Consider the following 57671-nt stretch of genomic DNA (forward strand, 5'->3'; position numbering starts at 1 on the left):
ACCAGAGCCACGGAAGCATCTCCAGATTTCGGGATGGAAAACCCACCCTTTCCACCAGAATGTCCGGCTTTTTCAGCGTCAAGCTGGAGTTTTGCCATCTTGGCTTTAAGCAGACCGATATGAGATTCTGTTGCTTTGTTATATTTAGTTTTATGAATCTCTTCTTCTATCTCCTTAATTCTATCCTCTATTGTGGTCAATTATTTTCCTCTTTAAATATCAAATTCCATACAAAGAAAGTTTCTGAACTCTTCACCATCATGGAAGCATTTCAGCAACTTTCTACTACGATTTCCGTATAATGGTTAATGTATTAATTTATCTTTTTATTGTAGAGCATTTTTCCATGCAAACATTCTCAATTTATTGAAACGAAGAGGGTAAAATGATGTTAAAAAATTTTATTATATGGATTTAGTTTTCTTCATTGGTGTATAAAAAATAATTATTCCTTTATTATAGTGCTCTCCCTTATCTTTCCTATAGATATGATCCTTACCGGCTTTCCACATAGCGTTTCTACTGTTTCAATGTAATTCTTCATCTCGGGTGGCACACTTTTATAACCAGTTTCAACAATATGTTCGATCTCAGATTCCTTAAGTTTTCCCCAGCTATCCATGTGTATATATTGAGGTTCTGCCATAGCGTAACCCATTAAAACGTTCATTGGATTCATTACTTCCGGTCTATAAGATTTACATATGGAAATTTCCTTAAAAGTTCCAAGAACGTCAAGTTTAGTGATTGAGAGTTCATCAACATCGTTTAGTTCAGATGCATACTTCACAAGAGGAATATCCAGCCATCCAACTCTTCTTGGTCTGCCAGTGGTTGTACCATATTCAGCACCAGCCTCCCTGAGACGGTCTGCATCAGTTCCACTTAGCTCTGTGGGAAACGGCCCCTCACCAACCCTGGAAGTATAGGATTTTATTACACCAATTATCCTGCTTATTTTTCTTAGTGAAACTCCAGAACCAGTATGTATAGCGCCAGAAATTGTATTTGATGAGGTAACATAGGGATATGATCCAAAATCAATGTCTAGCATTGTTCCGTGACCACCCTCAAAAACCATCTCTTCTCCACTATTCACGCAGTCAAATAGAAATGATTCAGTTCTTGTTACATAATCTTTGATCTGTGGCCAGAAGCCAGCAAGTTCATTGGCGAGCTGATTTAGTTTTTCCTCCGATTGATATTCAGTTCCCCTTAGCTCGGATTCTCTCATTCTTGAAATGAGCGAAAGCTTCTGTTTGACAACATTTATATCTTTCAGGTCTCCTATTCTAATACCATTTCTTGAATATTTCTCTTCATAGGTTGGGCCTATTCCATGGGATGTGGTTCCTATCTTGCTTGCACCACGCATCTCCTCCTGAGCCTTGTCCATTGCCTTATGAAGTTTTGTAACAACATTAGCGGCTGAACTTATGAGTATTTTCAGTCTTGGATTTTCTGGTCGTACGGTCTTAATCTCTGCAATAAGTGCTTCAGGATCTATGACCATACCATTTCCAAGAACAATTGTTTTAGATCGAAGAGAACCTGCAGGAAGGAGATGAAACTTGAATGTACCCTTACTGGTGACGACTGTATGTCCGGCATTTGTACCGCCATTATATCTTACCATAATTGAATCCTTTCCGGAAACAAAATCAGTTATCTTTCCCTTCCCCTCGTCACCAAATTGCAATCCAAGTACAAGGCTTCTCATAGTTTTTCAATGGAATTTGTTTCATCTATTAATTACCTTTGCTAAGAAATGATGGAAAAAATTATAGATCGGGATGAATAGGAAAAAAACAGGTGAACTTTGAATGGAAGATATGCTGGATAAAGATTTTATAAAGCTCATAGAGAACAGTTTTCCTGAAATTAGAATAAACAAGTTTTCCAGTCTAGATTATGGATGGAACAATCATGTAATAGTTGTAAATGATGAAATTGTTTTTAGGATTCCAAGGAACAAGGGGAATGAATCAATTCTTAAAAACGAGGTGAATCTTCTAAAGATTCTTCAAAAGTGCCCATTCAGCATTCCAGATTATATCTATCTGAACACGAATCCCATATTTTTTGGTGGATATAGGATGATTCATGGCGACTATCTAAACAATGCAGGAAAACTTGGAAAGGGATTGATCAGCGATTTTCTAACTCTGAGGACATTTCTGGATACAATAGGATCAGATGACGTTAGGAGGACGGGTTTGCCTGTTTACAACTATAAAAAATGGGTTGAGGGACAGGGGGAGAGGATAGAAAAATATAAACTTTCCCTCAATGAAATAATGCCTGAGAAGTTCTTAAGTGCAGTGAAGGAAAAATGGTACGAAGTTTCTGAAGACATGGAACAATTGGATATGGGGCTGATTCATGGTGATCTTTACAGGAAGAATGTTATAATATCCGAAAATCATAGAAAAATAAGAGGCATAATAGATTGGAGTGATTCAGCTTACGGAGATCGTGCGCTGGATTTCGCGGCATTTGGATATGATTTTCCGCTAAAGGAAAACCTCCATATGCTTCAGGCACAGAAGGATCAATTTGCAGTAAGAGCCATGAAGAGAATCATTTTTTACAGAAATACAGACGGATTCTATCTGGCTCACTACCTTGCAAAAACAGGAAGAAGAAAGGAGGCAGAAATGGAATGCAGAAATATTGTCAGTATATGGAAGAAATATGGCTGGTATTAATATCTTAATATTTAATATTAATATAATGGCACACATAAATCCCACCATTTCTTTTTAAATGAAAAAACCCTTAAAAAAAGCATTTATCTAAAGTGAGCATATAGAATCATGGCATATATAACAATAGATAGTGATAATAAATTAAAGGTACCCAATAAGGCAACTATTGGTTACATTGAAGGAGATGGGATCGGTCCGGATATTACCAAAGCCATGATAAACACTGTAAATGCCTCCATAGAAGTAGCCTATTCAGGTGAAAGGTCAATAGAATGGGAAAAAATAATGGCTGGAGAAGAAGCCTTTGAAAAAACTGGAGAACATTTACCCAAGGATTCACTGAAACAGATAGAAAAGTGTGTCGTGTCCATAAAGGGACCACTGACAACTCCCATAGGTCAGGGGTTCAGGAGTCTGAATGTTACACTTCGCCAGCAGTTTGATCTGTATGCTAATGTAAGGCCTGTAAAATATTTTCCAGGAGTTCCATCGCCAGTTGTGCATCCAGAAAATATGAATATGGTGGTATTCAGGGAGAATACAGAAGACCTCTATTCGGGAATTGAGTGGAAATATGACTCCGAAGGGGCGAAGAAAGTAAGAGAGTTTTTATCACAGGAGTTTGGTATAAGTCTGACTGATGATACTGGCATTGGAATCAAGCCAATAAGCAAGTTTAAGAGCCAAAGGCTTGTAAGAAAGGCAATCGAATTTGCCATAGCGAACAGGAGGAGAAGCGTTACCCTGATGCATAAAGGAAACATAATGAAGTACACAGAAGGAGCCTTTAAGGACTGGGGATACGAAATAGCCAAACATGAATTTGGTCAGCAAACTGTTACAGAAGATGAATATCTTCAGAATCCAGACGCAATGGGTGACAGGATCGTAATAAAGGATAGAATTGCTGATAACATGTTCCAGCAGGCACTTACCAGAACGGCTGAGTATGATGTGATTGCAGCCCCAAATCTAAACGGGGACTACATATCCGATGCACTGGCCGCTCAGGTTGGAGGAATTGGCATTGCACCAGGAGCTAATATAGGTGATGTATATGCAATTTTTGAGGCAGTTCATGGAACGGCCCCAAAATATGCCGGGATGGATGTGGCTAACCCAACGTCACTTATCCTTTCTGCAACTATGCTATTAAGGCACATCGGCTGGACAGAAGCTGCGGACATACTGGATAACGCGGTAACTGCATGTTACAAAGATCAGAAGGTAACACAGGATCTTGCCAGAATACTAAATATAAGAGCACTCAAATGCTCAGAATTTGGCGATGAAATAATAAAGAGGATGAAGAAAGAGTAGGACTATACGAGTAGTGCTCTACTGCTCTCCACATTCCTCAAAATTTCAATACCAGTTCTACTTTTTGCAAAGTCCACTGCATTGAAGGAATCGGTAAAAATATTTATGAAATTGCAGTTTTTCACTGACATTGCCTTTTCAATTGCATCCTTCAAGTTCTTAAAATGATATAGAACAATAACCGGGCCAGGTATCTGTTCCATTGGAACAATCTTTTCTCCATATCTATTCTCAAGTAAATGAACACTTTCATGAAGACCGTCAACATAATCAAAGTCATTTTCCAAAAGTTTCCTTACGGATTGCCTTGCCATCTCTGCGTCTTCCTGTGTATTGAAGTAGTTTATATCACCCTCCGGTCCGTATCCCTTTTTTACATCCCTCTTGAGGAACTCAATTATCCTGTTTTTAAAAAATATGTACTCCTTATCAGAAACTAGAAATAACTGACTCCTGAGAAATCTGTTTGATACAGAAAGATATGAAATTCCAGGAACTGAGTTTGTTGCCATTTCCATATGGCTACTATCCGGTACAATACTAACACCATTCTCAAACTGCTTCCAAATTACGTTATTCTTAGTTACAGCCTTCTGGACGTCAATAAAATCTTTAGTGTTACCATAGATAAGTATTCGCTCTCCTTCACCCCACTTATCAAAGGCTCTAATTGAGTTTTCTTCAGCAACATCCAGAATATATTCGCTGGTTTCTCTGAGATATTCATATATATCATTACTGAGCGTCATAGTGCTTATAGGACACTGAGAATTATGGAGAATCATAGGTTTTGTCCCATTGATAATTGATTCAACAATTCCAACGAACATTGTGTATACCGGAATGGAAATATCAGGAACTACAGCGGTAATCTTCCTAAATTGATCAGTTCTCACGCGTTCACTTCCCAGAACTTCAATCAACCTTGGAGCATAATTATACTTCATTAATTGCACTGTTCTGAGTAATTCTTCCTTGCATGAAAGTTTAGTCCTTCCAGTCTCCATAGATAAAATGGATATCCTTTCATCGGATGCGGAAAACTTTTCAAGAACAGAAATCATCGTTTCTATAAGTCTTGAGGGGGTCAATCGTGAATCACTGGAATGTTCAGTCTTAAGTTCTGAAAGTTTTATATCTTCTACTTCACCAATTTCAGTGGAATCAAATTTACTCCTAACTTTCATATTGAACAGAATAGTATATCTTCTAGCATAAAGAGTGTTTCGCAAAATTGTTCAACACCCAGTTGTTAGAAAGCCACATATACTCAGTTTTGTGATATTTAAATAATCTAACCTTCAATAACATAATTGTTCAACATAACAATTCTACCAAAGAAATAATACATAAAAGATCTTGGAAGATACTCCTACTTAAAGAAGTTGTCATGGATATATTTTGTTAACCAGAAAGAGGTAAAATAGGTCCTGAAATGATCACAACGAAGAGTCAGTGGAAAATTTGATCTGATACCATTAAAAAAGAAAATTATAAATTAATGACTTATTGTTCCGACTCCATCGCATGGAAGAAAGGTTTGTATATTGATTTCAATTTAAGATAAATTCTAAAAAATGGAAATATTATAACGTAGTACTGCAATGTGTAACAATGAAGGTAGTGATACAGGTATCAGAAAAGGATAAAATTCCGATGGGGAATATTGTCGGATCTCACATTGCAGTTTTAAAGGATGTTGAAACTATAGAGGTGGTATTTCTGGAAGGTGCCATAGTGGCAACCGTAAATGAGGAAATGATAAAGCCTCTACTGGAAGAAAAAAAGCTTATATTAATGGCATGTAAAACTTCTATGGAAATGAACAACATAAAAGCTTCAGATCTTGTGAAGGGAGTTTCACCTACACCTCAGGGTGGGTTCATCGAAATCATAAGGAGACAGCAGGAAGGATGGTACTACATTCATGTATAGTTTCAGTATAAGTAAGGCCTAAATTTACCTGAGCATCCCTTACAGAATCATGAAGGTATTTCGCAACAAAACCATTTGATATGCACTGTTCATTTAGATTTTTATAATCTATTTTTGAATAAGTTGATTCTGCAAGTTAAGATTTTGCATTTTAATATTAGAATCTTTTCCTGGACAAATATATATACATAAAATATAATAAATTATTATGAATATATAATTCTACGCGTAACCAAAATTAATATATGACGCATTCTTTAAGTAAGCATGAAAAGACGAATGTTGGATTCAGATGAATCCAGCGGAAGTATGCTGAAAGGTATAGTTGCAACCTTTCTCTCCATGTTGATTCTAGGTCCATTTATGGGAATAGGATGGATCATATCGGGACTTTTTGGAGGGATTGCATCACGAGGTGGCCTAAGAGGCTTTGTAGCAGGACTGATTGGGGGAATAGTTCTAGCCCTCATAGTCATTGAGATATCTTACTATGTGGGGCCTTCAACAATCAACCATATAATGAGTTATACCGGTAATTTCTACTTTGTTAACAATGTAAAGACAATTTACCTTGAAACAAGGCAGCAACTGGGTGTAGACCCATTGCATACAATAATAAGTGTTGTAGCAGAAGGAGCAATAGTACCAGCAGTTGGCGGTCTCATAGGTGGGTTTTTCCTGTCTAGAGACTCAGATTAAAAACTATAAATCCTTTTTTAGAATATCAATAAAATATTCCTCATTTTTTCTTTCCAGTTTTCTGTAGGATGATTGGAGAATATCTAGAATTGAATTCATTATCTTATCCTTTTCAATTCCAAGGTACCCCATAACTTCAGAATCGAGTCCGCACGGTCTTATTTTCATGAAACCTTCAAGGGACGCTTCTCCATAATTTACCGCCAGTCCATGGTACGATACACCCCTATCTATTTTCATTCCAAGGGAGCAGACTTTTTTGTCACCATTTGGGGAATTAGTGACCCAAATGCCCGGTTCTTCCCCAAGATGTGGTTCATAGCCGAGTTCTGTGAATGAATTCATCACTATCTTTTCTAGCGTCTGGACGAACAATCTAACATCCTTTCTCTCATTTTCATTAAAAACTCTAACAATTGGATAAATTACCAGCTGTCCAGGCCCATGGTAGGTTACATCCCCGCCTCTTTCAATGAGTATCGGATTTAGACCCTTATAATTCTCTGGGTTTGCACCCCGGCCTATGGTGTATACTCCAGGAGAATGTTCAACAAAAATAAACGTATCTTCTATTAGATCGTTATACCTTAAAAAATGAAGTTTTTTCTGGAAATTCCAGACTTCTTCATACTCTCGTATTCCAAGATCAAGAAATTGGCTTGAAGTGGAGAGGTTTATCATACGCTATCTCAGCCGATTCCTGTATACCTTCAGAGAGTGTTGGGTGAGGGTGAATAGTTGATCCAATATCCTCTACATTCATACCCGTTTCAACAGCAAGACTGAGCTCACTTATCATCTCGGAAGCACGAGGCGCAGCAATTCCAGCCCCAGTCACAGTACCATCTTCATCATAATATATGCTGTAGAATCCATTTGAACTGTTGAGCCCCTGGCTTCTACCATTTGCCGCAAGTGGGTATCTTGTGGATTTCTGTCCTCTACTCCCGGTAAATGCAATTTCTGGATCTGAATAAACAACCATTGGCATAGCGTAATAATCTACAGTTGTTTTGTCACCTGCGATGTTATGTGCAGCCACCCTACCATCATAGAAAGCTCTATGTGCCAGCATCGGTCCTCCTGTGGATACATCACCAACCGCGTATACACCTCTTTCACTTGTCATCTTGTACTTATCTGTCTTTATGAATCCATTTTCCATCTCAAGTTTCAGGGTTTCCAGACCGAATCCCTCAGTGTTAGGTTTCCGGCCTACTGTGACGAGAACTGCTTCAGCTGAAATGCTTGCACCCGATTCCATCTTGACAAAATATTTATCCTTCTTCTCAACAGATGAAACCTTTGCGGAGAGAAGAATCCTAATACCCATTTCCTTCATCTTCCTCTCTACAGGCTTTATGAGCTCTGGATCAATACCTGTAAGAATACTCGGCAGCATTTCAATTAGTGTTACCTGTGCTCCCAGTTTTGCAAAGGCAGTTCCAAGTTCCACTCCTATGTATCCACCGCCTATAATAACTAGATCCTTTGGAACAGTCTTTATGTCCAGAATCTCCTTGTTATACATCACATCCTTGAAAGCATCTATTCTTGTTGGAGATGATCCTGTGGCAATAACAAGGCTGTCGCATTGATGAGTCTCGGAACCAATCTGCACATGCTGCTTATCCACTATTTTGGCATCCCCATTAATTATTTTCACTCCGTATGCCCTACAAAGTGTTTCAACACCAGATACAAGTCTGTTTATCATTGACCATTTCCATCCCTGCCACTGGTTCATATCAATGTTGTAACTGAGTCTTACACCTGGAAGAGTCTTAAGATAGGATAAGCTCTCTGACATTTCTATAAGTGCCTTGGATGGGATACATCCATAATTCAGACATTCTCCACCAACTTTATTTTTCTCAACCAGCAAAACGCTTCTTCCCAACTGACCAAGTCTGATTGCAGTAGAATATCCACCCGGCCCACCGCCAATAATTATAGCATCATATTTCATATGATCACCTTATCAGGAAAGATATGGGGTCCTCCAGATATGATTTTACCTTCACAATAAATCTGGCTGCATCTGCACCATCTATAAGTCTATGATCGCATGAAAGTGAGATTATTGTACTGTCATCTCCTGATTCGAAATTAGTTCCTTTCTTTGTAGATCTGTGAACTGCAAGTATAGCAACCTCCGGATAATTTATGATCGGTGTTGATATTAATCCACCAATAGACCCAACATTAGATATTGTAAAGGTTGAATCCTGCACGTCCGTTAGGGTTAACTTATTTTCTCTAGCCTTCTTTGCAAGATCGGATATCTCAGATGATATCTGGACAACTGATTTATCCAGTGCGTTTTTTACAACAGCTACTGTCAATCCAGATGGTGTATCTATTGCAACTCCCATATTAATATCCTTTCTGAATATATATCTCTTATTTGCATCATCATAATGGGCATTAAATTTTGGAAACTCGGTGAGTGCCACTGCTACAGCTTTCACAAAGAATGGTGTTAGAGTAACTTTTGTCCCTTTTTCTTTCATATCGTTCATGGTTTTTGTAAGTTTTGAAATATCAACAGTTTCCGCAACCATAAAATGGGGCATGATCTGTTTTGATTTTGACATTTTCTCAAATATCAATCTTCTAAGACCATGAGGTTCGAAGATCTGATCTCCCTCAGATGTATTCGTGGTCTCTTCCACATGAAGGGCTGGCTCAGGCTCCTTTGGCTGTGGTTGGGGACTCACTTTAGGTTCTTCCTTAATAGGAGTCGGTTCCTGCATCCTCTGGCTCTGTGCCTCAGCAGCCTTTGGCTGTTCAACCTGCCTGGCAGTTACTGGCGGTACAGGTGCCATCTTTATACCGGAAGTTTTGGGCGCTCCAGCCTTTTGTTTCATCTCTCTTTCAGCATTATCCAGATCTTCCAGAGTCACCCTTCCATTAGGTCCGGTTGGTGTTATGGTATCCAGATCTATGCCCCTATCTTTCGCAATCCTCCTTATTGTAGGAGAAGCCAGTATTCTTCTATTCTGATCATCATTCATCACTTTCTTTTCACCTCCCTTCTCTTTATCTGCTTCGGATACAGATATACTCTCCTGGGGTTCATTCTTAACCACAGACGCAGGTTCAGGTTTCTTTTCTTCAGTCTTTGATCCATCATCAATCTCTATGATGACTTCTCCAACTTTAACAACCTGTCCTTCCTTAAAAAGTATTCTATTAACCTTTCCTTCTACTGGACTGGGTACGTTTATATTGACCTTATCAGTCATTATTTCTACCATATCCTGCTCTTTCTTTACAACGTCGCCTTCTTTGACAATCCACTTTATTATTTCCCCTTCTGTGACACCCTCTCCGATGTCCGGCAAAGTAAATTTAAACATTTTTATCACCTGTACTGCTGCATTTTATTTACAGCTTTGAGTATCCTCATCTCATTTGGCAAATAATAATCCTCTAATCTGTATGGGAAAGGTGTGTCAGGACCAGTTACCCTCATTATCGGACCCAGCAGATAATCAATTGCCCTTTCTGCTATAAATGCCGATATTTCCGCTCCCATACCAAGGGTTCTTGGTGCTTCGTGAACTATAATTACCCTACCAGTTTTCTTGACTGAATTTAGTATTGTTTCACCGTCATATGGAACGAGTGTCCTTAAATCAATAACATCTGCATCAAGGTTATTTTTGCTTACTGTGTTCATCACTGTAGGAACCATGGAACCATAGGTTATAAATGTAAAGTCATTCCCTTCATGCAAAAGTGATGCTTTTCCTATGGGAATCTCATATTCTTCGTCTGGAACTTCCTGTTTCTGGCTTCTATAGAGCTTTTTAGGCTCCAGGAATATAACCGGATCATTCATCCTCAGACTTTTTATCAGCAAACCCTTTGCATCATATGGATTGGATGGAGTTACAACCGTAAGGCCTGCTGTGTGAGCAAAATATGCCTCTCCACTCTGTGAATGATAAAGACCACCTTTTATACCTCCACCATATGGTGTCCTCAGAACCATGGGAACATTATATTCACCACCACTCCTGTATCTCATTTTTGCAGCCTGATTCACAATCTGATCAAAAGCGGTGTAAATGAAATCCTGAAACTGGATCTCTGGAACTGCTCTCAATCCAGTTAAGGACATGCCTATGGCCATTCCTACAATTCCAAGTTCAACGAGAGGCATATCAATAACCCTTTCTGCACCATATTTCTTTTGCAGTCCTTCTGTTACTCTGAATACTCCACCATCAACACCAATATCTTCTCCTAGAAGAATTATGGAAGTATCTCTTGTCATCATATAATCAAGTGTTGAATTAATGGACTGGACAAGGTTCATAGTTTTGGAACTCATAGTATCTCACCTCTTTCCTCATCAATAATCCAGTTAGAGTTCTCATAAACATCCTGGAACATTGTGTCTGGGGCGGGAGGAGCTATCTTCTCTCTCTCATCAAATATTCTATCTATACGTTCTTTTGCGTCTGTCTTTATTTTTTCTATGGTCTGGTCATCTATATAATTAAGCATCTTTAGCTTCCTCTCTGCTATGACTATGGGATCTTTGTCCGAGCCTTCTTTTACATCATCAGCCCTGTATTTGGAAGGATCATCTGAGGTTGAATGTGGCCCCATTCTGTAACTTACTGCCTCTATAAGAACTGGTTTTCCATCAACCCTAACCCTGTCTATCTCTTCCTTTGAGACCTTATACATCTCTAGAAGATCGTTTCCATCTACCTTAACGCCTCTCATTCCGTAGGCATCTGCTTTCTTCCATATTTCTGCTCTTGTCTGCTTCTCAACTGGAAGAGAGATTGCCCACTTATTGTTTTCACATAGGAAAACTACGGGAAGGTCAAAATCTGCAGCTATATTGAGTGCTGCGTGAAAATCTGGTGTGGAAGTTGAACCATCACCGAATGTCGCCAGAACAATACCATCTCTTTTAAAGTACCTTATGGAATAAGCTGCTCCTACTGCTAATGGTAGATTGGTGGCTACTGGACTCTGTACAGACATGAAGTTATGATCCCTTGCCGTGTAATGGGAAGGCATTTGCCTACCTTTCTCCTTGTCAGAAGAATTTCCCATAATCTGGTCAATAATTGTTCCAGGATCTACGCCTCTATGAAGCATAAGGGGCACATCCCTGTAATATTCAAACAGGATATCCTGATCTTCAAGGGCCATGGACAATCCAACCTGAGTTGCTTCCTGTCCCATGGTTGGCGTATAAAAACCAACTCTCCCCTGTCTCTGTGACATTACAATTTTCTTGTCAAGGGTTCTGGATAGTACCATAGCCTTGTATGCGTTTATTATTTTTTCTTTTTCATCCATATACTTTCTCACCTTTAATTAAGCTTGATATTTTGAGCGGCCCATGCCTCGAATGCCCTGTATGAAGTCCTTACCAGTGGTCCAGAAGCTACAAATCTGAAACCATGTTTGTATCCCATAACCTCGAGTCTTTTGTATCTCTCAGAGGAACAGTATTCCTTCACTTCAATTTGCTTTTTTGATGGTCTTAGATACTGGCCAATGGTCAGTATATCCACTCCATTTCGTCTAAGATCCTCCATTGCCTGCTCGACTTCATCATCAGTTTCTCCATGGCCTAGCATAATAGAAGACTTTGTAATCATATAGGGGTTTTCCTCTTTTATATACGAGAGAACAGAGAGCGACTGATCATATCCTGCCCTTGCATCCCTTATAACTGGTGTAAGTCTCCTTACAGTTTCAATGTTATGGGCCAGAACGTCTGGTTGAGCATCAATAACTGTTCTTATTAACTTCCTCTCTCCTCGGAAATCTGGTATAAGTGCCTCAACCTTGATTCCAAGGCTCTTTACCTCCATTATTGTTTTAGCATAATGGGCGGAGCCCTGATCTGGTAGATCATCCCTATCAACAGAGGTTATGACTGCATATTTAAGACCCATACTTTTAACTGAATCCCTAACCTTATTGGGTTCATCAGGATCAAGTTGCTCCATATTTCCGTGTGTGACAGAACAGAATCGGCATCCTCTTGAGCAGTTCTTCCCTAAAATCATGAAAGTTGCTGTGCCCGACTCCCAGCATTCTGAAACATTTGGGCATCTAGCTTCTTCACAAACAGTATGAAGAGAGTTGCCTCTGATAAGATTGTTAAGGTTACGAAATGTATCTCCAGTGGGGAGTTTTACTTTAACGTAATCGGGCCTTTCCATCAGGGTTATATTTTTTCGTCTTATACTAAATTATCTTTTTTTATAAAGGGGTAACATCTTTGGATAGTTATAACTCTCAAGAATTTTTTAGCAGACTTAATAAAATATTGAGAAAATCAATTTAGACATCGTGAGTTCTATTCGAAACTTTTATTACTTTACGAAAAATCAAGGTCAAAAGGGGTCATAGCTTAGCATGGTTTGAGCACCCGGCTGATAACCGGGAGGTCACCGGTTCAAATCCGGTTGGCCCCATCAGCTCAATGGGGATATAGATAAGACCGGACAAAGTGTGATTTTTCCTCTCAATATTCGACGACTTTTGTCTTGAAATATTTTAGAGTTCTGGTTATCAAGGAATTAACAAATTTAAATGTCCGTCCACCACAAGATTACAAAAATATTTGGTGTTCTTAGTAACACAAACTAAGTAATAATATTGATAATATCATAGTTTAATCGTGATAGCTTTAGTTTAGATATCACAGGTTATTGGAAAATCATATGCAAAAATTTTATAAGTTAATATGAATAAATTAAAAGGCACAAAATCATGAAAAGAAGAAAAATACTTTTAATCTTCCTTGTTCCGATGATTTTGATAATTCCAAAAGTTGTATATGAAGATTACACTGTTCCTCATTCTAATTCTGTAATGCCCCTAAAAAAAGCTTATGGTTTTATAAACACAAATACTGACTCTACAAACACAACATTTAATCTAACCTCTTTAGGAAGCAGAGAATCTATTATTGTTGGCGTGGACACATCTAAACTAGCCACTCCCTTTATTTTCTTTGGGTTACTTATTTTTTCAGTAAAGGACTATGAAAAAATAAACACCCCTCTAACAGGAATGACTTATCAGATAGACAAGGTAAGAGTAAGATATAACGAATCTTCTACTCAGGAATTGCCTGTTCCAACCCAAATTATATATTTAACTACTGGAATCGAAAATGTATATTTATGCGAATATGGGTTTTCTGGAAATTTTACATTGACATACTTCATCAATATCACTCCAATAGGTATTAATGGTCCATTTCATTTTAATGGAAAAGAGGTAACTGAGAAGGTAAATATAGATGTCAAAATAATTAATTAATGCATGAATGAAAATTAGCTTTAATTTTGAGGTTCGGAACATTATCCATGTACACAATAGATTATGGTCTTCTGGATAAAGATAAACAGTTCAGGGAAAAAGACAGCAGTTAATGAAGTTGATCAGTGAATTCGACTTAGATTCAAACTCAAGGGAGTGCAAAAAAGCATAGGTTGAATATGAAAGAAGAGCACAGATCCTTTGAAATTCTAAAATATGTTAAACGGGGAGTGATGGAGGTTATGGGTGTTTAAAAAACTACATATTCGAATCTTTAGAGAATACATACTCGATAAAGCTTGCTATAAAAGCAGTTTCATCAACAGTATCCTCCAAACCAGAACCCAGATGACCTCCCTCTCCAATCATAAGATACGCTTCATTGCCATATGAAATAAGTTTATCATAGAATTTTAGGGCATGTGCAGGATGTACCCGATCATCTGACATTCTTGAATAAGTCAACGATGGGGGATACTTTCCAGGTTTTAGCTGTTCATAAGATGAGTATTTTTTCAGAAATATGGCATCATTTTCATCGTCAGGGTTTCCATATTCACTGACCCAGTACTGTCCTGCCAGTAACCTGTGAAACCTCATCAAATCTATTACGGGATTTCCAATAACTGCCCCCTCAATATATTCAGGAATCTGTGTGAGGGTATATGATGAGAGTAATCCACCATTGCTAACTCCATAGCAGATTACACGTTTTCCTTCCTTTTTTAATTTCTTTATTACTGCCTGAAAGGATTCATATACATTTATCTTATTTTCTCTCATACCCAATTTGTGCCATTCCTCTCCATACTCTCCACCTCCAGGCAGGTTGCATATTACCACATTTACACCATTGTTAAGCAAATAGGCGAATAGATTGTTATATGATGGCAGTAATGAGATATTGAATCCCCCATAACCATAAACAAGAGTGTTTCTAGTTTCCCTATTCGCCTGAAGGAAGAAATAATGAACATTCTTCCCATTAACATTGACCCAGTCTTCAGAGGCATTAAATTTTGATACTTCATTTTTTTCAATCTGTTCTATTTGCCCTTCACTGTAGGAATAGATATTAAATGTTGTACCAAAGTCTCCCATCACAAGATTTGCCCTTTTTTTATCAGAAGCCATGGCAATCAATCCCTTGTATGTGGCAAAAGGAAACTCTTTTATTTTTTTGCAATCAGAACTGTAAAGAACCGGTATCGATTTCGCATCTCTCATGTGAACCGCAAGAAAACCTTCTTTCACTCTTACAGCATCCTCAGCAGGCTCATCCAGTGGATATTCCTTTTCCCCAACAGTAAGGATTCCATTACCTTCAAATCTCAGAGTATATAAAATTTCATTCTCATAATCCAGAATTTTCACCTGACTTTTGTATTTCTTAAATAATTTCCATGTGGTAGGATTGCCTATTTCGCCAATATAGAGTTCAGTAGATATATTATTTCCAGCGTGAATTATAATCTTATCACCATAGGCCTCTCCACTAAGTCCCATCCCCGAAGCAATATTCTTCCCAAATAGGTATTTATCTTCAAGATAGATCCCATTGGATGAACCTGAAGTACTTGAAATATTTTCATCCCTCTTTTCCCTAATGAGATAAAATCTGTCATAAAAATATATTATATCGTGAACAAACCCCTTCTCAGTATATATCTGTTTATCCTTCGAAAAGACTCTGAGAATTCCCTCATCGGAACCTGAGGTTTCAAAGAGTGCAATTCTATCACCTTCCTTTTCAGGTTTTATCCATACAATAATACCTGAGGTCGAATATATCTCTTTTCCATTTACAATAAGGTTGTTTTTACCATTTTCAACGGTTACGAAGCACTGAGCAGTTCCTGTAAGTTCGACAGATTTAACTTTTTTCTGATAAACATAGGGCTTAATATCAGGTCTTATTTTTTCAAATATGGCATTGAACTTTTGTTTGAAAATATACGTTTGTTTTCTGGCATAATCCTTTACCTCCTCATCCATTACTTCAAAATTCAGTTCAGTCATGGGCATTCATAAGGAAATCCAATATTTATATCATGGTAATTAGGTAAACAGATCTGGAAAAAATATCATTGAAACATATTTTTAGTGGTAAAATCTAAGTTTGTACACAATATATATCTGGGGTATAAGGAAAATAATTGAACCAGTTAAAAGAGGAAATCTGAACCCCAAAATAAAAAAACACGACATCTCTATTATCAACCCATATGTATCATGTGTTCTACCATGCTTGAACCTGCTAATCCATTCTTCCCTGCTGACTGGTGATTCCCATTCATCATTGAAGAGATGTGATACATAATCCACCAGAACACCGAATGCAGTAAAAGCACCTATTTCAGAAATGATAAAATAAAAGAGGAAGAGTCTCGAATATAGAATTGCAATATCAAACAGAGAAAACGAAATAACAGCAAGGTATGTCGCAGAAGTTTTACCTCTCACAAAAAGGCCTTCCCATTTCTTAAAGCTAATACTTTCAGTATCCATAGTTAACAGATCGAATTTACATAACATTATCTTTAATTATATTTATTATTTGTTAAAATCTGCTTAATATGACATAGCTTTTATAGGATGTTTTAATTTAAAGTCCATGGAAATATTCAAAAAAGAGAGAGTACTGGAAACAACAAAAAGTCTTGATGATATCATAAAATCATTTACAAATTATCTAATCAATAACGGCTGGAAAGTGCAGAGTAATGTGCAACAGGACAAGGCAATTCTTCAGGCCCAGAAATTCGGAATACTGAGAGGGCTAATTGCAGCCGACAGAGCACTGACTTTTGTATTCACTGCCGAATCAGGTGGCCAGGTCAAGGTTGATGTCGGTGTAGGCAGGCTACTGGGTGATATTACAATAACTGCTATTGAAGTACTTCTTCTATCAGAAATATTTATTGTTATCGACATTCCTGAAATAGCATGGTCAGATCATGTTGAAAAGGAATTGTTGAACGAGCTGCAAACAATAGCCTCACAGTAAATATAAAATTTTTATTATTCAATCTAAATGTAATATTTGCAATTAAACAGAATGAAATTTTTATATTCATTTCATTTGTTCTATTATAGAACTTTTATTTCTTTGTTCTCAATTCCCTAAAATGGAATATGCCAATTATGTCTCATTTCTGGTCGAGGCTAAAACACAGGGCTACTCATCAGGAGTTACATATCTGCCTGGACCTATTACTGGCACAAAGGAGTTCACATATGAAAAAGGGAGAATGAAATATATGGATATATATTCTGGTTCACTTTATTTTCTTGGTCAGGAGCTTATCATGGAAGGTAACGCTCCCCAGTGGGGAATGGTATACTCAGGTGGCATTATGGACGATAACTACGGAACAAAAGAGGTTTACGACTTCCTGAGAGATGCGCTTAAAAGAGTTCCTCAGGACCTTCCATTAAGAGGCAAGGAATTCTTTTCAAACAGCAAGTTTGTATACAAGAACCTCACTGAAGGTGACCTTGGGCATTTCCTTGGTTATGAAACTATTGAGCACGAAGAAAATCTGATATATGAATTACATTATTCTGGAGGCTTTATTGAATAGATCCTTTTCAGGAAGATATTATAAACTCAAGTGAGAGATTGCCCGCATAATTTTGAGCAGGCATTGTTACAACTACAGGTATGGTTTCACCTGATTTTAAGATCTGAACACTGGGTTTATCAAGTGTGGCAGAAAAGCCAGAAGTCATTGACTTAACTCCAGTGATATCAACGGTGCTGTTAATTCCATTATCATTAAACTGAATATTCATTACAATTTTCTTTCCTGTGGAAAAGGTCTCCTTTCCGTACGCATAGGAATAGGTCTTTATTTTTTGATCTGAAAAACTTACGTTTATACTCTGTACATTAACGGTTCCGCCATTATAAAAACCAAATAAAGATAGGATTGCAAAAGTAATTATAAAAACAACTATCACAGAACCCAACATTTTCAATCCGAGTTTTCTTTTTATCCATGGTCTCTCTACTTCAAGCGGTTTCATTCCAAGCACAAAGAAATTTGTTCTGGCTATTTACATTTTTGCAGTCATTTTATTACATAGCCATTTACACTGTTTATAGGAATAACAGGTCTCACTGCTTTAATATTGAATCATCTAAAGACATATGAAAAAAAATCCCTAGAGATTCCAGTTACTCTGGAATATGCGGTCAGTCCAAAACTTTCAATAATGTTTCCAACTTCTGTTACAGTATTCTTCTTAACATCACTTTCTATGTTCTTCCAGTAAGTGAATAAAGAGTCTTCTTCGCTGTTGTTATGATCCTGCAACAGCCTGAAAAACATTGGAACTCTGTTTTTCAGAATTTCAGAATTCTCTTCATTTTTCCATTTTATTATATTGGTTGCAAGAGTTTCCAGTAATTTGTGATCTGCCATTATTCTGTCGATATTTTTTATTAGATCAGCATTCTCTCCATTGTATACCTGCTTCATTACGGGAACAAAAACTTTTTCTTCTATCTCAATGTGGCATTTCTTCAGATATTCAAAGAACAGTTGAAAATCACTCGAATCTGAATCAATCATTAAGTTGCCGCTAATGTTTCTTATGGTAGTGTGCTCGGTCATAAGAACTTCCACAACATCCATAGAAATGCATATTTTCTATCTATTCAAAGGTTTGTCAATAAACTTTACATTCCACCGTTTTTTGACAAGTTGAAATAGAAGTATGGCATATAAATTTATGAAGGCATATTTCATAGATAAATTTGGAATTGAGAATATTGAGATGAGGGATGTTAAAGAACCATCTACTGCAAAAGGTTTCGTCAAGGTAAATCCTGTAATGGCAGGGATTAACCCGCTGGATTATAATGTTATAGCCGGTAAGGTTTTGTATGGTATCAATCCCATGCCACATATTCCAGGATCGGAAATTCTGGCAATAGTATCCGAGGACAGCGGTAAATTCAGGAAAGGTGATCGCGTAGTTGTATACAACAGGATATATGACGGAACATGTGAATACTGTATTTCTGGAAGAGAATATCTATGCCCTAATGGAGGAATATACGGAGTGGTAAGTAATGGTGGATTTGCAGAAACACTGTTGATTAAGGAGGAAAATCTATACAGGGTACCAGACACGATTTCAGATGAGGTTGCTGTTTCCTTTCCAATAGCAGCAATGACACCATATCACGCACTTAAGGAGGCTGGTGCCAGAGCAGGTCAAACATTGATGGTCTACGGAGCTTCAGGAAACACAGGAATTTTTGCCATACAACTGGCAAATATGATGGGACTGAATGTTTTCGCTGTATCCTCAAAGGCCTATCTCGATGAATACGGAGCCAGAGAAACTTTTCCAGCTGAAAAAATTCCCGAGGACTTTAAGGCGGATATAGTGATCAACCCACTGGGTGGTGAGTTTTTCTCCAAATCCCTTACCCACGTTCAGAGGAGGGGAAAACTCATAACATTTGGTGTATTGAATGGCCGAGATACTACCATTGACATAGGTAGAATATATACAAACGAAATAAGTATTATAGGATCAACCGGTGGAAGCAGGCAAGACATGAGAGAACTAATTGATCTTGCGTCAGGAAGAAAGCTGAATGTAAAAATGGACAAAATTTTCCAGTTCGATCAGTTAAAGGATGCTCTGGTTTATTTCGGAAAACCGAGGGACGGGAGGGTACTGATCAGATTTTAGTCCTAACAAGATTTTTAAGATAGGAAATATTTTTTCCAATATCTCCTCCGTAAATATATGATGCAGAAACAAGGATATCGGCACCAGAATCAACCGCAATCTGTCCGGTTCTATTGTTAATGCCACCATCTATTTCAATCTGGGTTTCAAGGGAATGCTGGTCTATGTATTCTCTTGCCTCACTGATCTTTTGGGTGATACCATCTATAAAGCTTTGTCCAGAAAATCCCGGATAAACACTCATGATAAGGAGTATTTCAGCATCATCCACAAGATCCTTTACTGCTGAGAAGGGTGTATCTGGATTAATCACTATTCCGTAGCGCTTCCCCTCTTCCTTTACGTCTCTAAAACACTTTTTGAGGTTCACTGGAGACTCATAATGAAACATAAGTATATCAGCACCAGCATCAGAGAAAACTTTCCAGTATTTATCTGGGTTTGTAACCATCATATGTGCTTCGAGGGGAAGATCAGTGCATCTCCTGATGGCAGATATTAAATCTCCTCCCATGGTGAGATTGGGAACGAAATGGCCATCCATTATATCCAGATGAAACTGATCTGCACCTGAATTTACACTCATTTCAATCTGATCCCTGAGAAACTCAAGTTTACAAGATATAACTGAAGGGGAAACTTTCATATTTCATCCATATGAATCACAAATGATTTACTTTTCTAAATTTAGTGATTCTGCACGTATGTCTGGTATATAAACTATAAAATCTTCACTTCATAAATATAAGCAATATTGATCATGGGATATATTTAAATAGAGTGTAATAGATTGTTGATCATGGTGGAAAATAAAGACACTGTATCGGGAAAGCCACCAGATGAAGTGATGGAAAAGATAGTCTCAAAGCTTATTTCCGTGAAGAGAAACGTAATAAGTAAATATGAGGCAATAAGAGAGGTCAGCAAATTACATAACACCATTCAGATTCTGGATGAACTGATAAATCTTGAAAAGAAAGACATCGAAATACTGGAGAATGCTGAGGCCTTAGAACAGGTTATGTACTCAAGAAGAACTGGAAAGGAGCGTGATTATGGGTCGCTGGATCATATTATCTCTACAGATCCTGAACCAGAAAAAGATGATCCAAAGAGCATTCTTGCATGGTCAATCTCAAAATCTGATGAAATATATAAAATAGCTGATCTTCTGAGTGGGGAATATGATGACGAAAATCTGAAAAAACTTTTAAAGAACATTGCGGAAAGTGAAATGAAGAGAAAAAACAGGATGACGGAGCTCTACGAGGACATTATAAACAAGGATGACTGGTAAGTATAATGTCATTATTTTGTTAAACCATGTCCATCAATTTTATCCCACATCATGTTCCATAAAAATTAAAACTTTCCAGCACATATTAAATACAATCTGAAATTACCATTTCCATGGAAGAAGACAGGGATATTCTGAAAGGAATATTTAGAAGGGAAGTAAGGGTATTCTTTCTTCTTTATCCTGCGTTCAGAAGATTTCAGAAAGATAGAAAGAGCGCCAAGAGTGAAAGTGGAAAGGACTGGGACTACAGAAGGGAAAGAAACGGTAAGAAAGCAGTTCAACTTTTCATAGAACTTGGTCCTGCTTTTATAAAGCTAGGTCAGATACTTTCTGCAAGACCTGATCTGCTTCCAAAGGAATATATATCATCATTTGAAAAACTGCAGGACAGTGTTCCACCTTCACCATTCGAAGAGGTTAGACCCAGTCTGGAAGAGAATCTCGGAAAACTTGATGAGGTATTTGATAATTTTGATCGTGAGGCAATTTCTGGGGCATCACTTGGCCAGGTGTACAGAGCAACTTATAAAGGCAAAGATGTGGCTGTAAAGGTTAACAGGCCAGATGCTGAGTTTATAGTAAAAAGAGATATAGTATTACTGGACAGGATACTTAGATTCGCCAGGGGAAGGATAGAGAACTTCCTGTATTTAAGTATAAATAATGTCCTCAGAGATTTCCGTAAGAGAATAATAGAGGAGATGAACTACGAGAAGGAGGCCTCTAATTCAAAGAGAATTGCAAGGAATATATCTGGAAGAGAGAAAATAATCGTACCACGTGTTTACGATGAGCTTTCATCAAAACAGGTACTCGTAATGGATTATATCTCTGGAACGAAGATAACAGATGTGAGAAAGCTCAAGGAAAAGAATATTGATATTCAGAAACTTGCCTATGATCTCGATATATCCTTCATAAGGATGTTGCTCAGGGATGATATTTTTCATGCAGATCCTCATCCAGGAAATATATCCGTAACAGATTCTGGAGAAATCATTCTTTATGATTTTGGAATGGTAGGTGACCTTGATGATAATACAAGATATTACCTTCTTTCTCTTTATGATGGTTTAACCAGAGGAGACATAGATCAGATCGTAGATTCGCTTATAGGCGTTAAGGCTCTTTCTCCGGCCGCGAATAGAGGCGTCATAAAGAAAAGCGTTGAGCTTGGAATGGCCGGAATGTCAGGTAAGAGGGCTGAGGATAGTGAAATAAGGGAATTACTGGAGATTGCCAATGATGTTGTATTTGAATTTCCGTTCAGGCTTCCAACTTCCCTGGTTTTATACATGAGAATGAGTTCACTACTTGAGGGAATTTGTCTCTCATTAGATCCAGAATTCAAGTTTGTAAAAGTCCTGAGAAAGCTGTTCATGGAAGAAGGATTACTCAAAGAACTTTATGAGAAACAGATAAGTATGTTTATGGAAGATTCTATTCGTTCCATAGAAGCTGGAGTGGCTATATTACCACTTCTCAGGAGAAAACTCGAAAGCGAAGAAGAGAAACCGGTAATAAAAAAGAGACAGAGCGTTCCCATGGCAATCTTTGGTGGTTTTCTAATATTATCTGGAATTTATGAATATGAAAAAATTCCAAATATAGGTTATTTATTATTTGGACTTGGTTTTCTGTTCAGCCTCTACTCGGTATTAAGAAGAGAATAAACATTTTCAACCTATTAAACTAAAAATGCCAGTTTCCATTACATAACGGACAAACTTATAATAAACAGTTAAATCAGGAACCAATGAGTACAATTTTCAGCAGGCTAATGAAAGATGTAACAGGAGGATACACACCTACAAAGATTGTTAGGTTTACCTTAATGGCATTCGCCATTCTTGATGCAGCTGCTCACCTTTATGCTTCTCCAGCCACATATCCACTGGTCACATTCTGGCTGGAGATTGAGGTTTCAGCGTTTATAATAATAGCCATAGTTTTCCTGCTAGGTCTTAAAATATGGTATATTCCCTCCATACTATTCACCCTGTTCAATCTGGTAGTATATCTAATTTCTGGAATCATACCAATGCCCCCCATTTCAGGAGCTCCCCTCGTGGGTCACGTACAATTTGCATCATACTCTTTCGGAAGGGCATTTTCCCTTGTGGCGTGGATATACATTATAATCGTTGGACTCGTGATGTTAAGATACGACAATGGATCTAAACTAAACGATCTTCTCAAGGATGATGAGAATTAAGTTCTTTCCTTCCCTTGATAAAAAATAATATGTAACCTGTTACTGCACTTGCATTCCTCATTATCCAGATAAGACCAATTTCTCTCTTTCTTATTTTTCCCTTTTCTAACTTATTCCACACTTCCTTATTTTTATACCTAAGCTGTCCCCTTCCATAACCATTCCAGAAGGCCTGTTTCATGAAAGGAATGAATCTCTCTCTGGTGTTATGTTTCACTTTACAGTTACTACACCTTGTTGCTCTTGCTCCTTTTGTTATTACTCTCAGGTTAAGATCTATATCCTCAGCTGTCACGAATCTTGGGTCGAAACCTCCAGATTTCAAAAAGATATCTCTTCTCACAGCGAGGTTCATTGAAGGAGCGGTTATCTCAAAATTCCCGTAAAATAATTCAACTCTTCCAAACCTTGAATATCTCAATGGACCTTCCTGACGTGTTTCTCCCGACACAAGATCGTAATTATTTAACTGCTCTGACATGCACTCTACCCAGTTACTTTCAGGGACTGCATCAGCATCGGTGAATAATATCTTGCTGGATTCAGTCAGGTTAACACCTATATTCCTACCCTCTCCTCTCCTACACTTTTTAACAACTATCTTAATTTTTTCGAAACCAAAATCACTGGCAACCTTAACAGTCAAATCCGAACTTTCTGAGTCAACAATTACAACGTTGCATTTAACTGTCTGACCACTTAAAGCTTCCAGCAGAGTACCTATATGTTCCTCTTCGTTGTAGGTTGTTATTATAACTGTAGGTAGAAGTGAATCTAGACCCAGTCTGCTCTCCTCGCTTCCCTCTCCTTCTTTGTCTCCTTTTTGTATTTCTTGTAATGTTCCCTGCATAGATGCACCTTTGTTGCCTTTGCATCAAATGTAAAAACCTTGTTTGCAAGCTCGGCTGGCACAGTTTGATAACTTTCTTCTTCGCATCCCTTAACATCGCATTTCTTTTCAGACATGGTGATGTATATGTATCTCATTTATTATTTTTAGTCAATGATTGTAAATTATAAAATGGGAATGCCCGGAGTAAGCTCCCTTCTGTTCCCCTGTAAATCAGGCTGGCAGCATTCGACTATGGCCATAAGGCACGCTGCGTCCTACCCGACCCTCAGAGTGGTCTCACGGGGTCTCTTTGGACTTTCTCCAATCAGGTCGACTGTTCCATCATCGATCCAGGAAATGTCATCCTCAGGGAATCATTCTTTACCTGGAAATGTTTCTTTCTTTTGTCGTTGCCATTCCTCTCGGAATACCTGCATTGCAGGCTGATACCCACTCAGGAGGGGAGACTTTCCTCACTCCACTGGAGCGTAAGCTGCCCTCGAGCTTTCCCAATGGTCATTAGAAGTTAATTAATTAAAATGTCGAAACGAAAAATATGTATTGGATATTAAGTTAAGAAATACATCATTAGTTTCATAAATTTTCATATTATTTTGTGATTTTTTAATATATTTTTCAGGGTCAAAGATTGTACTATACCTCTGTACCATAAGTTAGTTATTAACCCCATCTATGATAGGAGTATGAATAAAATAACCATAGCAGCAATAGCAGTGGTGTTTATACTTGCAAGTGGGAGTGCAATATCTCTTGCTTCCAGTGGAAACATCAACGGAGCAATAACCACGAAAACTATGGATGGATACTCTGTATCCTATAATAGCACAAGTGGCTTTATAAAGGATGTATCATATGAATATATGACAGGTGGCCATGTGACTTTGGCCAGTGGCATATATGTCAATGGAACACAAATCAACACAAACATGTTCCTGAAAAATGAGATATCCCTGGATAGTGGGAGAGTGGTCATATTTGGAAACAATGTACCTCAATCCATTGGAATAATGACAGGTTCAACTGGACACAGCAATATGGATATACACCTCAATGAAAGTGCAAGAGTTTTACAAAGCAATTTCAGGTTGAGTTCATCTAGCCAGTTCCAGTTCGGCGGAATGGGAATGAAAACATACTCTGGGATGCAGTTCAGATCCTATGAAATTATGAACGGAAATTTCTCAGGGGTCATAGTAACAGATGGAAAAGTTTCACTGACAGGGAGCAACTCAAACACAGTAATGAGCATAGAACAGGTTAACAGCACATTTATGGAAAAGATAACACCTTTATTCGCTGTGTTTGTTACATCACAGAATATACAGAATTTGCTTCAAAACCATAAAAACCAGCTACTCAGTAATAAATTCGCCTACAATGCCACTACCGGAAAGGTTGTGGGAAAGTATGTGAGTTTTCAATTTAATAATTCAACCAATACTGTAAGCAACATGAATTTAACCAGTCACAGCATAAACTCAACCTTATTTTCCTCGGTGAAAATATCAGGAAATGGAACAATTGGTAAGGGATTCAACATACCATCATTCAAAATTGGAAGTGTGGATACATACGGTTCAATTTTCTTCTACGCAAATGATACTTACATAATGACAGTACATGACAATCCGGTTGCACAGTCCTCATACATTGTAAATAATGGTACAATAATCTTTTCACTGCCTGATCATAGCAATGTGTCTATGCTCAGAATGAACGGTTTTGATACCCGAGTTAATGAATCAATGGTACTATCAGGATCATCTTTCCAGGAAAAGGAAATGTTTGGTCTGAACAACAGGGTAAGCTTTGGAACAGAAGTTTTAAAAATAAACACACCGAATGTTACAGAGATGATGGTAGTAAATGGAGGAAATATTACAGTGAAGAATAACTCAACCATTACAGTAAAAACAGGTAAATACGCAATGATAAATGTTGTAGTTCCACCTGGATTGCATAATCTTGGAAAGTATGAGAAAAGACTGGATAACGCTCTAAGTTCAGGTAAAATCGCAGCTGAACTTTCAATTAATGGAAACACAAATTCACAGAACTTCACAATGTCATTTAACTCCACAGTGATCACAAATATAACATCTATAAGCTCAGGTCATGCGATCATATCAGTGAGTGCACTTCCCGGACATAAGCAAGGAACTAATGTGGTAATATTCCTTTCCAATACTTTTCTGCAGAATTCACATAATGTCTACATCAAGTTTGATGGAACAGTCATAAGCTCTATGAGCATGAACGGGCTTTTGAATGACACAAGCTCAGTTTCGGCAGCCTATTCTGTTTACGCTGAGAGTAACGGTGATCTTGTAATAATGCACATTCCTCACTTTTCAAAACATACTATAGAAGTATCTAACACTGAATTCCCATCTACAACCGCAACAGTCAGCTCACTCTTAATTCCAGTAATCGGAGTAGTAATTGCCGCAGCCGTCATAGTAGGGGCAGTCGTTTTCATTAGAAAAAGAAACAACTGAACTCTTTTAAAATTTAATTTTTTATTATATCTTCAAGTAAAATTTTTCTTGCATATTTTCTGGAAACAAGTATTTCTGTTACTGTATCTGGGAGGAAGACTATATCACCCTTATGAAGATAAAAATCTCCAACAGACGTTGCCACAGGCAAAAAGTCAGCAGTTACAGAAACAGTTGACATTTTTTCAGCCTCTGTTCTGATCTTCTGGCCGTTCTCAATTTTTCGTTCCCCATCACCTGTTTCTGGAGTGGAAATACTTTCTTCATTTTCTTCTTCCTTTCCTGGTTCCTCTTCAGGTTTAATTATTCTCTCAAGATAGGCCATCATTTTGTTGTGATTTTCCATTATGAATGTTTTTTCCTCAGGTGCCAGAGGCTCATAAGTCTTCGAACTGATGTCAAACAATGAATCTCGAAGCAGTTTTTCATATCTCTTTAGAAGGAAATTTCTCAGGTTATTCTCCAGTTTTTCCTTCTTGTCCATGATCTTTCTGTAATTCTCTATTCTTGATTCAGAAACACTTTTGGCCGCCATTTCATTCAGGGTCGTAAGCGCTTCCCTTACTTCAGTATAAAAGCTAGGTTTTATCCTCTGAATAGACTGGCTAGAACTCTCTATTCTGTAGTATTCTCTTATTTCTTTTGTAATCCTCTCTATTTCTACTATTGATAAACCCATCTTTTCTGATCATATATCATTCTTGTTAAAAAATATATATTATTGTAGAAGGCATTTGAAGGGTTCACTTCCAAATATTTCTAAAGGGAGGTCTCTGAAGGTATTTTTAAATGTTTGTTCCCATGAATCAGGATAGTTCTGCCTTATCATATTTGCTCGAAGCGGAACAGAATCCGGTGGAAGAAATCTATTGTCATCTTTTGGATCATTTATATAATCGGTCTCCAGAAGAAATTTCTTTTTGGTAGAAATCGATTCCCTCACAAACTTTCTGTTAGCTGGAATTGAAAAATTCATTTTTGAATCTTTCAAAAGATTTGATGGTAGAGCATGATGTTTTATAATCTTCGTTGGATTAAGACCATTCCTCCTTGCAAAATCTTCCATTTCCTCTATTCTTGCATTATCCAGATCTTCCGTATGCAGTATTGCAGGGCATTCCAGTTCTCCGCATCTGGAAAATGCATATTCCAGAAGATTATTCGATTTATCTATAATCAAATCTGAGACTGGAAAATGAGGCCTACCTATTTCTCCCATGGCATTGGTGACTCCCTCCTCAATAAGTTTTGCCGCAAGATCTATACCATTTCTAACAATATTCTCTGAATCCAGATTCATCTCAGAAAAATGATTGTAATCTAGAGGATACGGTCCAAGAGTGACCAGTACTGTCAAACCTGTTTCTCTTCTTACAGCATTAGCCATGCTGATTGTTCTTTCATAGATTGTTTTATAATAATTCTCAGATGGGAGAGAGTAGTCTGGAAGATTGGTAAGATTGATTGCATTACCTCCAGCCTTCTTGAATCTTCTAGCTCCTTCAAGAAAGTTATTTTCATAATTGAGGTGAAAATGATTGTCAAAAATTAGATAACCATCCATTAGAAATCAACCAGTCTCTTCTGCCTCTTTTGATTTCTTATAATCCACGACAGATCTTTTGCATTTTCGATACCCAGTTTGGATTCCTTTAAGAATTCATCATTAGAAGAAAATCTTACTGGCCTGTTTTTTAATGCTTCTCTGACAGAGCTCCTTATAACCCATACCCCTAAAGGAGAATGATATTCTGAACCAATGGTTCTTACAACGATTACAGAGGCCTGTTTTCCTATGGATCTGAGGTATCTTGCAACCGATAATCTTGCTGCATAGTATGCCCCCGTTATATTCGAAGCATAGTTAGTTCTTCCCTTAATCCCTTCATAATCAATGGAAACAGAACCCTGACCCCACAGGGAACCTCTATTCCATTGTTCCAGCATTTCAAAGGAGAAAGGTCCTGGAAAGAGTACAACCTGAAATGAATTACCCACATAGTTCATGTTGAATTGCATGATATCCGAGATCCATGGTGAGTGAATTATATCCTTCTTTAATTCTTTGAAAAGAATATCATCAGTAGCAGTTATTGCCCATCTCGTGGGCACCATCTTCCTCTGGTGATCTATTCCTATCAAACCACCAGCAAGTATGTTCTGCAGATATTCTGGCTGGAATCCCTCCTGGAATAGTTTAAACAGGCCTTCCGATGATTTTAGATCATTATCTCCATGAATGTAATCAACCATCCTTGGTATCTTAGGGTTTCCCGTAACTCTAAGGTTTGAGACCATTGCAGTCGATCCAACCGGGGTGTCAAAGAAGTCACCCGTGTCTGGGCCATGCATGGAGAAATGTTCAGTCTTGAATGCAATTTCAAATGGTTTTATGGAAGAAGCACTTTCCAGTATATATTCGTGAAATTTTTCATCCGGTCTTCTAATCGACATTTTTGAAGCCGTTCTATAGACATTCGAATTCATGGAAATCACCTCTTCCAGTTTCATTCCAAATCTTTCCTTTCCGTAATCAAAAACATCAGGATTAAAGAGAGCAGTTGGGCCGGCAAGAACCTCTGGATAACCATAACTACCAACAAATATGCCAGGAGGTGTGTCAGCCTCAGCATCTCCGCTGACTATTTTTAACTCTAGGCCACTGGATTTTAAATTTTTTATTATGGGGCAATATCCAAGTCCACAAAGATTCTTTTTTGCCTTACATGAACTGCAATACGGAAACACTATGTTATACATGAATAATGAACTAATAATTTTATCTTTTGTGTAACGAATAATTTTTGCCATGAAAGGAATATTAAATCTAACTTTCACTTCATATCAGAGTGTAATGTATGAAAATTCAAAGTCAATAGAGCAGCTTGGCTATGTAAAGAGAAATGTGTTATTGTTCATATCATTATTAATAACGTGTAGGTATTAATTGGTTCTTCGAAGGGATATTACATAGATTTTCTTCTGAAAAATTTTGAAACTTTAGTATGCGTAATCATAGGCGGGTACAAACAAACACTCTCTTATTCTAACAAAGGAATATAGACCAGTGATTCCTCTCAAAATAAGAATCAAGTCATATTAATAATACAGACCGGTTGATGCAAAGCAACAAAAGGAAAAATTAGAAAAGATTTATTAGAGAAACATGTTAAGGGAGTTAAGGTGAAAATAAATGCAACAGGGACAAATGGCATACGATAGAGCAATTACAGTTTTCTCCCCTGATGGGAGACTTTTTCAGGTTGAATACGCAAGAGAAGCAGTAAAAAGAGGTTCCACTGCTCTTGGAATCAAGTTCAAAGATGGTGTGCTTCTTATCTCAGAAAAAAGACCAAGAAGCAAGTTAATGGAACAGAACTCTCTGGAAAAAATTCAGTTAATCGATGATTTCGTAGGCTGTGTTACATCAGGTCTTGGAGCCGATGCAAGGGTCCTAATAGATTTTGCAAGAATTGTAACACAACAGGAAAAGGTTAGCTACGGGTCTCTGGTAAACATAGAAAATCTTGTCAAGAAAGTAGCAGACCAGATGCAACAGTACACACAGTATGGTGGAGTAAGACCATATGGGGTATCTATAATATTTGCAGGTATAGATCAGGTAGGAGCAAGGCTCTTTGATTCAGATCCATCTGGAGTCATTAACGAATACAAGGCAACTGCAATAGGAGCAGGGAGAGATCAGGTTCTTAACTATCTTGAAAAGGAATATAAGGAAGACGCAGACGAAAAGACAGCAATTGGTATTGGTATTGCAGCACTTAAATCTTCAATGGAGGAAGGAGCAGAATACAAGACTCCAGAAGTGGCATCAATCAGAAGCGACTCAACTTTCAAAATATTTACCAAGGAAGAAATTGAGAAACTGGTAAAATAAAGAAAAGATTTTAAACCAATATTATTTTTATTACACCATGAACGAAGCAAAAGTTATTAAGGATGTTTTAAAGGGAAATAAGAGTGTAGCGGTAGTCGGAATTAGCAATAAAACTGACAGGGATAGTTATAAAGTTTCCAAATATCTAATGGATCATGGTTTTAAGGTAATACCAATCAACCCAACTTTTGATCAATGGGAAGGTCTCAAATGTTATCCGGACTTAAAATCAGCGTCAAAGGAACACAAGATAGATGTTGTAGATATCTTCAGAAAGTCAGAGGCAGTTGTTCCAGTTGTGGAAGAATCCTTAACCATAAAGCCAGAGTTTATATGGATGCAGCTTGGTGTAGAGAATATGGAAGCGGCAAAACTTGCTGAAGAAAACTCCATAAAAGTCATAATGAATAAATGTATTATGGAGGAACATAAGAAAATGAATGTCGGGGTAGCCTAGCCCGGTAAGGCGGTAGATTCGAAATCTACCGCTCTTGTAGCTCGGGAGTTCAAATCTCCCCCCCGGCGTAGAAGTTTTTTTAATGAAATACTGAGAAATTTTAACTAAATCGGTTTCTCTTGTGAATCGTTATGTTCAAGAAACTCACTACTCAATACAGTACATACAGGAAACGTATGCAAAGAAGAGCAGACTTATAGTGCAAGTTGATCCAGTTCTTCGTATTTTTTATTAAGGTAATGAAGTGAGCTCCTTAAAATTTAATTTGATAATTGTAAGTACTTAGAAATATCAAGTTTATAACGTAAAATAAACGATTTTCACCCTTATTAAAACTCCAATTATAACACTTTTAAGCATTGGAAAAATTTAATTATGAATAGATATTATTATCATAAAATAGAGAGTTGTAGATAGGAATGATAAATTTGGGTATATTGGAATTACTATTAGTGGTAATAGTAATGTCTGAAATTACCATTTTGGTATACAGTCCGCTTTCAAACAACAAAAAACTTAAGAAAAGATTCGATATATTTCTTTTTAGACGGACGTTATTTGGATTTTATAATAGAGACATAATAGCCGCTTTTGGAATCGCATTGTTATTTTTTGTTGCAGGATTTATACCTGTTAATATGTACGGAGTATATTTAGAATTCTTTTTAGGTTTCATAGGATTAATATATATGTTGTCAAAAATAATAGCATCAGAAAAGGAGATAAAAAGAATCACTGGTAATTATTATTTCTTCCCACCAGAAGGAATTTACCGTTAGAAAACACTAACTTCACATTTATTTAAGGACAAACTCGTGTATTTTTGATCAAACGTCACATGAAGAGTAAAACTAATTTCTTACCTGGGAACCATACAATGAATTATAAATTTTATTTTGTAACAAGTTGGTAACTGCGTGATTATGGGGAACAATACCTTATATCAACACTAAAGCCGCCCAATAAGCAAGACATAAGGTAAAGTTAAACAAAATTAATAGGGAAATTCTATCCGCAGTAAATACGAAATATCCACTTAAAGTGGTATATATTAAAAAATCAGGGCTTTCATAAAACCTTAGATTTATCTCTTTTCAGAAATCTCAATTGATTTACATGTAAATGTAAAATAGCCCTCCAATTCTTTAGCAATTCCAACATTTAACTACGGATATATTTGCTCTAATTTCAATTTCATGATATTATCTCCATCTTTATTAAATTGGAAAAATTTTTGGTATTCTATAAAAGTATCACTTATTAGCTTTTTTATCGCGCGGATATACCCTAGTATTTTTGAAGTTTCTCTTAAAAAATAGACTCCTATAATCCAATTAACGAAGTGGAATTTGGTTCAAAATGCTAAGTAATATGAGTTGTGAGTTATGTATTTATCCTAAATAATGTAAAATAATGTAAAAGTTTAAATTTATCACAGGAATGTATTCTGTATGTCTAAAATAGGGCTAAAAATAGATGGGATGACCTATGAAAGATTAAAATGGTTAAAAACTAGATTTGAGTTCGTATATGAGAATAACATGAGCTGGGACGAATTCTTTCAGGCTATTGTCAAGGATAGCCTTCTCATTCTTGCCCAGGATCTTATCAATCTAAAGAAAGGAAAATTGACTGTGAACGAGATTTTAGAGTTATTAAGTGGATCTAATGACTCTATAGCAGGTGAATTAAAAGCTCACATGATCAATGCAGGGCTGATATCTCGTGGTGATATTTCCACACAATGAGGGATTAGATGACTGAACGGGAGAAACCAAAGGTCAGAGTAACATTTTCAGAGAACAGGAGGCGGGTAAGCCCAGTGCACTATAAAGATTTTCTAAAATACTTTATAATTTTAGCAACCACAATAGTGGTATCAGAATTTATTCTAAATTTTTCAGGAACACTGAGTTTTGGCATTAACGAGGCCTTAATAGATTTCTTTGCATTAACTGCTTCATTTATTATTATTGGCTTTTTCACTATACCTGTAATGAGGACTAAAGAATACAAGAGCAGGAGTCTTGCAATCTTGGAAATTGCGGGGGGTCTTGTGTTAATCCAGATTGCTTGTTTAGTAATTTTTTATCTTCTTTATCCAAAACTTAATTCAATATTATATTTTTATGCGTTTATAATTTCTGAAATAGTATACCAAGTGGCCTTTAATTTTACTTTAAGAAGATATAAATTTCGCAGAAGATTTTTTTCCATTCAAATTGGTAATGGAGTAAAAATTGTTAAGAATTCAGATGGATACATCGAATCCATAGGGCGGTCCGACTTAATAACTGATGATATAAAGAAAATTATAGAGGATAAAATAAAAGGTAAAATTAGCGAAAACGAGTTCTATGATATCATTTCTCATCTAGATTCAACGATGAAAGAGATGGTCTTATCGTTAATTTCAGGAATAGAGGATAGAATGAAAAATAAACATCGATTGTAGATAATTTAATCAACATTATTTATTGGAGCACTCTCATTTTTGTTAGCTTAGTTGGAGAAAAATTCTATCTCAAACGTAATTCCTTTTATCTTAATCTCATTTCACTAATTTCCAACATTACCAAGTAGTAATATCACAAGAAAAGTATTGGTATTATTTCCGATAAATATAGAAGGATGTGAAAGTATTAATATATTTAGAACTGCCAATCCAATATTGTGTAACAGTTAAGTCTTACAAATGTAAAAAAATAAGCAACCTACTTCTATACATTTATATTGTTGGAAAAATGTTTAAAAAAATTTATAGCAAGTAGAAATATAGTATTGAATAAGGAAAGTGACAAAATCATGGATCAAAATGAAGTTATCGTCAGAGTAGGCGGTGCTGCAGGAGACGGTGTTCAGTCTGCAGGGCTAATAATAGCAAGGGTTTTTTCGAGGAGCGGATTATATGTCTCCACTTACAACTACTATCAGAGTATAATAAGAGGTGGGCAGAGCTGGTATCAGGTAAGAGCTTCAATAAAGAAAGTGAAAAATCAAGGAGACGATTTAGACATCCTCATTGCACTAAATAAGGATGCACTGGAAAGACACACAAATCCTGAGATAAATGAAGGTGGAGCATCACCTGTTAAAGGTATTGTTGTTTACGACAAAAGCGTAGGAGAGTTCAAGAAATTTGATGGCATAAAATACTGTGAAATGTCCCTTGGTGAAATTGCGCAGAAATATAGTAAGAACACTCTTCTGAAAAATACAGTAGCTATAGGAGCAGTTTTTGGATATCTTTCAATTGATTTTGAAGAACTTGCAAACGTAATACGAGACCAGTTTGGAGGGAAGGGCGAAATAGCAGAACTCAATGTAAAGGCAGCTCAGGAAGGTTATGATACCTTCGTGCAAAAATATGGGAAAGCAGCAAAAGAACTAAAAACGCCAAAGAAGAAGATGTATCTTATGGCCGGTGGTGAGGCTGCAGGATTGGGAGCAGTAAGAGCAGGATTAAAAGCATATTTCGGATATCCTATGACTCCCGCATCTTCCATTATTCATTATCTCGCATCACATGAAAAGAAATTCAATGTGTTTGTTAAAATAACGGAAGACGAAATTTCAGCAATTAACATGGCCATAGGGGCCAATTATGCTGGAATCAGGGCAATGACAGGTTCATCTGGTGGAGGTTTTGCTTTAATGACTGAAGCAGTGGGGATGGCTGCTGAGATGGAAATACCATTAGTTGTGTATGAGGCACAGAGGGCAGGTCCGTCAACTGGACTTCCAACAAAAACTGAGCAGGGCGATCTACTTCAGGTTTTAGGTGCATCACAGGGAGATTTTCCAAAGGCAATATTCTCACCAAGAAATATTGAAGAAACCTATTACATGGTAGGAGAGGCATTAAATCTGGCTGAAAAATATCAGATTCCAGTCTTTTTCATGGTAGATCTTTATCTTGCAGAACATGATGAAACAGTCGAAAATTTGAAACTTGATTCTAATATAGAAAGGGGGCAGTTTGCAACAGGAAATGAGAAAAATTACAAGAGATATGAATTCACTGAAAATGGAATCTCATTAAGAGCCTTACCTGGAACCCCAAATTTAATGCATAACGAGGATTCAGATGAGCACGATGAAAAAGGAGACGTTGTTAGTGATGCTGTAACTGATCCGCTTATTCGAAGAAAAGTAATGGAAAAAAGAATGAAGAAAATGGACCTGTTAAAAAAGGAACTCCCTCCAACACCCCAGTATAGATTGGAAGATGCTGAGTATGCGGTTGTGCAGTGGGGATCCACACAGGGTGCAGTTGAGGAAGCAGTTGATATACTCAGGAATAAGGGAATTAAGGTTGGAGCAATTGAAGTGAACAGACCTTACCCAGTAAATCCAGATATATTGAAACTTACAAAGGGAAAGAAAAAGATAATATTTGTAGAAAATAACTACACAGGACAGTTATTAAGACTAATTAAGTCGGAACTAAATCTTGAAGCAGATCTGATTACCAAGTATGATGGTGAATCGTTCTACCCAGGAAAGCTGGCTGAAGACATAGAGAAAAAAATAAAGGAGTGAAAAAAATGGTTACATTAGCAGATTTTAAAGGAACGGTAAAAGCAGATTGGTGCCCAGGATGTGGAAATTTTGCACAATTGACTGCAATACCAATGGCACTGGCAGAGTTAGGTATTAAACCACAAGACACTGTGATAGTATCTGGTATAGGTTGTTCAAGCAACATGCCGGAATTTGTAAAGGCATATGGATTTCATGGAATACATGGTAGATCACTTCCCGCTGCTTCGGGAATAAAATGGGCAAATCCTGAATTAACAGTGATTGCCTATGGTGGAGATGGTGACGGTTTCAATGAGGGTACACAACATTTTTACCATGCAGCAAGGAGAAATCCGGACATAACATACATAGTTTCAGATAATCAAATATTCGGGCTTACAACAGGGCAGGCATCTCCAACATCAAGGCTTGGAATGAGAACAAAGACCACTCCGGATGGAAATATTGAACCTCCAATAAACCCAGTTACAATGGCTCTCAATGCAGGTGCGACATTTGTGGCAAGAGAATTTTCAGGGGATGTTAAACATATGCAGGCAACAATAAAGAAAGCCATTCAGCACAAAGGGTTCTCGTTCATCGATGTTTTCAGTCCATGTGTGACTTACAACAAAGATAATACCTACGATTTCTTCAGGAAGAGAGTATACAAAGTGGAAGATGAAAAACACGATCCCACAGACTTTATGGCAGCGTATAAAAGGGCAGATGAGTGGGGAGATAAAATACCAATCGGAATCTTTTACGAAGCTAATGACATGACATATGAGGAAAGGGATTCAGTGATGAAAACTCCACTTATAAAACAACCAATAACAAAGTTAACAGAAGAAGTTCTTCAGGAATTTTACTGATCTCCCTGAAGTTTACTTCACTTTTATAAAATTTATTATACTCTCTTTAAATTCACTCCCATGAATTTTTCTTTTCGACAACTCACTTTTCAGTCTTTTGGCTCAGTAGGTCCCGCACTTAACTTTGTAGCTCTCCTGCCTTTGATTGCCTATTTCTCAGGTACCATGATGACTCTTGTTGTGGTAATTGCTTTCCTTATCAGCTTCATTAGTTTCATGCCAATCATTTTCTTCTCCTCAAGAATTTCTGATGGGTCAGGATATTCAGCATATGCAATGTATTCTCTTGGATTAAGAGTTGCAATCTTTACAGGACTGGTTTATATTATGTACTCCTTTCTTGTTATTCCCAACATAATTATGTTTTCGTCATTCTTTGTGCAATCATTTATAATTTCGGTGAATAAGATCTTTTTGGATCTCATATTTGCAGCAATCCTTCTACTTCTTCTCGCATTTCCATTATTAAAAAGAAGAAATCTCGCAATTTCCGTTATAACTGCAATTGGAATGATTGAAATTCTTGGAATTCTTGTCTTAAGTATAGCGATGATTATTATGAGGAGTCATTCTGCTGTTTCCACAGTTTCCACATCTGTCTTTTCAGGGAATTTCTGGGAGGGAGTTTTAATTGGAGTTCTTATGTTTTCCGGCAGTGGGAGTGGTATATTTCTTTTTAACAGATCAGGTGTTCCATCATCAAGATTAAATCGAACACTGATAGTTTCATACATTATCACAGGAATTATCATGATATTTGCTGCCTATGCATTAACCGTGTTTCTTGGAAGTAATATCAACTCCTATTCATTAAACCCCGTTATTTTGCTCAAAATTCTCGGATCAGATATGGGATCAATAGTTCCACTTCTACTGTTAGCCTTACTATTGTTGAGTTCTTATAACTTAATGCTGTCTTATTCACACGCATTGATGAATATGTATGAAAATTTTCAGGGCAGGATCCTGAGGAAGATAAAGTATGTTAAATCAGGAAAATTCATCACAATTTTACTTGCAGTGGATGTATCAATCATATTAATTTCAAGATCCACTATTGGTTTTTATAATGCATTCGTAGTGATTGCAGAGGTCGTTAGTCTTTCATATGTTATTGTGCACCTTATTGTGGGCATTTCTTTATTTAATTCGAGTAAATTTAGCAGAGGAATAAGATCGGTTGGACTTTTGTCTGTTACTCTTTTATTTATTGCCATGATAGGTTCCCTCATTAATAGTTCCAGTTTATTTTACCTGACTATTCTATCGTTTATCGTTATAATACTAATTTCAATATTCGGCACAATCCACATTTCGAAAGATTGTGCCATGGAGGATAAGGTGATTGAAAATACTATTTCATCTTGATTGTACCACCTGAAGGACTTCCTGGAATTTTCTGTCTGTATAATATGGAAAAGAGACCCAGGGGTGTTCTCCCCTTTTTCTCAGGTTCCTTGAGTTTCAGGAACAGAAATGATGAAGAAAACCTTCCGGCAAACACTATCATGTATGAGAATTCCAGAGCTTTTACAAGTGGAAAGACAGAGAGTGCATATTGAAGAAGATAACCACCGACGAGTGCGCCCATTAAATACACCAGTCCATTGAAACCATTAATTATTGATATGTATTCTGCCCTTCTTGTCGTCGGAATAATATCAAGGAGATATGAATTCATAACAATATTCTGTAAAGCCCCGAGAAAACCGCTATATGATTCAAGGAGTACAAATAGTAGAAAAGAATGGAAAAACGCATAAAATACCGGGATCAGGCTCAACATAACCCTGTTGACGAAGATTAGGGGCGGTCTCTGGGTTTTATCAGTTACCCTTCCAAGTAGCGTCTGAATTACTATGGTAACTGATAGGGATACTATGGTGAGTATGGCTACTACTCTAAGTCCAAAACCCATAACGGAAACTATTGTAATTGGAAACATAGGCCAGGCCATCGACCAGAAAAACCCCTGAATATTGGTTGCCCTGAAATATGGGAAAAAGTTATCATCATATCTAATCTTTCTTATGGTCGCAAGAAGTGAACCCTCAAATCTTGCCCTGTGATTGGTCTCTTTCAGAGAAACCAGTAGAACACTGGAAATAAGGTATGTTGCCGAAGACAGAAAGAATGGCAGCATTATGTTTGACTGGAGATCGCCTCCAAATAGGAAAACCATTACAATCAGAGAAATTATGGTTCCTGCAGATGAAATGTTGTTTATGAAAGTCAAAAACTTACCCCTCACGCTTGAATCTGACAAATCTGCAATGAGAGAGAACCAGTTAACCGTAATCATAGAACCAAAAAGTGAAATCAGGGAATAAATTACTATTAAATTTACAGGATCGGATGCATAAGGCATCATTGCCCAGAGCGAGGCAAGAATGATACTTCCAATTATTAGGAATATTCTTCTGGATCCAGTTCTATCACTTATCTTACCCCAGAGAATCTGCCCTCCATTTGATATTGCGTTTGCAGAGGACTGAAGCCATCCCATCTCACTAGCACTTGCACCAATAAGAACAGCGTAAATTCCAACAAAGGTAGATGCTGCAGTTGCACCTACAGAAGACAAAAAAGATCTTATTCCGATAATTGATTTATTACTTGGCAATTTGTGTTCTGTGTGATTAAACTCTAAAAGATAAATATATCTCTTTTATGTTTTTTAAATATCAATATATCCATAGATTTACTAACATTGTCATTCATAAGGATAAATTTTCCCGTAAGTAAAAGTGTTATTGTTCTTTAATATCATGTCATTCTCAGTACAAAAGCAAAAAGATTAGAAATAATATGCAGTCAAAGTTATATGTAAATAGCTGTGTCATCCAGAATAGTGCAATAGAGACAATAGCATTTATATGCATATTTCTATTACCCTACTACTCAATCAGGTTCAAAATTTGAATTAAACTAGGGTGATATATTGGCGAATGGAGAAAATGCAGGATCAAAATTAAGCAGTGACAGGGAAAAATTCCGATGGTCTAACAGTAAGTATAAAAGAAGAGTATTGGAATTAAAAAAGAAGAGCGATCCACTTGAAGGATCACCACAGGCCAGAGGAATCGTAATAGAAAAAATAGGAATTGAAGCCAAACAACCAAACTCGGCAATTAGGAAATGTGTTAAGGTTCAGCTTATAAAAAATGGCAGGCAGGTTACTGCATTTGCCCCTGGAGATGGTGCTATCAACTATATAGATGAGCACGATGAAGTTCTGGTGGAAGGAATTGGCGGAAGTAAGGGTAGAAGTAAGGGAGATATACCAGGAGTCAGATATAAGGTCGTTGGAGTTAATGGAATTTCCTTATCTGAGTTAGTAAGGGGAAGAAAGGAGAAGACGGTGAGATAATGGATCTTAAAATTTTTGGAAAATATGATGTAAATGGAATCGAGGTTCACGATTTGGGCCTATCAAAATATATTAATCTAAATTCATACATGAACCTGCACACAGGGGGAAGATTTTCAAACTATTCGGCTGGAAAGAAAAATGTTAACACTGTAGAAAGGTTAATAAATAAACTTATGAGAACAGAAAAGTGGACCGGTAAGAAATATGGCGCATACAGGATTCTGAGAGATGCATTCGAAATTATCGAAGAGAAAACCAAGCAAAACCCTCTCCAGCTGCTAATCAATGCAATTGAGAATGCTGCTCCAAGAGAAGAGGTAACAAGGCTAAAATACGGGGGCATTGCTGTTCCTAAGGCTGTCGATGTTGCTCCATCTAGAAGAGTGGATGAAGCCCTAAGGAATATTGCCATTGGATCAACCGATGCTTCATATAAAAACAAGAAATCCATTGAAGCATGTCTCGCAGATGAGATAATACTGGCATCCAAGAATGACCAGAATTCACATGCAGTAGCCAAGAAAGAGGAAGTGGAAAGAATTGCAGCATCTGCAAGATGATTCTAAAATTTACTAACAACATTTTTAACAACCTACTGTTTAAATATAATCTCTTTATAATGCGTCCATGAAAAACAAACTCGTTATGGGAATATTCAGTCTCTTGTTTGGAGGTTTTATTTTAATTTCCCTTATAATACCATGGTGGAACGAGTCATTTAATGTTTTTGGATTGTCTGGGGTGTTCTATCCCCTTTCTATACCAACTCTGCCTAAGAGTGATCCCGTATACCTTTCATACATTACCGGCATTCTGATTCTTATCTCAGGAATTACTGCAATAGCTTTTGGCATTATTATGATATTAAAAAAGAAAGGTAGAAACTCAAACTTAGGGTCTATTGTAGCATCAATTATTGGTATTATGGGATTCATTTTTTACATAATATTCATCTATAAGATCTCCCCTGATGTGAATGGTAATATATTTTATTACAGTAATTTTGTTGAGTCCTATAGAATTCAGGCTGGATTTTACATAGAGGCACTTTCATCAGTAATTCTGTTTATATCTGGGCTTATAGCAATGTCTTAATTTTAACACCAATAAAATGCCTCATTTTACATATTTATGGAGACACTACCAAAATTGTTCATCTATTTTATACTCAGTATTCTTACAGGAACAGAGACTTAAAACTGATATGAATGTAGAAACAATATGCATCAATAGAATAACAATATAACAATTTTTTATCTCATTTAGCGAACTAAAAAAAAAATAGGTTTAGTTAAAATCACTTTCAGTAAAACTGAAGTGCAACAGCCGTTATTGTTATGGCAATCATAAGCCCGAGTGTAATATAGGAAAGCATGTGTGACCATTTTCTCAGTCTTCTCAGCTCATCCATTCTGCCCTCTCTTGCCATCTTCATTATCCTTTTACCATGGTAAAGATTGTTTCCATACATTATGAGAATCATTGCACCTACCAGTACAATTTTCACAAGGAGAATATTTCCTCCCTGCGTATTGAAAAGTGCAAAGAAATTATAATTAAGGTACCATGTCGCATTATATATGCCGGTTAAAATCAGTATTATAAGAAAAACGTTAGTAATCCAGGCAAACTGTTTTCCTATAAGCCCCACTATTCTGGTTCTCAGCTTCTCATCATCAGTTATCTTATACGAGGCAGGAATCACCACAACCCATATGAAAAATGAACCACCTACGAATATTATAGCTGAAAATATATGTAGCCACAGGATTATTGTATTTAAAAGGGTCAGATCCATCAATCATCACTCATTATAGTATATCTATAATGTTATGTCATATTACTGTTTAATTTTTGGTTTTTCTGCAGAGAGTATCTCCTTAATCACATCATTGAGATTTGAAATCATTCTATCTATTGCCTCAGTATTTCCTGCTTTTTTAAGTACGAATGCAACTTTCACCTGCCGTATAATTACAGATGCCATCTTGTCTATTGCCTCGTTTAGAATAGTGGTATCTTCTATACTCGCTAGAACATCAGGAAATAGGAGGTCCCTTCCCATTGAAACAGCAAGCATCCTTTCCCTAATATTTTCCCTGAAAAGGCGTAGATTAGAAACATACTTCTCACCCTTTGACGTGAGATGATAAACCTTGGCCCTCCCTCTCATTTCATATCTAATGAAACCGTGGTATTCGAGGGATTTTAGCAGTGGTCTTATGGTACCTCCTGAAACCATTGAACCATCCCATTTCAATTTTCTCGAAAGTTCATAACCACTCATGGGCTTTAGCGAAAGAATGAAAAGTGCACTATCAGAATATTCTCCTAAATTCATGTATCGAATTCGACATTTTGAATTGATATTTAAGAATAACTATGTATTTAAATTTAAATCGTCTTTATAAACTATTTTCGAAACTTCTAATATCTGTTGCAAAATTTGTTTGTCATCCAAGAAGTCACTCACAATGTGAAAATAATATTAGTCTCAAACATATCCACTTTCAACCATTCTATATAACCCATTCTTCCAGTGATCTTCCCTAAATAGAAATACCCCAAGGAAAATTCCCGCACCAAGTATGATAAAGGGTAGTGATCCAGCAAAAAAGGCAACGATAAAAAGTACAACAAGCATTATGAAGGATACAGGAAGAAGAATGAACTGGGTCAGATTGTAGGTCGAAGGTAATACATCCTCCTGTGTGATCTGGAACGTCTTTTTGTAAAAAGACATGGAAAAACTGATACCACAATATATGGGGACAAGCAGGGCAAAAATCCATATGAATTCAAATGAAAAAGGTATGCCAAGTATTGTTAGAATGACATTTGCCGCAATCATGGGAACAGATACAAATAGTGCCTGTGCCATTTTGGCAAGTGCTGTAAGCTGCATATACCGTTCTACTGGAAAAGAGATAAAGGCCAGCCATGCTCTCTCCTTTGACAGAGTTCCTGTACTGAGTCCAAGTGAAATTCCCCATGCTATGTAAATTTCAGGAAATAATATGTAAAGAAGAGAATCTGAGGATCCCTTCGATAGGCCGCGCACATAATAGAGCTGAAAAAGAACAAAGGCAACTCCCAGCAAAGTGGTTAGAAGACCAATGGTGTAAAGACTCACTCTATTGACCTTAACTCTAATATTTCCCATGCTCGCTGTTCTTGAAGAGAAATCTACCTGTTTGAAGTGAAGTTCAAAAACAGCCAGTGCAGGTTGTTTTCCCATGAATTTAAAGAGGTCCCTGAAACCTTTTGATTTTGTTGCCATAGCTGACAGTTTAAATGGAAGAGATTCCTGGCTTATTGCCTTGAAGGATACTCCAGTAGCTATCACTGTAACAATTATAAGAAATAGTGAAGATTCAAAGAGATGACCGGAAAGGAACGATAATGGTCCAAGAGGGAAGCCCAGGTAAGATGAAATCACCCATAAGCCTGCAATAGCTGCTACTCCAACTCTCGCAGGTCTCGGCGTACCTGCCATATTCAGGCTCATTGAAATTGGAAGGATAGCCATGCATATTATATCTACAATCCCAATCAGAAGAGCTGTTTCATTGCTCCTCAGTATAATGAAAGAAGCAGAGGCGGCTGAAATGAAAATAAGAGATGATGCAAGCGCCTGTGAGATGAAAAAAGCAGGGACTAGAACACGATTTTCTATAGCAGAAGTAAGAAGAAAATCTCTATCCGCAGAAGTTGTTGATATACCTCCTGTGTAAATGGCAGAAAGCAAAAAGAGGAGGAAGAAAAATGCAAGATAATATGAACCGAAATTAGAAGTATCATCCAGCCCAAAATTTACCGTAAATATTGAATATATGAAAATAAAGAGTATTACAAGGAGATAATTTCTTGAAAATCTCGACTTGATAAGAAGCTTCAGCACACTAAGAAACATGTTTCATCAGTTCCGACACGATGCTTTCTATTGTTTTTGTGCCTTCTGTTAACTCCTCGAGCTCAGTAATCTGTCCTTCCCACACTTTTTTTCCAGAGGATAGAATAATTACCTTGCTGGTTAATCTTCTTGCAATTGACAATATATGGGTTGACACCAGAAAGGTTGCATTCATCTTCTCAAAATATTCGAATACCTTTTCCTGAGTTGGTATATCAAGATAATTCAATGGTTCATCCATAATGGCAAATCTCGGTTGATGAATAATTGAAAGGGCGAGGCATAGTTTTTGCCTGTTTCCCCTTGATAGTGTAAGTGGTTTCTGTTTCTCCATTTCTCTTAGATCTAACATATCGAGAAAAAATTCAATTCTATCCTGGAGATTCTCAGTTCTCCTTATGGTTCCTATGTACTCTAGATTCTCTCTCACAGAGAGATTCAGGTATGGGCTTGCATCTTCTGGAAGATATCCAATATATCTCTTTGCTTCAATTGAACTGGGTCTGTGACCATATATTCTAACCATACCACTATCAGGTTTCATCAGACCGGAAATTATTCTTATGGTTGTAGACTTGCCAGCGCCGTTTTCACCAAGCAGGGCCACTCTTTCCCTATCTTTAATCTGAATATCCACGCCGTCAACTGCCCTAACAGTTCCAAATGTTTTTACTACCGATTCCATCCTGAGCGCAATTAATGAATCTTCCGAACTCATCTGATTTTCCTGTAGCATCATTTTCCTATCACGCGCATTTAAATAAATATTTTGTGGGAATTAATAGGAAGTGATAAATGTTCTCCACTAAATTTCAGGCTCCATCAATCTGAACTTTTTCATTATCTGTAAAGCTATTTTCATAGCCATATATTTCCCTGAAAAGGAATATGGAAACAACAAGACCTGTGGCTGGCGCCAAAGCTAGAATTAATGTGGATGCTCCAATTCCTAGAATGCCAGCCATTAGCGGGAAGATAGTTATGGATAGAAAAGCTGGAAACTCTGAAATGAAGTTGGAAAAACCGGTTGCACTACCCCGGTATTGTGGATCTGATATTAGGGATTGTGATGTAAGTATGGGCTGGTTGTTCCAGTGATTTCCCCACACAAATAATATCATGAAGAGTGGTACTATTAAATAATATCCATAAACAATGAAAACCCCAGAGCCTATAAGTGAAATTAGTGTTATTGTATATCCATATATACTCAGGTTTTTCAGCCCCATTTTGGGCAAAAATTTTGGACCCAGAATGCCTGCAGGAAGACCGAAGGAGTAGATGAATATAATCAGATAACGCTGATCTATAATACTGGAAATTCTAAAATTAGATATTATGATTGGAATAAAAAATGCAAATGTCCCAACCTCAACAGAACTGGCTATTCCAGAGATCCAGCTGAACTTTGTCGTTCTCCACTTCAGTTTGTCCTTCCTAAGCTTCCGTATAAATTCAAGGCGCGGAGGCTTTCCGTTTTCACTCGGCTTAGTCCATAGTGGGCTCTCTCCGAGGTATCCTGACACCAGCAGGGCGAATAATGCTGGGACTGCCGATATTCCCATGGTTAGCCTCCATATGGAAACGTAATCTGCATTGTTAAACAGTAATAACAAAATTAAGATATTTATGGTCATAATGGCAAAACTTGCCATGAGGGTATTCTTAACTCCAGTAACCTCCCTATCTCCTCTACCTATAGCATCCATAATAAAGCAGTAGCAATTTGCAAGATCAGATCCAACAGCAATTCCAGCTATAAATCTCAAAGCAATAAACACTGCCGGGTCAGGTGAAATCGCAGACCCTAGATCAGCAAAAATGAATATGAGCATGTTGGATACGAAAACTTTTTTTCTCCCGATTCGGTCTGAGAGTATACCACCCAAAAGGGAACCGACTGCAGCCCCTCCAATTATGGCCCCACTCGCGAGACCAAATAATAAATTTGTCTTTATGAATGAGTCCTTTATAAAAAAATTTGACATTGGGACAACAAAGACATTCCACTGATCAACGAATAAGGAAAGAAGCATTAATGTTGAAACCAAACTTTTTTCATTTTTATAGATTCTTTTACTCATAAATCTTGTTTTGTGATTATTTGATCCATAATAAACATGAGGTAATAATATATTACGAAAATAGTCACTAACATGGAAAGGTAAAATACCTGTATTAGAACTCAATCACTTATTATGTTGCCTGATAAGAAAAAAATATTAAGTAATCCTGTAAAAGACGAAAAAATAACAAAAAGTACAACACTTGGTGAACTGATTTCGCAGTTTCTTGAATCTGGAGGTTTTACATCCTCAAAAATTGGGGTTGCCTACGAGATTCTAAAAGAGATGGTCGAGGAGGACAACACTACTTTCCTATCTTTCCCTGCGGATATAATATCCACTGGAACCAGGGGAATAATCAACGAAATGGTAAAAAGAAAAATGGTCGATGTAATAATTACTACATGTGGAACCCTGGATCATGATATTGCCAGATCTTTCAGGGACTATTATTGTGGTTCCTTTGACTATAATGACAGAGAACTTAAGGACCTCGGAATAAATAGGCTGGGTAGTGTAGTAATTCCTGACGAAAGCTATGGAGAAATTATGGAAGAATTTATGCAGAAAGAGCTTGAGAAACTGTATAAAGAGAGTAAAAAGTGGACTACATGGAAGCTCATCGAAAAAATCGGACTTGCAATAAAAAATGATGATTCTATACTTTACAATGCTGCTAAAAATCATATACCCATCTTTGTACCAGGTATAACGGATGGCTCCTTTGGTTCTCAACTCTGGTCCTTTAAGGAAATGAATTCAGACTTCATTGTTGATGTTTTACAGGATGAACATGATCTATCTGATATAATCTTTGATGCAAAGAAGACGGGGGCATTAATGATCGGAGGAGGGATTTCGAAACACCATACCATATGGTGGAATCAGTTCAGGGGTGGCCTTGACTCTGCAATCTATATTACCACGGCGCAGGAATATGATGGTTCTCTATCTGGAGCAAAATTGGAAGAGGCCATATCCTGGAAGAAAGTAAAGCCAGATGCCAAATTTGTAAACGTTTATGGAGACATAACTGCCCTATTACCCTTGCTTGTGGGACCATTACTTTAGAAAAGTGTATTAATTTCATATACAATGTGAGAGATTATTATTTGATCTTTAGTAAGTTAGAACAGCTATGTAAAAGTAGAAGGTCAACTTTTTATTAACAACATTTTTTTAACATCATTTGATACATTATAATGATGGATAAACCATGGGTCGAAGAGAAAAAGCTTAAAGAATTCATTTTACAGAATAGATCATATAATCTTTTTGAAAATAAGGATAATACTGTGGAACTCAGGTTTTCTCCAGAGATGCCAGAAGCACAGGCGCACCTGCCCAATGGGCAGCCGGTTGAACACATTATGAAGGGTATAAAAGAAAATGGAAAAATATACTTTCTTTCATTCAAAACAGTCAGTTCCATAGGAGAAACAGAGACGCAGCTTGAGGGAGAAGATGATCCAATAATGCTCTGGTTGCAGTTTATTTGATCTTGGTAAAATTTCCACCAATCATCGTATAAAAGATTAGATTCTGATCTTAGTTAAGTCTTCATTTCAAAAGCATTGATAGCAAGTATGTTTCCAGGAATTATTGATATTGTTATTAGATCTATCCATGGAATGCTCATTGTGAATCAATTTTTAAAACACAGATGTGGCTTTCATTGTCTTCTCAAAGCACTCTTTCATTTATATTAAAATTAATTAAGTAACTAACCCTAACAAAGCTTGGTAATAGGTGGATATAAGGTATATTTATTTTGATGAAAGTGATGATCTGGGGTTTTCGGAGAAAAGCTCAAAATTCTTGATTATATCAGCTTTCATCACAGATGATCCGAGGAAGTTGGATAGAATAATTAAAAATGCTAGGAGGAACAAATTGAAAAATAAATTAAAAAATGCAAATGAAATAAAATTTAATAAATCCAGCCCAGAAGTAAGGAAATATTTTATAAATAAATTGAATGAAACCTGCTCCTGTAGTGGTATTAATTGTATTATGGAGAAGAAAAAAGTATCAAGCCCATATTTAAAAGAGAATAAAGATAAGCTATATAGTTTTGCAGCGGGACGTCTGGCCGATGCAATTAAATTAGATTGTGACAATGTTGAAATACGAATTGACAAATCTAAAAGGAAAAGTTTACTTAGAAAGGATTTTAATGAGTATTTAAGCCAAAAGTTAAAAAATGGCAGTAATTTCAATGAACCTGTAATTATAACACATAGTTATTAAGAAAATTTTAGTGGAATTCAGTTAGCTGATATATTAGCAGGAGCTGTATATCATAAATTTAACAATGGAGACTCTCAATATATTGATATAATAGATCAAAACAAATTCCCTCAAAAGTACATAGAATTGTGGAAATAAGAAATATGCCAGAGCCAGTTAGTATTGTCTTTATGCACCTCAAGGTACAGTTAACTAACCGGTCTTACCTGTAGGAAGCCATTAATTTACTATTTATAAATTTTCGGAGCAGGCTCTCAATTATACAGCGCTATACCGTTTTGATATTTTTTACAATATTATAGAACGTGGATTGCCAGTGTATAACCTAAATAAAAATTCTAAATACTAATAAATCAACATGTTTAACCTTTAGTAGCATGCCGTGAGCCGGGATTGAACCAGCGACCTCCAGATCTTCAGTCTGGCGCTCTCCCAACTGAGCTATCACGGCTGTAGTACGGGAATACTGTCACTTTATTTAAATCTTTAAGGGATTTTATGGAATTCAAAAGCAAGTTGAAAGCCAAATCATTTATTCTTATTAGTATTTACTCAAACATGATCCCGGGAAAAATGAATTCAAGGGAAGTAAAAAGAATGATGCAGCAGATGGGAATCAAGCAGGTTGAATATCCCGATGTTAAGAGGGTAGTCATGGAAGCTGGAGAAAAAAACTATATCATAGAAAATCCACAGGTAGTAGCAATAGAGGCTCAGGGGCAAAAATCCTTTCAGATCACTGGAACACTAAAAGAAGTAATTGGTAAGAAAAAGGAAGTAGCAAAGGAAGGAACAGAATTTCCTGAAGACGATATAAAACTTGTAATGGAACAGGCCTCAGTTTCAAGGGAAAAAGCAATAGATGCCTTGAAGAAAGCAGAAGGACAGCCGGCGGACGCCATAATGAATCTAATGTCCAATTGATATGGACTACAATGAACTTTTAAAAAAATACAAACTTTCAGGCAATGAAAGGGAGCATAGGAAAAATCTAATAGATAGCTTAATTAGAAAAATAAGTGTGGTAATAAACGATATGAGTCTTAACGCCTCTCCCGTACTCGTTGGATCATCCGCAAGGGGTACATCACTTAAGAAAAGTGATATTGACATATTCATACAGTTCTCAAGTGAATATGATAAAAAGCAGCTAGAAAGTTACGGTCTTGATATTGGATTTAAGGTAATAGGTGATGGAGTGGCAAAATATGCTGAGCATCCATATGTATCAGGGTTCGTGGATAACATAAAAGTAGATATAGTGCCGTGCTACAGGATGAAAATCGGTGAAAGAACGAGGTCATCGGTTGATAGAACTCCACTTCATACAGAATTCTTAAACTCCGTCATGAATGACGAAGAACGGGATCAGGCAATCATTTTAAAACTATTTCTCAAAAGGATTGGTGTATATGGTTCTGAACTAAGAACAGAAGGATTTTCGGGATATGTTTCAGAATTATGTATCTACTATCATAAGACGTTTGAAAACTTTCTCCGGTTTGTAAGAGAATCAAGAGGTCAACTGGTAATCGGTCCTAAATTATCAGAATTTGATTCACCTGTAATACTTATGGATCCAGTTGATAGTAAGAGGAATGCGGCATCGGCAGTGAGTAAGAAATCACTTTCTATTCTTAGAATTGCCTCTTCACTTTATCTGGAAAACCCTGAGCCAGATTTCATAGATCTAGAAAATGTCAGCAATATAGAAAGAGAAATTCCGGATAGAAAAACATATCTTCTTTTACTGGAATTAAAAAGGCCAGACTTAATTGATGATATTCTCTATCCACAAATAGAGCTAATGAAGAGAAACCTCGCAAGTTTTGCTCAGCGAGAGGATTTTACATTGATGAATACATTTAGTTCAGCTAACGAAAAGACAATACAGGTACTTCTAGAACTTCAGACGGGTTCATTGCCAGGAGTAAAAATTCACGTGGGACCTCCTGCAGATAATCCTAATGCAGTGAAATTTTATGAGAAATACAAAAGCGACCCGTTGGTTTTAAGAGGGCCGTATGTGAAAAATAATAGGATATATGTGGAGTTGAAAAGGGATGAAACTGACTTCAAGATCATTCTCAAAAGTCAGCTAAAAAACATAAACTTTGGTCACAACCTCAATTTTCTGAAAGAAAAAATCAGGATTTATACGTCCAGGGAGAAGGTCTTATCATCTATGGTCTACCATGATTTTATCTCAGTTCAGGAGCCGCCTGATCTATCCTCCAGAAAAAATCTCGAGAAAAAGTAGATCCTGATCCGGAGATACAATAACATCTCTGGTTACCGGTGTCCCGTTGAGGAGATACACAAATCTTTCATCTGAGATGCCAAGCCTCTCCATTACCTCTCCAACGGAACAGGACTGTTCCAGTTTCTCCGATCTGCTTTGTCTACCAACAATTCTTATCATATCAACCTCGATAGCCCCGGGCAGATTCGAACTGCCGTCATCGGATCCAAAGTCCGGTATGCTTGGCCACTACACCACGGAGCTAAGCTATCTTAAAAATAATAAAAAAATTATGGGGTTATTTTAATTGCTCTTGTTGGGCAAACACTTTCACAGGCCATACAGAATATGCATTCATTTTCTCTTACTGGGTCGCATTTATCTGTTCTGTATTTTTCATAAAGCTGCTTGTCCCCCTTTATGTCCTTATCATTACCAGTACCCATCTGTCCAGGGTTCAGTTCCCACTCATATAAACTGACTGGGCAGACATCCATGCAGGCCCCATCGGCTATACATGTTTCCCAGTCAATTGCAACCTTAGTGCCATGTATTCCATTCTTTGTGGGATATGGTTTTCCATCTGCATCGGTCCTCTGTTTACCCTCTGCCCTAACATCATGGTCATGATGCTTACCTGTTACAGGATAGTTCTCCGTGTCTTCAGCAAAATTTTCATCTATTGGTTTTGGTTTGTAATCCAGATCTTCGAGTTTTACCACCTAATCACCTAAACCCATATTATTAGAATGTTATTTAACGTTTGTGAGCTATATTAATTTTAGACAAAAAGTTACTGAAGATTGAATGAATTCTTGAGAATCTAGAATTTATTTTTAGTGGAAGTTTGCCGCCAATAGGATTATCCATGAATTTCTTGTTTGAATCAAAAAATCTAAAACACAAGTTCTTTTGAAGTTTTGTTTACGAAAACTATAAAAGATTGTTGATATATTTTTAACTCATAATGTAATAAGGGAACATGAAAGGATCCTCTGACAAGGTTTTAGACAGAAAGGGTATAGGGGAATTCGTCAGCACTCTGGTTAGGCAACTAAAATACAGAAGGGATGATTTCAAGGTAATGGGTCCAAGTGGAGGATTTACCTCTCTGATTGATCTTGGAAATATTGCACTGGCTTTTAATACAGATGGTGTTGGAACCAAGGTTTTGTTAGCTGCAGAAGCAAATAAGTGGGAAGGTATAGGAATAGATTGTGTCGCAATGAATGTTAATGATACAATAACAATTGGGGCAGAACCCATCGCAATGGTAGATTACGTATCTCTTAGGGACACAGATATAAACATTGCAAAGGAAATTGGTGTCGGCCTGAATGTGGGTGCACAAATGGCCAACATCTCTATTGTAGGTGGTGAAACTGCCCTCATTCCCGATCTTGTAAGAGAAATTGACGTTTCAGGATCGGTGATTGGGATAGCTCAAAAAAACCAGATAACCACAGGAGAAACAATCAAAGAAGGGGATCTTGTTTACAGTTTACAGAGCAGTGGCATTCATTCAAACGGATTTACCACAGTTAGAAAAATCATAAAAGAACAGGGACTAACAATGGACGAAACATTTCCAGGATACAATAAGAAGGTATCAGACGTTTTACTGGAACCCACCAGAATTTACGTGAGGGAAATTCTAGATATAATTAACCTTGTCGATATTAAAGGCATGGCGAACATTACTGGGGGTGGCTTTAAGAATCTTGTGAGAATGAAAGATATGAAATATGTAATAGATGACCCTGTTGAACCACAACCCGTTTTTTCCACGTTAATGGATCTTGGAAATTTATCATATTCTGAAATGTATGAGATATTTAACATGGGAACTGGTTACGTGGTGGTTATCGATGCCGAGAGTAAACATGATTTTGTAAGTACACTCAGAAATCGCTTATCCATAAGAGAGATCGGTCACGTAGAAAATGGATCAGGTATTGAGATACCAAAATATGGTGTAAACCTGAAGGATTACTACTAAACTGTAACTACTAATTTTTATCCACTTGCAATTTTTCAGTTCTTTTGAATTCCCTATATATCGAAAGTGATTCCTTTCGCATTTCTCTATATTTTATTTCAGATCTTCTGTATTTCTTACATTGCTTTTCGTCACTGTTTTCTGGATCATGAATAAATTCAACAGGGCAAGCATCCAGTTCTTTAACCCATTTCTTTATAAATTCTCCATTGGGATCAATTTCAATGCTATTCTTTAAGGGATTGAATATCCTAAAGAATGGCCATGAAAAGTCAGAGCAGCCACTGACCCATTGCCATGATGAATAATTGTTTGCCTCATCGGCATCCACAAGAGTATCCATGAACCATTCAGCACCATAAGTCCATTTTATAAGGTACAATTTTGTCAGGAAATCAGATACTAAGAGCCTTTTCCTATTATCAATCCAGCCTGTTTCCCACAATTTTCTCATGCTGCCATCAATTATGGGAAAACCAGTTTTTCCCTCTTTCCAGTTGATCAGCCTATCCCAATGTCCTGACCACGGAAAATTTTCCATCTTCTCATTTATGGACAGTATATTGCTGTATTGCCTTCTGGCATAGGAACAATAGAAGAACTCTCTCCATAAAAGATTTCTTCTAATTTTATCAACTCCTTCACTTTCCTTACCTGAAAGTTTTTTCCATAATCTCTTTACATTGATCTGCCCATGCCTTATATATGGGGAGAGTTCGGTATTCTTCTTTTCCCGATTGCCCTCTAACCAATTCTTTAAAGTCAGGTTTGCCGCACTTTCTGAGGTGTCCCAATATTTTGCCAAATTTCTTTCCCATGATGAAAATTCTATTTTCCCATTTGTTCCTTCAGTCTCGTGAAACTCCGGTAAGTCTGTGGAGTCCTCTTCACCATAATCAAATCTCATCTCATTTGTTGTTTTGAAGAATTGCCCGAAATTTCCAAAATTAATCTTAATAGTTGAAATCATTTCGTCTGATAGAAGGTTGTTAGGTTCATACATTTTATTTTCTATCCCTCTGCTTAAGAAATAGTCATTGATTTCATTAAAAGCATATTTCACCCTTGGGAATGGAATTTTTTGGGAAACTATTCTTTCAATTTTATTCACGTTAATAATTTCTTTTAAAACAGGAATATAGCTTCCAGAGCTTTCAACAATGGGTATTCTTTCTATTCCGATTTTATTGGCCAGGTTAGTGAGACTGCTTTTTACCCACCAAAGACTAGCACCACTAAGTTTCTCAAGCTTTGAATCCTTCAAAAAAATTGGGAAAATTATGTCATCTTTCTTATTTGCGTCTTGAAGAATCTTGTTATCCTCTAGCCGCAGATCGTGTGACAGAATGTAAAGAGTACGCACATTATGGTGATAAGGGAATGATTAATAAAGTTAATAAACGAATTTGGCATGGACATTTATGAAGGTTATAGCAGTAGTAGACGAAGAAGATGTGCTTACTCCTCTAGAGTATGGTAATACAATTGTGGAAATAGACACTGAAACAAAACAGAAGAAGTTCTATGAGAACCCGGGCTTCGGGTCACCGTTCCAGGGAAAAGAAAGGGCAATGGCTGGAATTCTGACACTTAATGCAGATGCAATTATTGTCAAGGAAGGAGTCCTATGCCCTGGATCATACATGATGTCTAAGGGAAAGATGAAATACATTCCTGTGGAAGAAGAGAAATTACAGGAGATAGAACCAAAACTTAACGATATTGCAAAAAATGCTACACCTGAGCTTGATTTCAACATATACAGGGAATAAACAAATTTACAAACCTTAATTTTTTAAAAACTTTAATTTTGGCAGTATTTCTTTCAGATTGCTATTAAAAAAAATTTATAGAAGTTTCCTCATAACATTCTGAAGGATTCCTCCGTTATTGAAATATTTCACTTCCACTGGAGTGTCAAGTCTTATTTCAACCTCAATTTTTCCATCTTTTCCATCTTTCTTCTTGAAACTCAGTGTTGCAGAAGCATGTGGGGAAAGTTTTTCTGGCAATTTTAGATCAAAGTTTGAAAATGGATCTATGTTCAGTGATTCAAAATTATCCTTTCCTTTGAATTGAAGTGGAAGAACTCCCATCCCCACAAGGTTGCTTCTATGAATTCTTTCGTAGCTTTCGGCGACAACAGCCTTCACGCCAAGAAGATAAGGTCCTTTGGCCGCCCAGTCTCTTGAGGAACCAGTTCCATATTCCTTTCCTGCGAATACAATTGAACAGTTTCCATCCTTAATATAATCCATTGAAGCATCGAATATCCACACATCCTCACTTGCAGTTTCTTTCTTTGTGTATGGGCCAACCTGTGATGCCATCTTATTGGAAATTCTGTTGTTTCCAAAAGTTCCACGCATCATTACCTCATGGTTTCCTCTTCTTGAACCAAAGGAGTTGAAATCTTCAGGTTTAACACCATTATCAATAAGGTACTTACCGGCTGGACTGGCCTTAGATATGGAACCAGCAGGAGATATGTGGTCAGTCGTTACTGAATCTCCGAAAACAGCAAGGCATTTCAGTCCTTTTATATCTCTGACATAATTAGGCAACTTCGATGAAAAGTTTTCAAAAAATGGGGGGTTCTTGATATAAGTACTTTTATTATCCCATTTATAAAGATCACCCTCCGGAGCATCCATTTCATTCCATAATTCACTAAATCCATAGACATTTGAATAGTTTTTTTGATAAAGATCTTCCTTAAGAACACTTGAAATAACGGTGTTAATCTCCTGGTCTGATGGCCATATATCCTTCAGAAATACGTCCTTTCCATTCTTGTCCTTTCCAATAGGCTCTTTTCTCAGGTTTATATTAATTGTTCCTGCAAGTGCAAAGGCAACTACCAGTGGTGGTGACATAAGATAATTTGCCTTCACATTTCTGTGTATTCTTGCTTCAAAGTTTCGATTGCCTGAAAGTACTGAGACTGTATAAAGATCATTATTAACGATTGCATCTTCAATGGTTTTTTCAAGGGGTCCACTGTTTCCTATGCAGGTTGTACATCCAAATCCAACCAGATCAAATCCAAGTTTGTTAAGATATTGTTGTAATCCACTCTTCTCAAGATACTGGGATACGACCCTTGATCCCGGTGCCAAACTCGTCTTAACCTTTGGGTTAACAGTAAGCCCGAGGTCAACGGCCTTCTTTGCCAGAAGTCCGGCTCCTACCATCACTCTTGGATTAGAAGTGTTTGTGCAGCTTGTGATGGCGGCAATCACTACGTCACCATCTGTTAGATCCACATTTTTTCCCTTAAGCTTTACAGATGCAGTCTTCAAAGACACCTGAACCTGCCCGTTCTTACTATCCTTATGTGATTCTCCTGAAGACTCAAGGAACTTAAGGAAGGATGTTTCAGAATTCTCAAGCTTCACCATCTGCTGTGGTAGTTTTGGTCCCGCAATGGTGCTTTCTATCTGTTCAAGATCAAGATCAATTACTTCTGAATACTGAATATTATTCTGCACACCATACATTCCCTGTGCTTTCATGTACTCCCTGACAAGTTCTATGTGTTCCTTTTCTCTTCCTGTCAGTTCAAGATATGAGATTGTTTCATCATCCACTGGAAACAAAGCACAGGTTGCACCATACTCTGGACACATGTTAGACAGGGTTGCCCTGTCAGGAAGTGCAAGATGTTTGACGCCTTCTCCATAAAACTCTACAAACTTTCCAACGACATTGCTTCTTCTCAGCAACTCAGTCAGTGTCAATACCACATCTGTTGCAGTTACTCCCTCCTTTGGCTTACCGTGAAGATTAACGCCCACTACTTTTGGTGAGAGAAATGTTACTGGCTGGCCCAGCATTGCTGCTTCTGCCTCAATACCACCAACCCCCCATCCAAGGATTCCAAGACCATTGATCATTGTGGTGTGTGAATCTGTTCCTACTAGGGAATCAAAGTAGGCAGTCCTTTTCCCATCTTTCTCTGATACCTGCACAACCTTTCCAAGAAACTCCAGATTCACCTGATGCACTATACCTGTAGATGGTGGAACTATCCTCAAATTTTTCATGGATTTCTGTGCCCACTTCAAAAACCTGTATCTCTCCTTATTTCTTTCAAATTCCTTTTGTGAATTCTTCCTGAGGGCGTCTTCTGTACCATAATAGTCTACCTGTACAGAGTGATCTATTACTAGATCCACAGGAACAATTGGCTCTATCTTCTCTGGATCTTCTTCCAGTTTTCTGAAAGCCTCTCTCATTGAAGCCAGATCTACAACTGCAGGAACACCAGTAAAGTCCTGCATCAAAACCCTTGCTACTGTGAAGGGTATTTCAAAGTCGCCCGGGTTTGATGGAGTCCTGGAAAATATATTCTTTAGATCCTCCTCCCTTATGGATTCTCCGTCAAAATTTCTCACCATTGCTTCCATGATGATCCTTATGCTCATAGGAACCCTGTCTATATTTGGCACTTCTTTCTTAAGCTTTTTCAGTGATACAATACTGTATTTTTTATTTGCAACTTCTATCTGATCATAAAACTCTTCTTTTCTCATATTTCTAGATGTTAAACTCAATTATAAGTTTTGAAAGTATTTTAAATACCATATCGAAACATTTCTCATACTTTGGTTTTTGAAATCAATATATTTATGGGATATTATAAACGTGGTACAAGTTAAAATAACAGTTCATTCTTATGCCATATGGGAAATTACATTCTACAACCAGATATCCATGAAGATAAGATATGTTTCGTTTCTGAAGATGATCTGTTTATAAGTGATATAGACGGGCATAATTCAAAAAGGATCGTTTCTGGTCTTGGGGTTATCAGCAGTCCAAAATTCTCAGAAGATGGCACCCACATAGCTTTTCGACTCATGAGAGGAGTACATAATGGAGTAAATGAAATTTTTGTATGTGACTCTGAGGGTGGTTCACTGATTCAGCTGACTCATATAGGATCACCTGCAACAGGAATTGCAGGATGGATAAATTCTACCAGTATCATGATATACTCTGACATATACGAACCTACGAGAGGACTAACTGAGTTCTACTCTATAAATCTAAAAACAAGAAAAATGGAAAAGACAGAATACGGATACGGCAATACAATCCAGTTTTCTGAGAAAGGTATACTTCTGGGAAGAAATACAATGGAGTTACCATACTGGAAAAACTACAGAGGAGGAACTAGGGGTAAGGTTTGGTTCAAATTTAAGGAGAGCAAGAAGTTTGAAAAACTACTTGAAATTGAGACAAATATCCACTCTCCAGTAGTAATAGGATCAAAATTATACTTTGTAACTGACAGAGACGGAACTGCAAATGTATATGCCTACGATTTCTCAGTTAGGAAAATAGAGAAGCTTACAGATTTCAAGGAACACGACGTTAGGCCTATGAATGGTAATGGAAATAATCTCGTATTTACTATTGCAGGTGAACTTTACTTATTCGATATAAAAGAAGGAAAATCTAGAAAAATAAAAATAAAGATCGATTCTAAATTCACCGCTAAAAATTACGAGTTTA

General features: G+C 37.1%; 60 protein-coding genes, 4 tRNA genes and 1 other RNA gene (2 of these 65 running past the window's edge). 33 read left to right on the forward strand and 32 right to left on the reverse strand.

Annotated elements, in window-relative coordinates; translation table 11 throughout:
• A protein-coding gene (locus tag CSP5_RS01130; protein ID WP_148689487.1) for an OBG GTPase family GTP-binding protein crosses the window boundary here: on the reverse strand, positions 1 to 200 show its beginning. It extends 889 nt beyond the left edge of the window; 200 of the gene's 1089 nt are visible here — the first part of the coding sequence; it begins with the start codon at positions 198 to 200; its stop codon lies off the left edge, out of view.
• A gap of 245 nt (positions 201 to 445) precedes the next feature.
• Complete coding sequence (locus CSP5_RS01135; protein WP_148689488.1) at positions 446 to 1720, reverse strand: adenylosuccinate synthase; 1275 nt, start codon at positions 1718 to 1720, stop codon at positions 446 to 448.
• A 103-nt stretch (positions 1721 to 1823) separates the two neighbouring features.
• Here CSP5_RS01135 and CSP5_RS01140 point away from each other — a divergent pair, with 103 nt between their 5' ends.
• Positions 1824 to 2708, forward strand: a complete 885-nt coding sequence (locus CSP5_RS01140; protein WP_148689489.1) for a phosphotransferase family protein — start codon at positions 1824 to 1826, stop codon at positions 2706 to 2708.
• Positions 2709 to 2816: 108 nt separating this feature from the next.
• Complete coding sequence (icd, locus tag CSP5_RS01145) at positions 2817 to 4028, forward strand: isocitrate dehydrogenase (NADP(+)) (protein WP_148689490.1); 1212 nt, start codon at positions 2817 to 2819, stop codon at positions 4026 to 4028.
• Between the two features lie 2 nt (positions 4029 to 4030).
• On the opposite strand, the gene CSP5_RS01150 is transcribed toward icd, so the two are convergent.
• On the reverse strand, positions 4031 to 5215 hold the full coding sequence (locus CSP5_RS01150) for a hypothetical protein (RefSeq protein WP_148689491.1): 1185 nt from the start codon (positions 5213 to 5215) through the stop codon (positions 4031 to 4033).
• 427 nt (positions 5216 to 5642) lie between these two features.
• On the opposite strand from CSP5_RS01150, the gene CSP5_RS01155 reads away from it, so the two are divergent.
• Both CSP5_RS01155 and CSP5_RS01160 read left to right on the forward strand, forming a co-directional pair.
• Positions 5643 to 5963 (forward strand): DsrE family protein, encoded by a 321-nt coding sequence (locus tag CSP5_RS01155; RefSeq protein WP_021789279.1) that lies wholly within the window; start codon positions 5643 to 5645, stop codon positions 5961 to 5963.
• A gap of 267 nt (positions 5964 to 6230) precedes the next feature.
• Positions 6231 to 6662, forward strand: coding sequence for a hypothetical protein (locus CSP5_RS01160; protein WP_145983899.1), 432 nt, complete (start codon positions 6231 to 6233; stop codon positions 6660 to 6662).
• A gap of 3 nt (positions 6663 to 6665) precedes the next feature.
• Here CSP5_RS01160 and lipB read toward each other — a convergent pair whose 3' ends face one another.
• Genes lipB through lipA form a run of 6 tightly spaced genes read right to left on the reverse strand, consistent with a single transcriptional unit; the run spans position 6666 to position 12892 of the window.
• Positions 6666 to 7343 carry a lipoyl(octanoyl) transferase LipB gene (gene lipB / locus CSP5_RS01165; protein WP_021789277.1) on the reverse strand — a complete coding sequence of 226 codons (678 nt, stop codon included), beginning with the start codon at positions 7341 to 7343 and terminating at the stop codon, positions 6666 to 6668.
• Positions 7309 to 8631, reverse strand: coding sequence for a dihydrolipoyl dehydrogenase (lpdA, locus tag CSP5_RS01170; protein WP_021789276.1), 1323 nt, complete (start codon positions 8629 to 8631; stop codon positions 7309 to 7311). Before lpdA ends, lipB begins: the two co-directional genes overlap by 35 nt.
• A 4-nt stretch (positions 8632 to 8635) precedes the next feature.
• Positions 8636 to 10024, reverse strand: a complete 1389-nt coding sequence (locus CSP5_RS01175) for a dihydrolipoamide acetyltransferase family protein (RefSeq protein WP_148689492.1) — start codon at positions 10022 to 10024, stop codon at positions 8636 to 8638.
• A gap of 5 nt (positions 10025 to 10029) precedes the next feature.
• Positions 10030 to 11004 (reverse strand): alpha-ketoacid dehydrogenase subunit beta, encoded by a 975-nt coding sequence (locus CSP5_RS01180; protein WP_241869826.1) that lies wholly within the window; start codon positions 11002 to 11004, stop codon positions 10030 to 10032.
• Complete coding sequence (locus tag CSP5_RS01185; RefSeq protein WP_241869827.1) at positions 11001 to 11993, reverse strand: thiamine pyrophosphate-dependent dehydrogenase E1 component subunit alpha; 993 nt, start codon at positions 11991 to 11993, stop codon at positions 11001 to 11003. Before CSP5_RS01185 ends, CSP5_RS01180 begins: the two co-directional genes overlap by 4 nt.
• Positions 11994 to 12007: 14 nt before the next feature.
• Complete coding sequence (gene lipA / locus CSP5_RS01190; protein ID WP_338417458.1) at positions 12008 to 12892, reverse strand: lipoyl synthase; 885 nt, start codon at positions 12890 to 12892, stop codon at positions 12008 to 12010.
• A gap of 156 nt (positions 12893 to 13048) precedes the next feature.
• Between lipA and CSP5_RS01195 the strand changes: the two genes are divergently transcribed.
• A tRNA-Ile gene (locus CSP5_RS01195) sits at positions 13049 to 13123 on the forward strand.
• Positions 13124 to 13421: 298 nt separating this feature from the next.
• On the forward strand, positions 13422 to 13976 hold the full coding sequence (locus CSP5_RS01200) for a hypothetical protein (RefSeq protein WP_148689495.1): 555 nt from the start codon (positions 13422 to 13424) through the stop codon (positions 13974 to 13976).
• A gap of 258 nt (positions 13977 to 14234) precedes the next feature.
• On the opposite strand, the gene CSP5_RS01205 is transcribed toward CSP5_RS01200, so the two are convergent.
• Together CSP5_RS01205 and CSP5_RS01210 are read right to left on the reverse strand one after the other, a co-directional pair.
• Positions 14235 to 15995, reverse strand: coding sequence for a prolyl oligopeptidase family serine peptidase (locus CSP5_RS01205; RefSeq protein ID WP_172399371.1), 1761 nt, complete (start codon positions 15993 to 15995; stop codon positions 14235 to 14237).
• A gap of 81 nt (positions 15996 to 16076) precedes the next feature.
• Complete coding sequence (locus tag CSP5_RS01210) at positions 16077 to 16484, reverse strand: hypothetical protein (protein ID WP_077075851.1); 408 nt, start codon at positions 16482 to 16484, stop codon at positions 16077 to 16079.
• A gap of 106 nt (positions 16485 to 16590) precedes the next feature.
• Between CSP5_RS01210 and CSP5_RS01215 the strand changes: the two genes are divergently transcribed.
• Positions 16591 to 16983 (forward strand): hypothetical protein, encoded by a 393-nt coding sequence (locus CSP5_RS01215; protein ID WP_021789266.1) that lies wholly within the window; start codon positions 16591 to 16593, stop codon positions 16981 to 16983.
• A 121-nt stretch (positions 16984 to 17104) separates the two neighbouring features.
• Positions 17105 to 17560, forward strand: coding sequence for a DUF5680 domain-containing protein (locus tag CSP5_RS01220; protein ID WP_148689497.1), 456 nt, complete (start codon positions 17105 to 17107; stop codon positions 17558 to 17560).
• 7 nt (positions 17561 to 17567) lie between these two features.
• Here the strand turns inward: CSP5_RS01220 and CSP5_RS01225 are convergent, their stop codons facing one another.
• Both CSP5_RS01225 and CSP5_RS01230 read right to left on the reverse strand, forming a co-directional pair.
• Entirely contained in the window at positions 17568 to 18005 is a 438-nt protein-coding gene (locus CSP5_RS01225; RefSeq protein ID WP_148689498.1) for a hypothetical protein, read from the reverse strand.
• Positions 18006 to 18115: 110 nt separating this feature from the next.
• The gene (locus CSP5_RS01230) at positions 18116 to 18616 is read right to left on the reverse strand and encodes a hemerythrin domain-containing protein (protein WP_148689499.1); all 501 of its coding nucleotides are present in this window, start codon (positions 18614 to 18616) and stop codon (positions 18116 to 18118) included.
• A 97-nt stretch (positions 18617 to 18713) separates the two neighbouring features.
• Between CSP5_RS01230 and CSP5_RS01235 the strand changes: the two genes are divergently transcribed.
• The gene (locus CSP5_RS01235) at positions 18714 to 19688 is read left to right on the forward strand and encodes an alcohol dehydrogenase catalytic domain-containing protein (RefSeq protein WP_148689500.1); all 975 of its coding nucleotides are present in this window, start codon (positions 18714 to 18716) and stop codon (positions 19686 to 19688) included.
• Here CSP5_RS01235 and rpe read toward each other — a convergent pair.
• Positions 19678 to 20334 carry a ribulose-phosphate 3-epimerase gene (gene rpe, locus CSP5_RS01240; protein ID WP_148689501.1) on the reverse strand — a complete coding sequence of 219 codons (657 nt, stop codon included), beginning with the start codon at positions 20332 to 20334 and terminating at the stop codon, positions 19678 to 19680. The two genes, CSP5_RS01235 and rpe, sit on opposite strands and share 11 nt — an antisense overlap.
• 153 nt (positions 20335 to 20487) lie before the next feature.
• On the opposite strand from rpe, the gene CSP5_RS01245 reads away from it, so the two are divergent.
• From CSP5_RS01245 to CSP5_RS01255, 3 genes are all read left to right on the forward strand, one after another.
• Entirely contained in the window at positions 20488 to 20985 is a 498-nt protein-coding gene (locus CSP5_RS01245) for a hypothetical protein (RefSeq protein ID WP_021789258.1), read from the forward strand.
• A 113-nt stretch (positions 20986 to 21098) separates the two neighbouring features.
• Positions 21099 to 22661 carry an ABC1 kinase family protein gene (locus CSP5_RS01250; protein WP_148689502.1) on the forward strand — a complete coding sequence of 521 codons (1563 nt, stop codon included), beginning with the start codon at positions 21099 to 21101 and terminating at the stop codon, positions 22659 to 22661.
• An 83-nt stretch (positions 22662 to 22744) separates the two neighbouring features.
• Entirely contained in the window at positions 22745 to 23203 is a 459-nt protein-coding gene (locus tag CSP5_RS01255; protein ID WP_148689503.1) for a hypothetical protein, read from the forward strand.
• Here CSP5_RS01255 and CSP5_RS01260 read toward each other — a convergent pair.
• From CSP5_RS01260 to rnpB, 3 genes are all read right to left on the reverse strand, one after another.
• On the reverse strand, positions 23184 to 24053 hold the full coding sequence (locus tag CSP5_RS01260) for a glycosyltransferase (protein WP_148689504.1): 870 nt from the start codon (positions 24051 to 24053) through the stop codon (positions 23184 to 23186). The genes CSP5_RS01255 and CSP5_RS01260 overlap by 20 nt on opposite strands.
• Entirely contained in the window at positions 23978 to 24169 is a 192-nt protein-coding gene (locus tag CSP5_RS01265; protein ID WP_148689505.1) for a hypothetical protein, read from the reverse strand. Before CSP5_RS01265 ends, CSP5_RS01260 begins: the two co-directional genes overlap by 76 nt.
• Positions 24170 to 24228: 59 nt before the next feature.
• An RNA gene (rnpB, locus tag CSP5_RS01270) (RNase P RNA component) lies at positions 24229 to 24544 on the reverse strand.
• 195 nt (positions 24545 to 24739) lie between these two features.
• Here rnpB and CSP5_RS01275 point away from each other — a divergent pair.
• Entirely contained in the window at positions 24740 to 26554 is a 1815-nt protein-coding gene (locus CSP5_RS01275) for a hypothetical protein (protein WP_148689506.1), read from the forward strand.
• A gap of 13 nt (positions 26555 to 26567) precedes the next feature.
• On the opposite strand, the gene CSP5_RS01280 is transcribed toward CSP5_RS01275, so the two are convergent.
• The 3 genes from CSP5_RS01280 to CSP5_RS01290 are packed head-to-tail and all read right to left on the reverse strand — an operon-like array spanning position 26568 to position 29365.
• Complete coding sequence (locus CSP5_RS01280; RefSeq protein WP_077075857.1) at positions 26568 to 27233, reverse strand: hypothetical protein; 666 nt, start codon at positions 27231 to 27233, stop codon at positions 26568 to 26570.
• A gap of 39 nt (positions 27234 to 27272) precedes the next feature.
• On the reverse strand, positions 27273 to 28118 hold the full coding sequence (locus CSP5_RS01285) for a TatD family hydrolase (protein ID WP_148689507.1): 846 nt from the start codon (positions 28116 to 28118) through the stop codon (positions 27273 to 27275).
• Entirely contained in the window at positions 28118 to 29365 is a 1248-nt protein-coding gene (locus CSP5_RS01290) for an Nre family DNA repair protein (RefSeq protein ID WP_148689508.1), read from the reverse strand. Before CSP5_RS01290 ends, CSP5_RS01285 begins: the two co-directional genes overlap by 1 nt.
• Before the next feature lie 382 nt (positions 29366 to 29747).
• On the opposite strand from CSP5_RS01290, the gene psmA reads away from it, so the two are divergent.
• The 9 genes from psmA (at position 29748) to CSP5_RS01335 (ending at position 37676) form a co-directional block, all read left to right on the forward strand.
• Positions 29748 to 30452, forward strand: coding sequence for an archaeal proteasome endopeptidase complex subunit alpha (gene psmA, locus CSP5_RS01295; RefSeq protein ID WP_021789250.1), 705 nt, complete (start codon positions 29748 to 29750; stop codon positions 30450 to 30452).
• A 37-nt stretch (positions 30453 to 30489) separates the two neighbouring features.
• A complete protein-coding gene (locus tag CSP5_RS01300; RefSeq protein WP_021789249.1) occupies positions 30490 to 30909 on the forward strand; it encodes a CoA-binding protein in 420 nt (139 codons plus the stop codon).
• Positions 30895 to 30977, forward strand: a tRNA-Ser gene (locus tag CSP5_RS01305). Before CSP5_RS01300 ends, CSP5_RS01305 begins: the two co-directional genes overlap by 15 nt.
• Positions 30978 to 31373: 396 nt before the next feature.
• Positions 31374 to 31688, forward strand: a complete 315-nt coding sequence (locus CSP5_RS01310; protein ID WP_148689509.1) for a hypothetical protein — start codon at positions 31374 to 31376, stop codon at positions 31686 to 31688.
• Positions 31689 to 32360: 672 nt separating this feature from the next.
• Positions 32361 to 32657 carry a hypothetical protein gene (locus CSP5_RS01315; protein WP_021789247.1) on the forward strand — a complete coding sequence of 99 codons (297 nt, stop codon included), beginning with the start codon at positions 32361 to 32363 and terminating at the stop codon, positions 32655 to 32657.
• 74 nt (positions 32658 to 32731) lie between these two features.
• Positions 32732 to 33364 carry a hypothetical protein gene (locus CSP5_RS01320; protein ID WP_148689510.1) on the forward strand — a complete coding sequence of 211 codons (633 nt, stop codon included), beginning with the start codon at positions 32732 to 32734 and terminating at the stop codon, positions 33362 to 33364.
• A gap of 350 nt (positions 33365 to 33714) precedes the next feature.
• Positions 33715 to 35451, forward strand: coding sequence for a 2-oxoacid:acceptor oxidoreductase subunit alpha (locus CSP5_RS01325; protein ID WP_148689511.1), 1737 nt, complete (start codon positions 33715 to 33717; stop codon positions 35449 to 35451).
• A gap of 5 nt (positions 35452 to 35456) precedes the next feature.
• Entirely contained in the window at positions 35457 to 36308 is an 852-nt protein-coding gene (locus CSP5_RS01330; RefSeq protein ID WP_021789244.1) for a thiamine pyrophosphate-dependent enzyme, read from the forward strand.
• Between the two features lie 60 nt (positions 36309 to 36368).
• Positions 36369 to 37676 (forward strand): APC family permease, encoded by a 1308-nt coding sequence (locus CSP5_RS01335; protein WP_148689512.1) that lies wholly within the window; start codon positions 36369 to 36371, stop codon positions 37674 to 37676.
• On the opposite strand, the gene CSP5_RS01340 is transcribed toward CSP5_RS01335, so the two are convergent.
• Positions 37663 to 38892 (reverse strand): MFS transporter, encoded by a 1230-nt coding sequence (locus tag CSP5_RS01340; RefSeq protein ID WP_241869828.1) that lies wholly within the window; start codon positions 38890 to 38892, stop codon positions 37663 to 37665. The two genes, CSP5_RS01335 and CSP5_RS01340, sit on opposite strands and share 14 nt — an antisense overlap.
• Positions 38893 to 39249: 357 nt before the next feature.
• Here CSP5_RS01340 and CSP5_RS01345 point away from each other — a divergent pair, with 357 nt between their 5' ends.
• From CSP5_RS01345 to CSP5_RS01355, 3 genes are all read left to right on the forward strand, one after another.
• Complete coding sequence (locus CSP5_RS01345) at positions 39250 to 39678, forward strand: 30S ribosomal protein S12 (protein ID WP_021789241.1); 429 nt, start codon at positions 39250 to 39252, stop codon at positions 39676 to 39678.
• A complete protein-coding gene (locus tag CSP5_RS01350) occupies positions 39678 to 40241 on the forward strand; it encodes a 30S ribosomal protein S7 (RefSeq protein ID WP_021789240.1) in 564 nt (187 codons plus the stop codon). Before CSP5_RS01345 ends, CSP5_RS01350 begins: the two co-directional genes overlap by 1 nt.
• A gap of 67 nt (positions 40242 to 40308) precedes the next feature.
• Positions 40309 to 40776, forward strand: coding sequence for a hypothetical protein (locus tag CSP5_RS01355; RefSeq protein WP_148689514.1), 468 nt, complete (start codon positions 40309 to 40311; stop codon positions 40774 to 40776).
• 208 nt (positions 40777 to 40984) lie between these two features.
• On the opposite strand, the gene CSP5_RS01360 is transcribed toward CSP5_RS01355, so the two are convergent.
• The 5 genes from CSP5_RS01360 to CSP5_RS01380 all read right to left on the reverse strand — a co-directional run bounded on the left by CSP5_RS01360 (position 40985) and on the right by CSP5_RS01380 (position 45678).
• Complete coding sequence (locus CSP5_RS01360) at positions 40985 to 41479, reverse strand: CopD family protein (protein WP_148690254.1); 495 nt, start codon at positions 41477 to 41479, stop codon at positions 40985 to 40987.
• Positions 41480 to 41521: 42 nt separating this feature from the next.
• Positions 41522 to 42022 (reverse strand): PadR family transcriptional regulator, encoded by a 501-nt coding sequence (locus CSP5_RS01365; protein ID WP_148689515.1) that lies wholly within the window; start codon positions 42020 to 42022, stop codon positions 41522 to 41524.
• A 153-nt stretch (positions 42023 to 42175) separates the two neighbouring features.
• Complete coding sequence (locus CSP5_RS01370; protein ID WP_148689516.1) at positions 42176 to 43594, reverse strand: hypothetical protein; 1419 nt, start codon at positions 43592 to 43594, stop codon at positions 42176 to 42178.
• On the reverse strand, positions 43584 to 44333 hold the full coding sequence (locus CSP5_RS01375) for an ABC transporter ATP-binding protein (RefSeq protein ID WP_021789235.1): 750 nt from the start codon (positions 44331 to 44333) through the stop codon (positions 43584 to 43586). The genes CSP5_RS01370 and CSP5_RS01375 overlap by 11 nt, the downstream gene beginning before the upstream one ends.
• 73 nt (positions 44334 to 44406) lie before the next feature.
• The gene (locus tag CSP5_RS01380) at positions 44407 to 45678 is read right to left on the reverse strand and encodes an MFS transporter (protein WP_148689517.1); all 1272 of its coding nucleotides are present in this window, start codon (positions 45676 to 45678) and stop codon (positions 44407 to 44409) included.
• A 114-nt stretch (positions 45679 to 45792) separates the two neighbouring features.
• On the opposite strand from CSP5_RS01380, the gene CSP5_RS01385 reads away from it, so the two are divergent.
• The 3 genes from CSP5_RS01385 (at position 45793) to CSP5_RS01395 (ending at position 47910) form a co-directional block, all read left to right on the forward strand.
• Positions 45793 to 46731, forward strand: coding sequence for a deoxyhypusine synthase (locus CSP5_RS01385; protein ID WP_148689518.1), 939 nt, complete (start codon positions 45793 to 45795; stop codon positions 46729 to 46731).
• Between the two features lie 131 nt (positions 46732 to 46862).
• A complete protein-coding gene (locus tag CSP5_RS01390; protein WP_241810766.1) occupies positions 46863 to 47159 on the forward strand; it encodes a hypothetical protein in 297 nt (98 codons plus the stop codon).
• 250 nt (positions 47160 to 47409) lie between these two features.
• Positions 47410 to 47910, forward strand: a complete 501-nt coding sequence (locus CSP5_RS01395) for a DUF3800 domain-containing protein (RefSeq protein ID WP_148689519.1) — start codon at positions 47410 to 47412, stop codon at positions 47908 to 47910.
• A 378-nt stretch (positions 47911 to 48288) separates the two neighbouring features.
• On the opposite strand, the gene CSP5_RS01400 is transcribed toward CSP5_RS01395, so the two are convergent.
• Positions 48289 to 48361: transfer RNA gene (locus CSP5_RS01400), tRNA-Phe, on the reverse strand.
• Between the two features lie 47 nt (positions 48362 to 48408).
• On the opposite strand from CSP5_RS01400, the gene CSP5_RS01405 reads away from it, so the two are divergent.
• The gene (locus CSP5_RS01405) at positions 48409 to 48834 is read left to right on the forward strand and encodes a nascent polypeptide-associated complex protein (protein ID WP_021789230.1); all 426 of its coding nucleotides are present in this window, start codon (positions 48409 to 48411) and stop codon (positions 48832 to 48834) included.
• 1 nt (position 48835) lies between these two features.
• The gene (gene cca / locus CSP5_RS01410) at positions 48836 to 50170 is read left to right on the forward strand and encodes a CCA tRNA nucleotidyltransferase (RefSeq protein ID WP_148689520.1); all 1335 of its coding nucleotides are present in this window, start codon (positions 48836 to 48838) and stop codon (positions 50168 to 50170) included.
• Here cca and CSP5_RS01415 read toward each other — a convergent pair.
• The 3 genes from CSP5_RS01415 to zfx all read right to left on the reverse strand — a co-directional run bounded on the left by CSP5_RS01415 (position 50138) and on the right by zfx (position 50874).
• Positions 50138 to 50332, reverse strand: coding sequence for a MoaD/ThiS family protein (locus CSP5_RS01415; RefSeq protein WP_077075865.1), 195 nt, complete (start codon positions 50330 to 50332; stop codon positions 50138 to 50140). The two genes, cca and CSP5_RS01415, sit on opposite strands and share 33 nt — an antisense overlap.
• 11 nt (positions 50333 to 50343) lie before the next feature.
• Positions 50344 to 50416 (reverse strand) — tRNA-Gln (locus tag CSP5_RS01420).
• Between the two features lie 26 nt (positions 50417 to 50442).
• Entirely contained in the window at positions 50443 to 50874 is a 432-nt protein-coding gene (gene zfx, locus CSP5_RS01425) for a zinc-containing ferredoxin (protein ID WP_021789228.1), read from the reverse strand.
• Between the two features lie 260 nt (positions 50875 to 51134).
• Here zfx and purM point away from each other — a divergent pair, with 260 nt between their 5' ends.
• The gene (purM, locus tag CSP5_RS01430) at positions 51135 to 52151 is read left to right on the forward strand and encodes a phosphoribosylformylglycinamidine cyclo-ligase (protein WP_021789227.1); all 1017 of its coding nucleotides are present in this window, start codon (positions 51135 to 51137) and stop codon (positions 52149 to 52151) included.
• Positions 52152 to 52161: 10 nt separating this feature from the next.
• On the opposite strand, the gene CSP5_RS01435 is transcribed toward purM, so the two are convergent.
• A complete protein-coding gene (locus tag CSP5_RS01435) occupies positions 52162 to 53514 on the reverse strand; it encodes an FAD-binding domain-containing protein (RefSeq protein WP_021789226.1) in 1353 nt (450 codons plus the stop codon).
• A gap of 58 nt (positions 53515 to 53572) precedes the next feature.
• On the opposite strand from CSP5_RS01435, the gene CSP5_RS01440 reads away from it, so the two are divergent.
• A complete protein-coding gene (locus CSP5_RS01440; RefSeq protein WP_021789225.1) occupies positions 53573 to 53923 on the forward strand; it encodes a hypothetical protein in 351 nt (116 codons plus the stop codon).
• A gap of 75 nt (positions 53924 to 53998) precedes the next feature.
• Here CSP5_RS01440 and acnA read toward each other — a convergent pair whose 3' ends face one another.
• Positions 53999 to 56686: an aconitate hydratase AcnA gene (acnA, locus tag CSP5_RS01445; protein ID WP_148689521.1), complete on the reverse strand. Its 2688-nt coding sequence runs from the start codon at positions 56684 to 56686 to the stop codon at positions 53999 to 54001.
• Between the two features lie 150 nt (positions 56687 to 56836).
• On the opposite strand from acnA, the gene CSP5_RS01450 reads away from it, so the two are divergent.
• Positions 56837 to 57671, forward strand: the start of a protein-coding gene (locus CSP5_RS01450) for a S41 family peptidase (RefSeq protein WP_148689522.1). 2228 nt of this gene lie beyond the right edge of the window; 835 of the gene's 3063 nt are visible here — the first part of the coding sequence; its start codon is at positions 56837 to 56839; its stop codon lies beyond the right edge, outside the window.

The organism is Cuniculiplasma divulgatum, assembly GCF_900083515.1.
GTDB classification, from domain to species: domain Archaea; phylum Thermoplasmatota; class Thermoplasmata; order Thermoplasmatales; family Thermoplasmataceae; genus Cuniculiplasma; species Cuniculiplasma divulgatum.

Excerpts from the sequence above, each read along its gene's own strand:
- CSP5_RS01155 (WP_021789279.1), top strand. The coding sequence starts at position 5,643 with ATGAAGGTAGTGATACAGGTATCAGAAAAGGATAAAATTCCGATGGGG.
- CSP5_RS01230 (WP_148689499.1), bottom strand. The coding sequence starts at position 18,616 with ATGGATGTTGTGGAAGTTCTTATGACCGAGCACACTACCATAAGAAAC.
- CSP5_RS01250 (WP_148689502.1), top strand. The coding sequence starts at position 21,099 with ATGGAAGAAGACAGGGATATTCTGAAAGGAATATTTAGAAGGGAAGTA.
- CSP5_RS01335 (WP_148689512.1), top strand. The coding sequence starts at position 36,369 with ATGAATTTTTCTTTTCGACAACTCACTTTTCAGTCTTTTGGCTCAGTA.
- CSP5_RS01220 (WP_148689497.1), top strand. The coding sequence starts at position 17,105 with ATGGAATATGCCAATTATGTCTCATTTCTGGTCGAGGCTAAAACACAG.
- lpdA (WP_021789276.1), bottom strand. The coding sequence starts at position 8,631 with ATGAAATATGATGCTATAATTATTGGCGGTGGGCCGGGTGGATATTCT.
- CSP5_RS01180 (WP_241869826.1), bottom strand. The coding sequence starts at position 11,004 with ATGAGTTCCAAAACTATGAACCTTGTCCAGTCCATTAATTCAACACTT.
- CSP5_RS01290 (WP_148689508.1), bottom strand. The coding sequence starts at position 29,365 with ATGGCAAAAATTATTCGTTACACAAAAGATAAAATTATTAGTTCATTA.
- CSP5_RS01415 (WP_077075865.1), bottom strand. The coding sequence starts at position 50,332 with ATGATAAGAATTGTTGGTAGACAAAGCAGATCGGAGAAACTGGAACAG.
- CSP5_RS01200 (WP_148689495.1), top strand. The coding sequence starts at position 13,422 with ATGAAAAGAAGAAAAATACTTTTAATCTTCCTTGTTCCGATGATTTTG.
- cca (WP_148689520.1), top strand. The coding sequence starts at position 48,836 with ATGGACTACAATGAACTTTTAAAAAAATACAAACTTTCAGGCAATGAA.
- acnA (WP_148689521.1), bottom strand. The coding sequence starts at position 56,686 with ATGAGAAAAGAAGAGTTTTATGATCAGATAGAAGTTGCAAATAAAAAA.
- CSP5_RS01405 (WP_021789230.1), top strand. The coding sequence starts at position 48,409 with ATGGAATTCAAAAGCAAGTTGAAAGCCAAATCATTTATTCTTATTAGT.
- CSP5_RS01260 (WP_148689504.1), bottom strand. The coding sequence starts at position 24,053 with ATGCAGGGAACATTACAAGAAATACAAAAAGGAGACAAAGAAGGAGAG.
- CSP5_RS01245 (WP_021789258.1), top strand. The coding sequence starts at position 20,488 with ATGGTGGAAAATAAAGACACTGTATCGGGAAAGCCACCAGATGAAGTG.
- CSP5_RS01225 (WP_148689498.1), bottom strand. The coding sequence starts at position 18,005 with ATGAAACCGCTTGAAGTAGAGAGACCATGGATAAAAAGAAAACTCGGA.
- CSP5_RS01375 (WP_021789235.1), bottom strand. The coding sequence starts at position 44,333 with ATGATGCTACAGGAAAATCAGATGAGTTCGGAAGATTCATTAATTGCG.
- CSP5_RS01310 (WP_148689509.1), top strand. The coding sequence starts at position 31,374 with ATGTCTGAAATTACCATTTTGGTATACAGTCCGCTTTCAAACAACAAA.
- CSP5_RS01135 (WP_148689488.1), bottom strand. The coding sequence starts at position 1,720 with ATGAGAAGCCTTGTACTTGGATTGCAATTTGGTGACGAGGGGAAGGGA.
- CSP5_RS01380 (WP_148689517.1), bottom strand. The coding sequence starts at position 45,678 with ATGAGTAAAAGAATCTATAAAAATGAAAAAAGTTTGGTTTCAACATTA.
- CSP5_RS01385 (WP_148689518.1), top strand. The coding sequence starts at position 45,793 with ATGTTGCCTGATAAGAAAAAAATATTAAGTAATCCTGTAAAAGACGAA.
- CSP5_RS01265 (WP_148689505.1), bottom strand. The coding sequence starts at position 24,169 with ATGTCTGAAAAGAAATGCGATGTTAAGGGATGCGAAGAAGAAAGTTAT.
- rpe (WP_148689501.1), bottom strand. The coding sequence starts at position 20,334 with ATGAAAGTTTCCCCTTCAGTTATATCTTGTAAACTTGAGTTTCTCAGG.
- CSP5_RS01330 (WP_021789244.1), top strand. The coding sequence starts at position 35,457 with ATGGTTACATTAGCAGATTTTAAAGGAACGGTAAAAGCAGATTGGTGC.
- CSP5_RS01315 (WP_021789247.1), top strand. The coding sequence starts at position 32,361 with ATGTCTAAAATAGGGCTAAAAATAGATGGGATGACCTATGAAAGATTA.
- purM (WP_021789227.1), top strand. The coding sequence starts at position 51,135 with ATGAAAGGATCCTCTGACAAGGTTTTAGACAGAAAGGGTATAGGGGAA.
- CSP5_RS01350 (WP_021789240.1), top strand. The coding sequence starts at position 39,678 with ATGGATCTTAAAATTTTTGGAAAATATGATGTAAATGGAATCGAGGTT.
- CSP5_RS01140 (WP_148689489.1), top strand. The coding sequence starts at position 1,824 with ATGGAAGATATGCTGGATAAAGATTTTATAAAGCTCATAGAGAACAGT.
- CSP5_RS01360 (WP_148690254.1), bottom strand. The coding sequence starts at position 41,479 with ATGGATCTGACCCTTTTAAATACAATAATCCTGTGGCTACATATATTT.
- CSP5_RS01215 (WP_021789266.1), top strand. The coding sequence starts at position 16,591 with ATGGAAATATTCAAAAAAGAGAGAGTACTGGAAACAACAAAAAGTCTT.
- CSP5_RS01175 (WP_148689492.1), bottom strand. The coding sequence starts at position 10,024 with ATGTTTAAATTTACTTTGCCGGACATCGGAGAGGGTGTCACAGAAGGG.
- CSP5_RS01440 (WP_021789225.1), top strand. The coding sequence starts at position 53,573 with ATGAAGGTTATAGCAGTAGTAGACGAAGAAGATGTGCTTACTCCTCTA.
- CSP5_RS01185 (WP_241869827.1), bottom strand. The coding sequence starts at position 11,993 with ATGGATGAAAAAGAAAAAATAATAAACGCATACAAGGCTATGGTACTA.
- CSP5_RS01325 (WP_148689511.1), top strand. The coding sequence starts at position 33,715 with ATGGATCAAAATGAAGTTATCGTCAGAGTAGGCGGTGCTGCAGGAGAC.
- psmA (WP_021789250.1), top strand. The coding sequence starts at position 29,748 with ATGCAACAGGGACAAATGGCATACGATAGAGCAATTACAGTTTTCTCC.
- CSP5_RS01255 (WP_148689503.1), top strand. The coding sequence starts at position 22,745 with ATGAGTACAATTTTCAGCAGGCTAATGAAAGATGTAACAGGAGGATAC.
- CSP5_RS01160 (WP_145983899.1), top strand. The coding sequence starts at position 6,231 with ATGAAAAGACGAATGTTGGATTCAGATGAATCCAGCGGAAGTATGCTG.
- lipB (WP_021789277.1), bottom strand. The coding sequence starts at position 7,343 with ATGATAAACCTCTCCACTTCAAGCCAATTTCTTGATCTTGGAATACGA.
- CSP5_RS01275 (WP_148689506.1), top strand. The coding sequence starts at position 24,740 with ATGAATAAAATAACCATAGCAGCAATAGCAGTGGTGTTTATACTTGCA.
- CSP5_RS01235 (WP_148689500.1), top strand. The coding sequence starts at position 18,714 with ATGAAGGCATATTTCATAGATAAATTTGGAATTGAGAATATTGAGATG.
- CSP5_RS01205 (WP_172399371.1), bottom strand. The coding sequence starts at position 15,995 with ATGACTGAACTGAATTTTGAAGTAATGGATGAGGAGGTAAAGGATTAT.
- CSP5_RS01365 (WP_148689515.1), bottom strand. The coding sequence starts at position 42,022 with ATGAATTTAGGAGAATATTCTGATAGTGCACTTTTCATTCTTTCGCTA.
- CSP5_RS01280 (WP_077075857.1), bottom strand. The coding sequence starts at position 27,233 with ATGGGTTTATCAATAGTAGAAATAGAGAGGATTACAAAAGAAATAAGA.
- icd (WP_148689490.1), top strand. The coding sequence starts at position 2,817 with ATGGCATATATAACAATAGATAGTGATAATAAATTAAAGGTACCCAAT.
- CSP5_RS01285 (WP_148689507.1), bottom strand. The coding sequence starts at position 28,118 with ATGGATGGTTATCTAATTTTTGACAATCATTTTCACCTCAATTATGAA.
- CSP5_RS01210 (WP_077075851.1), bottom strand. The coding sequence starts at position 16,484 with ATGGATACTGAAAGTATTAGCTTTAAGAAATGGGAAGGCCTTTTTGTG.
- CSP5_RS01150 (WP_148689491.1), bottom strand. The coding sequence starts at position 5,215 with ATGAAAGTTAGGAGTAAATTTGATTCCACTGAAATTGGTGAAGTAGAA.
- CSP5_RS01390 (WP_241810766.1), top strand. The coding sequence starts at position 46,863 with ATGATGGATAAACCATGGGTCGAAGAGAAAAAGCTTAAAGAATTCATT.
- CSP5_RS01370 (WP_148689516.1), bottom strand. The coding sequence starts at position 43,594 with ATGTTTCTTAGTGTGCTGAAGCTTCTTATCAAGTCGAGATTTTCAAGA.
- CSP5_RS01355 (WP_148689514.1), top strand. The coding sequence starts at position 40,309 with ATGAAAAACAAACTCGTTATGGGAATATTCAGTCTCTTGTTTGGAGGT.
- CSP5_RS01300 (WP_021789249.1), top strand. The coding sequence starts at position 30,490 with ATGAACGAAGCAAAAGTTATTAAGGATGTTTTAAAGGGAAATAAGAGT.